At 72.3% G+C, this 56,210-nt stretch carries 46 protein-coding genes and 5 tRNA genes (2 of these 51 running past the window's edge); 29 read left to right on the top strand and 22 right to left on the bottom strand.

Translation table 11 applies throughout. The annotated features are described in order from the left end of the window. The 5 genes from AAFN69_RS01845 to purM all read left to right on the top strand — a co-directional run. Nucleotides 1-698 carry the 3' portion of a sterol carrier family protein gene (locus AAFN69_RS01845; protein ID WP_347726425.1) on the top strand. Its footprint begins 94 nt before the window's first position, so 698 of the gene's 792 nt are visible here — the last part of the coding sequence; its start codon lies off the left edge, out of view; its stop codon occupies nucleotides 696-698. Nucleotides 699-792: 94 nt separating this feature from the next. Beyond that, nucleotides 793-1,665 (top strand): META domain-containing protein, encoded by an 873-nt coding sequence (locus tag AAFN69_RS01840; RefSeq protein WP_347726424.1) that lies wholly within the window; start codon nucleotides 793-795, stop codon nucleotides 1,663-1,665. Nucleotides 1,666-2,075: 410 nt separating this feature from the next. Beyond that, the gene (gene purF / locus AAFN69_RS01835) at nucleotides 2,076-3,593 is read left to right on the top strand and encodes an amidophosphoribosyltransferase (protein WP_347726423.1); all 1,518 of its coding nucleotides are present in this window, start codon (nucleotides 2,076-2,078) and stop codon (nucleotides 3,591-3,593) included. 126 nt (nucleotides 3,594-3,719) lie between these two features. After that, nucleotides 3,720-3,893 carry a hypothetical protein gene (locus AAFN69_RS01830; protein ID WP_347726422.1) on the top strand — a complete coding sequence of 58 codons (174 nt, stop codon included), beginning with the start codon at nucleotides 3,720-3,722 and terminating at the stop codon, nucleotides 3,891-3,893. Beyond that, nucleotides 3,890-4,981 (top strand): phosphoribosylformylglycinamidine cyclo-ligase, encoded by a 1,092-nt coding sequence (gene purM / locus AAFN69_RS01825; protein WP_347726421.1) that lies wholly within the window; start codon nucleotides 3,890-3,892, stop codon nucleotides 4,979-4,981. Before AAFN69_RS01830 ends, purM begins: the two co-directional genes overlap by 4 nt. 249 nt (nucleotides 4,982-5,230) lie before the next feature. Here purM and AAFN69_RS01820 read toward each other — a convergent pair whose 3' ends face one another. Both AAFN69_RS01820 and AAFN69_RS01815 read right to left on the bottom strand, forming a co-directional pair. Beyond that, on the bottom strand, nucleotides 5,231-5,485 hold the full coding sequence (locus AAFN69_RS01820) for a DUF3073 domain-containing protein (protein WP_347726420.1): 255 nt from the start codon (nucleotides 5,483-5,485) through the stop codon (nucleotides 5,231-5,233). A 281-nt stretch (nucleotides 5,486-5,766) separates the two neighbouring features. Further along, the gene (locus AAFN69_RS01815; protein ID WP_347726419.1) at nucleotides 5,767-6,849 is read right to left on the bottom strand and encodes an amino acid dehydrogenase; all 1,083 of its coding nucleotides are present in this window, start codon (nucleotides 6,847-6,849) and stop codon (nucleotides 5,767-5,769) included. Nucleotides 6,850-7,016: 167 nt separating this feature from the next. Here AAFN69_RS01815 and AAFN69_RS01810 point away from each other — a divergent pair, with 167 nt between their 5' ends. Continuing rightward, nucleotides 7,017-7,865, top strand: coding sequence for a hypothetical protein (locus AAFN69_RS01810; RefSeq protein WP_347726418.1), 849 nt, complete (start codon nucleotides 7,017-7,019; stop codon nucleotides 7,863-7,865). A gap of 477 nt (nucleotides 7,866-8,342) precedes the next feature. Then, nucleotides 8,343-8,549 (top strand): developmental transcriptional regulator BldC, encoded by a 207-nt coding sequence (gene bldC / locus AAFN69_RS01805; protein WP_020869672.1) that lies wholly within the window; start codon nucleotides 8,343-8,345, stop codon nucleotides 8,547-8,549. A 926-nt stretch (nucleotides 8,550-9,475) separates the two neighbouring features. Here the strand turns inward: bldC and AAFN69_RS01800 are convergent. The 3 genes from AAFN69_RS01800 to hrpA form a co-directional block, all read right to left on the bottom strand. Beyond that, nucleotides 9,476-9,898, bottom strand: coding sequence for a DUF6274 family protein (locus AAFN69_RS01800; protein WP_347726417.1), 423 nt, complete (start codon nucleotides 9,896-9,898; stop codon nucleotides 9,476-9,478). Nucleotides 9,899-10,888: 990 nt separating this feature from the next. Then, nucleotides 10,889-10,963 (bottom strand) — tRNA-Asp (locus tag AAFN69_RS01795). Between the two features lie 105 nt (nucleotides 10,964-11,068). Beyond that, complete coding sequence (gene hrpA, locus AAFN69_RS01790; protein ID WP_347726416.1) at nucleotides 11,069-15,049, bottom strand: ATP-dependent RNA helicase HrpA; 3,981 nt, start codon at nucleotides 15,047-15,049, stop codon at nucleotides 11,069-11,071. A 453-nt stretch (nucleotides 15,050-15,502) separates the two neighbouring features. Here hrpA and AAFN69_RS01785 point away from each other — a divergent pair, with 453 nt between their 5' ends. From AAFN69_RS01785 to AAFN69_RS01775, 3 genes are all read left to right on the top strand, one after another. Continuing rightward, entirely contained in the window at nucleotides 15,503-15,892 is a 390-nt protein-coding gene (locus AAFN69_RS01785; RefSeq protein WP_347726415.1) for a hypothetical protein, read from the top strand. Nucleotides 15,893-16,010: 118 nt separating this feature from the next. Next, nucleotides 16,011-16,787 carry a DsbA family protein gene (locus AAFN69_RS01780; RefSeq protein WP_347726414.1) on the top strand — a complete coding sequence of 259 codons (777 nt, stop codon included), beginning with the start codon at nucleotides 16,011-16,013 and terminating at the stop codon, nucleotides 16,785-16,787. Beyond that, nucleotides 16,784-17,665, top strand: a complete 882-nt coding sequence (locus tag AAFN69_RS01775; RefSeq protein ID WP_347726413.1) for a cytochrome c biogenesis CcdA family protein — start codon at nucleotides 16,784-16,786, stop codon at nucleotides 17,663-17,665. The genes AAFN69_RS01780 and AAFN69_RS01775 overlap by 4 nt, the downstream gene beginning before the upstream one ends. A gap of 45 nt (nucleotides 17,666-17,710) precedes the next feature. Here AAFN69_RS01775 and AAFN69_RS01770 read toward each other — a convergent pair. The 4 genes from AAFN69_RS01770 to AAFN69_RS01755 all read right to left on the bottom strand — a co-directional run bounded on the left by AAFN69_RS01770 (nucleotide 17,711) and on the right by AAFN69_RS01755 (nucleotide 19,749). Then, nucleotides 17,711-17,784 (bottom strand) — tRNA-Phe (locus AAFN69_RS01770). Between the two features lie 24 nt (nucleotides 17,785-17,808). Next, nucleotides 17,809-17,883 (bottom strand) — tRNA-Asp (locus tag AAFN69_RS01765). Nucleotides 17,884-17,921: 38 nt separating this feature from the next. Then, nucleotides 17,922-17,994 (bottom strand) — tRNA-Glu (locus AAFN69_RS01760). A gap of 81 nt (nucleotides 17,995-18,075) precedes the next feature. After that, on the bottom strand, nucleotides 18,076-19,749 hold the full coding sequence (locus AAFN69_RS01755) for a metallophosphoesterase (protein WP_347726412.1): 1,674 nt from the start codon (nucleotides 19,747-19,749) through the stop codon (nucleotides 18,076-18,078). Between the two features lie 136 nt (nucleotides 19,750-19,885). Here AAFN69_RS01755 and AAFN69_RS01750 point away from each other — a divergent pair, with 136 nt between their 5' ends. The 6 genes from AAFN69_RS01750 to AAFN69_RS01725 all read left to right on the top strand — a co-directional run bounded on the left by AAFN69_RS01750 (nucleotide 19,886) and on the right by AAFN69_RS01725 (nucleotide 24,736). Continuing rightward, entirely contained in the window at nucleotides 19,886-20,236 is a 351-nt protein-coding gene (locus AAFN69_RS01750; RefSeq protein WP_347726411.1) for a metallopeptidase family protein, read from the top strand. Nucleotides 20,237-20,283: 47 nt separating this feature from the next. Beyond that, nucleotides 20,284-20,745, top strand: a complete 462-nt coding sequence (locus AAFN69_RS01745) for a CrcB family protein (RefSeq protein ID WP_347726766.1) — start codon at nucleotides 20,284-20,286, stop codon at nucleotides 20,743-20,745. Next, the gene (locus AAFN69_RS01740; RefSeq protein WP_347726410.1) at nucleotides 20,742-21,104 is read left to right on the top strand and encodes a CrcB family protein; all 363 of its coding nucleotides are present in this window, start codon (nucleotides 20,742-20,744) and stop codon (nucleotides 21,102-21,104) included. Before AAFN69_RS01745 ends, AAFN69_RS01740 begins: the two co-directional genes overlap by 4 nt. A 153-nt stretch (nucleotides 21,105-21,257) precedes the next feature. Beyond that, the gene (locus AAFN69_RS01735) at nucleotides 21,258-21,815 is read left to right on the top strand and encodes a hypothetical protein (protein ID WP_347726409.1); all 558 of its coding nucleotides are present in this window, start codon (nucleotides 21,258-21,260) and stop codon (nucleotides 21,813-21,815) included. A 206-nt stretch (nucleotides 21,816-22,021) separates the two neighbouring features. Continuing rightward, a complete protein-coding gene (locus tag AAFN69_RS01730) occupies nucleotides 22,022-24,367 on the top strand; it encodes a DEAD/DEAH box helicase (protein WP_347726408.1) in 2,346 nt (781 codons plus the stop codon). A gap of 296 nt (nucleotides 24,368-24,663) precedes the next feature. Then, a tRNA-Lys gene (locus AAFN69_RS01725) sits at nucleotides 24,664-24,736 on the top strand. Nucleotides 24,737-24,956: 220 nt separating this feature from the next. Here the strand turns inward: AAFN69_RS01725 and AAFN69_RS01720 are convergent. Next, nucleotides 24,957-25,271 (bottom strand): 4a-hydroxytetrahydrobiopterin dehydratase, encoded by a 315-nt coding sequence (locus AAFN69_RS01720; protein WP_347726407.1) that lies wholly within the window; start codon nucleotides 25,269-25,271, stop codon nucleotides 24,957-24,959. Nucleotides 25,272-25,509: 238 nt separating this feature from the next. Here AAFN69_RS01720 and AAFN69_RS01715 point away from each other — a divergent pair, with 238 nt between their 5' ends. Together AAFN69_RS01715 and AAFN69_RS01710 are read left to right on the top strand one after the other, a co-directional pair. Then, a complete protein-coding gene (locus tag AAFN69_RS01715; protein ID WP_347726406.1) occupies nucleotides 25,510-27,207 on the top strand; it encodes an FAD-dependent monooxygenase in 1,698 nt (565 codons plus the stop codon). 151 nt (nucleotides 27,208-27,358) lie between these two features. Further along, nucleotides 27,359-28,975 carry an SMI1/KNR4 family protein gene (locus tag AAFN69_RS01710; protein WP_347726405.1) on the top strand — a complete coding sequence of 539 codons (1,617 nt, stop codon included), beginning with the start codon at nucleotides 27,359-27,361 and terminating at the stop codon, nucleotides 28,973-28,975. A 135-nt stretch (nucleotides 28,976-29,110) separates the two neighbouring features. Here AAFN69_RS01710 and AAFN69_RS01705 read toward each other — a convergent pair whose 3' ends face one another. Further along, entirely contained in the window at nucleotides 29,111-30,265 is a 1,155-nt protein-coding gene (locus AAFN69_RS01705) for an Ig-like domain-containing protein (protein ID WP_347726765.1), read from the bottom strand. Nucleotides 30,266-30,579: 314 nt separating this feature from the next. On the opposite strand from AAFN69_RS01705, the gene AAFN69_RS01700 reads away from it, so the two are divergent. After that, nucleotides 30,580-31,176, top strand: coding sequence for a dihydrofolate reductase family protein (locus AAFN69_RS01700; protein WP_347726404.1), 597 nt, complete (start codon nucleotides 30,580-30,582; stop codon nucleotides 31,174-31,176). A gap of 46 nt (nucleotides 31,177-31,222) precedes the next feature. Next, entirely contained in the window at nucleotides 31,223-32,143 is a 921-nt protein-coding gene (locus tag AAFN69_RS01695) for an APH(6)-I family aminoglycoside O-phosphotransferase (RefSeq protein ID WP_347726403.1), read from the top strand. Nucleotides 32,144-32,184: 41 nt separating this feature from the next. On the opposite strand, the gene AAFN69_RS01690 is transcribed toward AAFN69_RS01695, so the two are convergent. Together AAFN69_RS01690 and AAFN69_RS01685 are read right to left on the bottom strand one after the other, a co-directional pair. After that, a complete protein-coding gene (locus AAFN69_RS01690) occupies nucleotides 32,185-32,643 on the bottom strand; it encodes an NUDIX domain-containing protein (RefSeq protein WP_347726402.1) in 459 nt (152 codons plus the stop codon). A gap of 385 nt (nucleotides 32,644-33,028) precedes the next feature. After that, the gene (locus AAFN69_RS01685) at nucleotides 33,029-33,355 is read right to left on the bottom strand and encodes a hypothetical protein (protein ID WP_347726401.1); all 327 of its coding nucleotides are present in this window, start codon (nucleotides 33,353-33,355) and stop codon (nucleotides 33,029-33,031) included. A gap of 91 nt (nucleotides 33,356-33,446) precedes the next feature. Here AAFN69_RS01685 and AAFN69_RS01680 point away from each other — a divergent pair, with 91 nt between their 5' ends. Further along, nucleotides 33,447-33,683 (top strand): hypothetical protein, encoded by a 237-nt coding sequence (locus AAFN69_RS01680; protein ID WP_347726400.1) that lies wholly within the window; start codon nucleotides 33,447-33,449, stop codon nucleotides 33,681-33,683. An 89-nt stretch (nucleotides 33,684-33,772) separates the two neighbouring features. Here AAFN69_RS01680 and AAFN69_RS01675 read toward each other — a convergent pair whose 3' ends face one another. Next, nucleotides 33,773-33,973: a DUF397 domain-containing protein gene (locus tag AAFN69_RS01675; protein ID WP_347726399.1), complete on the bottom strand. Its 201-nt coding sequence runs from the start codon at nucleotides 33,971-33,973 to the stop codon at nucleotides 33,773-33,775. A gap of 10 nt (nucleotides 33,974-33,983) precedes the next feature. Beyond that, nucleotides 33,984-34,838 (bottom strand): helix-turn-helix transcriptional regulator, encoded by an 855-nt coding sequence (locus AAFN69_RS01670; protein WP_347726398.1) that lies wholly within the window; start codon nucleotides 34,836-34,838, stop codon nucleotides 33,984-33,986. Nucleotides 34,839-35,094: 256 nt separating this feature from the next. Here AAFN69_RS01670 and AAFN69_RS01665 point away from each other — a divergent pair, with 256 nt between their 5' ends. Next, entirely contained in the window at nucleotides 35,095-35,580 is a 486-nt protein-coding gene (locus AAFN69_RS01665) for an ATP-binding protein (RefSeq protein WP_347726397.1), read from the top strand. A 15-nt stretch (nucleotides 35,581-35,595) separates the two neighbouring features. On the opposite strand, the gene AAFN69_RS01660 is transcribed toward AAFN69_RS01665, so the two are convergent. Both AAFN69_RS01660 and AAFN69_RS01655 read right to left on the bottom strand, forming a co-directional pair. Beyond that, entirely contained in the window at nucleotides 35,596-36,066 is a 471-nt protein-coding gene (locus AAFN69_RS01660; RefSeq protein ID WP_347726396.1) for a hypothetical protein, read from the bottom strand. A 65-nt stretch (nucleotides 36,067-36,131) separates the two neighbouring features. Next, a complete protein-coding gene (locus tag AAFN69_RS01655) occupies nucleotides 36,132-38,348 on the bottom strand; it encodes an MMPL family transporter (RefSeq protein WP_347726395.1) in 2,217 nt (738 codons plus the stop codon). Between the two features lie 432 nt (nucleotides 38,349-38,780). Between AAFN69_RS01655 and AAFN69_RS01650 the strand changes: the two genes are divergently transcribed. The 4 genes from AAFN69_RS01650 (at nucleotide 38,781) to AAFN69_RS01635 (ending at nucleotide 43,207) form a co-directional block, all read left to right on the top strand. Continuing rightward, the gene (locus tag AAFN69_RS01650) at nucleotides 38,781-39,476 is read left to right on the top strand and encodes a class I SAM-dependent methyltransferase (protein ID WP_347726764.1); all 696 of its coding nucleotides are present in this window, start codon (nucleotides 38,781-38,783) and stop codon (nucleotides 39,474-39,476) included. 86 nt (nucleotides 39,477-39,562) lie between these two features. Beyond that, nucleotides 39,563-40,678 (top strand): pyridoxal-phosphate dependent enzyme, encoded by a 1,116-nt coding sequence (locus AAFN69_RS01645; protein WP_347726763.1) that lies wholly within the window; start codon nucleotides 39,563-39,565, stop codon nucleotides 40,676-40,678. Next, nucleotides 40,675-41,988 (top strand): ATP-grasp domain-containing protein, encoded by a 1,314-nt coding sequence (locus AAFN69_RS01640; RefSeq protein WP_347726394.1) that lies wholly within the window; start codon nucleotides 40,675-40,677, stop codon nucleotides 41,986-41,988. The genes AAFN69_RS01645 and AAFN69_RS01640 overlap by 4 nt, the downstream gene beginning before the upstream one ends. A 4-nt stretch (nucleotides 41,989-41,992) precedes the next feature. Then, on the top strand, nucleotides 41,993-43,207 hold the full coding sequence (locus AAFN69_RS01635) for an MFS transporter (protein WP_347726393.1): 1,215 nt from the start codon (nucleotides 41,993-41,995) through the stop codon (nucleotides 43,205-43,207). A 13-nt stretch (nucleotides 43,208-43,220) separates the two neighbouring features. Here the strand turns inward: AAFN69_RS01635 and AAFN69_RS01630 are convergent, their stop codons facing one another. Both AAFN69_RS01630 and AAFN69_RS01625 read right to left on the bottom strand, forming a co-directional pair. After that, nucleotides 43,221-43,850, bottom strand: coding sequence for a sigma-70 family RNA polymerase sigma factor (locus tag AAFN69_RS01630; RefSeq protein ID WP_347726392.1), 630 nt, complete (start codon nucleotides 43,848-43,850; stop codon nucleotides 43,221-43,223). Nucleotides 43,851-43,913: 63 nt separating this feature from the next. Then, complete coding sequence (locus AAFN69_RS01625) at nucleotides 43,914-44,591, bottom strand: hypothetical protein (protein ID WP_347726391.1); 678 nt, start codon at nucleotides 44,589-44,591, stop codon at nucleotides 43,914-43,916. A gap of 233 nt (nucleotides 44,592-44,824) precedes the next feature. On the opposite strand from AAFN69_RS01625, the gene AAFN69_RS01620 reads away from it, so the two are divergent. The 3 genes from AAFN69_RS01620 (at nucleotide 44,825) to AAFN69_RS01610 (ending at nucleotide 48,442) form a co-directional block, all read left to right on the top strand. Then, nucleotides 44,825-45,775 carry a ferric reductase-like transmembrane domain-containing protein gene (locus AAFN69_RS01620; RefSeq protein ID WP_347726390.1) on the top strand — a complete coding sequence of 317 codons (951 nt, stop codon included), beginning with the start codon at nucleotides 44,825-44,827 and terminating at the stop codon, nucleotides 45,773-45,775. A 136-nt stretch (nucleotides 45,776-45,911) separates the two neighbouring features. Further along, complete coding sequence (locus tag AAFN69_RS01615; protein ID WP_347726389.1) at nucleotides 45,912-46,124, top strand: hypothetical protein; 213 nt, start codon at nucleotides 45,912-45,914, stop codon at nucleotides 46,122-46,124. Continuing rightward, nucleotides 46,121-48,442, top strand: coding sequence for an HEXXH motif-containing putative peptide modification protein (locus AAFN69_RS01610; RefSeq protein ID WP_347726388.1), 2,322 nt, complete (start codon nucleotides 46,121-46,123; stop codon nucleotides 48,440-48,442). The genes AAFN69_RS01615 and AAFN69_RS01610 overlap by 4 nt, the downstream gene beginning before the upstream one ends. Nucleotides 48,443-48,482: 40 nt before the next feature. Here the strand turns inward: AAFN69_RS01610 and fxsT are convergent, their stop codons facing one another. The 3 genes from fxsT to AAFN69_RS01595 form a co-directional block, all read right to left on the bottom strand. Continuing rightward, nucleotides 48,483-53,030 (bottom strand): FxSxx-COOH system tetratricopeptide repeat protein, encoded by a 4,548-nt coding sequence (fxsT, locus tag AAFN69_RS01605; RefSeq protein WP_347726387.1) that lies wholly within the window; start codon nucleotides 53,028-53,030, stop codon nucleotides 48,483-48,485. A 143-nt stretch (nucleotides 53,031-53,173) separates the two neighbouring features. After that, entirely contained in the window at nucleotides 53,174-54,535 is a 1,362-nt protein-coding gene (locus AAFN69_RS01600; protein WP_347726386.1) for a MoxR family ATPase, read from the bottom strand. Beyond that, a protein-coding gene (locus AAFN69_RS01595; protein WP_347726385.1) for a hypothetical protein crosses the window boundary here: on the bottom strand, nucleotides 54,525-56,210 show its 3' portion. The gene runs 42 nt beyond the window's last position; only the last 1,686 of its 1,728 coding nucleotides appear in the window; its start codon lies beyond the right edge, outside the window; the stop codon is at nucleotides 54,525-54,527. The genes AAFN69_RS01600 and AAFN69_RS01595 overlap by 11 nt, the downstream gene beginning before the upstream one ends.

Genomic DNA, 56,210 nt, shown 5'->3' with positions numbered 1-56,210 from the left:
ACTCGCTCACCGAGGAGCAGTTGGCACGGCCGGCCCGGCCCGGTGGCCGGACCGCCGGGGACGTGGCCGCACACCTCTCCGCGGTCGCCGGCTCCATCCTCCGCGGCCTCGCGCCGCCGGAGCCGCCCCGGGCGGAAATCACCCTGCTGGAGTGGCCGTTCGCGACGGCCGCGCCCGCCGGGGCCGGGGGCGGGGACACCCGGGGGCACGCCGGCGGGGCTCCGCCCGCCGAGCTCCCCGCCCGGGCGGCCGACCGGCTCGGGGAGGCCCTCGCCGAGGTGCCGGGCTCGCGGCCGGTCACCACCCCGGTGGGCGCCATGACCCTGGGGGACTTCCTGGTCACCCGGGCCGTGGAACTGATCGTGCTCACCGGCGACCTGAACGACGCGACCGGTCTGGACATCCCGTACGACCGGCAGGCGCTCGCCTCCTGCACCCGGCTCCTCGCGGACGCCCTCGCGGTGAAGGCGCCGGGCGGTTCGGTGGAGGTGCGGATTCCGCCGTTCGCCGTGGTGCAGTGCGTCCAGGGCCCCCGGCACACCCGGGGGACCCCGCCCAATGTGGTGGAGACCGACCCGCTCACCTGGATCCGGCTCGCCACCGGGCGCACGGGGTGGGCCGGCGCCCTCGCCGACGCCAAGGTGTCCGCCAGCGGTGAGCGGGCGGATCTGTCGGCGCTGCTCCCGATCCTCGGCTGAACCGGTGGATCCGGTGGGTACGGCGGGTACGGCGGCCGGAGGCCGATACTCCGGGAGAGGGGAACCGGACTGGCGTTCGGCCCGTCCCAGGAGCATGCGTAACCAGCTGAGCATCCCCCTCACGGTCCTCACCCTGCTCGCGCTCGCCGCCTGCGGCTCCGAAACGACCTCCGGAGCCACATCCGGAACGGACGGCGGCAACGCCGGGGACACCGCGGTGACCGATCTCCCGGTCACCGGAGTGGAGTGGACCGTCGCCAGTGTCACCGTCGGCGGCAAGAAGCGTGCCGCTCCCCCCGCCGCCCATCTCCAGCTCACCGGGAAGGGCCGCGTCCAGGGCAGCTTCGGCTGCAACCGCTTCGGGGCCCCGGCCGAGGTGGCCGGAGACATCATCACCGTCGGCGCGAGTGAAATGACCGAAATCGGCTGTGCCAAGGGCACTCAGGACTTCGAGAACACCCTCCGCGACGCCTTCACCGGAAAGCTCAAGGCCGAGCTGGAGAAGAAGAATCTGACCCTCACCAACCCCGCGGGCGACACCATCGCACTGGTCGCGGCGGAGCCCGCCCCGCTGATCGGCACCGTCTGGGCGGTGGACGCGACACTGACCGGCGATGTGTCGAAGCCGACCCCGGCGAACACCGAGGGCCGGGCGCGGCTGACCTTCGGGAAGAACGGCACGGCGAGCGGCAGCCTCGGCTGCAACCGCTTCTCCGCCAAGGCGAAGATCTCCGGCTCCGCGATCACCCTCACCGACATGGCCATGACCCGGATGATGTGCGACACCGGCGGATCCGGTGAGGTCATGGAGCTGGAGAAGCGGCTGGCGGAGGTGCTGGCGAAGCCGGTCACCTACCGGCTGGTCAACCGCGGTCTCACCATCACCGGCGAGGATCACCGGGGCTTCCACGCCACCGCCGCGGCACCCGCCGGAACCGGCCCCGCCGCCGCCCCGGACGCCGGATAGCGCGCGTCACATGCCCGTACGGGCGGGAGCGGGGCGTACGGGAACGGCCGGACCGGAGCCGAGTGGCCGGCCGTGCCCGTGCGCCCTCACGTCCGTCCCGCCCGTCCCCTGATCCCCGGCAGCCCCGCCACCACAGCCGATTCCGGCCAAAGGTCACGATCGTTACACTTCCCGGCCGCCCGCCGCCGCCCCGCTCAGGGCCCGTACCGCGCGCCGCCGCCCCCGGGGTTCCGCCCCGCGCCGGGGGGAAGCGCTCCGGACGGCCGCCACCGGGGCGCCCCCCGCCCCGCCTCGCGCCCGGACCGCCCGATCGGCCATTTCCGGCCGCGCGCCGGTGACCAGGCAGTCACCCAGAGCCCAGGGGCCTCCCGAATTCGGACCAGTGGTCGATCTCGCCTACACTCGGTCCCGTGCCACGTGGTGACGGTCGACTCAATCACGATCTGCTCCCCGGCGAGAAAGGCCCCCAGGACGCTTGTGGCGTCTTCGGTGTCTGGGCTCCGGGCGAAGAGGTCGCAAAGCTCACGTACTTCGGGCTCTACGCCCTCCAGCATCGAGGCCAGGAATCCGCGGGAATCGCGGTGAGCAACGGCTCCCAGATCCTCGTCTTCAAGGACATGGGCCTGGTCTCACAGGTCTTCGACGAAACTTCCCTCGGCTCCCTCCGTGGACATATCGCGGTCGGACACGCCCGCTACTCCACCACCGGAGCCTCCGTCTGGGAGAATGCGCAGCCGACCTTCCGGGCCACCGCCCACGGCTCCATCGCCCTCGGCCACAACGGCAATCTGGTGAACACCGCCCAGCTCGCCGAAATGGTCGCCGACCTCCCCCGCCAGGACGGCCGCGCCACCCAGGTCGCCGCCACCAATGACACCGATCTCGTCACCGCCCTGCTCGCGGGCCAGGTGGACGACGACGGCAAGCCGCTCACCATCGAGGAAGCCGCCTCCCGGGTGCTCCCCGAGGTCCGCGGCGCCTTCTCCCTCGTCTTCATGAACGAGTCCACGCTCTACGCGGCCCGTGACCCGCAGGGCATCCGCCCGCTCGTCCTCGGCCGGCTCGACCGCGGCTGGGTCGTCGCCAGCGAGTCCGCCGCGCTCGACATCTGCGGCGCCACCTATGTCCGGGAGATCGAGCCGGGCGAGCTGATCGCCATCGACGAGAACGGCATCCGCACCTCCCGATTCGCAGAAGCGAAGCCCAAGGGCTGTGTCTTCGAGTACGTCTATCTCGCCCGTCCCGACACCGACATCGCCGGCCGGAACGTCTACCTCTCCCGTGTGGAGATGGGACGGAAATTGGCCAGGGAAGCTCCGGTCGAAGCCGATCTGGTGATAGCCACCCCGGAGTCCGGCACCCCGGCGGCGATCGGCTACGCGGAGGCGAGCGGAATCCCGTACGGCTCCGGACTGGTCAAGAACGCCTATGTCGGCCGGACCTTCATCCAGCCGTCCCAGACCATCCGGCAGCTGGGCATCCGGCTCAAGCTGAACCCCCTCAAGGAAGTCATCCGGGGCAAGCGCCTGGTCGTCGTGGACGACTCGATCGTGCGCGGCAACACCCAGCGCGCCCTGGTGAAGATGCTCCGCGAGGCCGGGGCGGCCGAGGTCCACATCCGGATCTCCTCGCCGCCGGTGAAGTGGCCCTGCTTCTTCGGCATCGACTTCGCCACCCGCGCCGAGCTGATCGCCAACGGCATGACGATCGAGGAGATCGGCACCTCCCTGGGCGCCGATTCCCTCTCCTACATCTCCATCGACGGCATGATCGAGGCGACGGCCATCCCCAAGCAGAACCTCTGCCGGGCCTGCTTCGACGGTGAGTACCCGATGGAGCTCCCCGATCCCGAACTGCTCGGCAAGCAGCTTCTGGAGACCGAGCTGGCGGGCGGCGCCGATGCCGCGGACGCGCTCCGCCGTCCCTGAGAAGGCCCCAGCCATGAGCAAGAAGGCCATGAGCGAAAAGGCCGTGACCACGAAGGCCGTGACCACGAGGGCCGGCGGCACCGAGGCCGCCGGCGGGCGGGCCGTGACCAGCAGAGCAGTACGGCCATGAGCAGCCGCGCCATGCGCAAAGACGCCATGTGCGCCCGCACCATGGTCGCCATCAGGAGTGCCCGCGCCACGGACACCACGCGCGACCGCACCCCGGACGCCGTGAACGCCCGCGTCATGAGCGCCGGCCAGGGCCCCGCAGTACCGACACGAAAGCTCTCTCTGTCATGACAACTGAGTCTTCCGACCGCGTTCCGCACGACGGCGGCGCCAGCTACGCAGCCGCGGGTGTCGACATCGAAGCCGGTGACCGTGCCGTCGAGCTGATGAAGGAGTGGGTGCGCAAGACCCGCCGCCCCGAGGTCCTCGGCGGCCTCGGCGGTTTCGCGGGACTCTTCGACGCCTCCGCCCTCAAGCGTTACGAGCGCCCGCTGCTCGCCTCGGCCACCGACGGTGTCGGCACCAAGGTCGACCTCGCCCGCAAGCTGGGCGTTTACGACACCATCGGCCATGACCTGGTCGGCATGGTCGTGGACGACATCGTGGTCTGCGGCGCCGAGCCGCTCTTCATGACCGATTACATCTGTGTCGGCAAGGTCCACCCCGAGCGGGTCGCCGCCATCGTCAAGGGCATCGCGGAGGGCTGTGTCCTCGCGGGCTGCGCCCTCGTCGGCGGCGAGACCGCCGAGCACCCCGGCCTGCTCGGCGAGGACGACTTCGATGTCGCCGGCGCCGGCACCGGTGTGGTCGAGGCCGACCGGCTGCTGGGACCCGATCGCATCCGTACGGGGGACGCGGTCATCGCCATGGCCTCCTCCGGCCTTCACTCCAACGGGTACTCGCTGGTCCGCCATGTTCTGCTCGACCGCGCCGGAATGGCGCTGGAGGCGCGGGTGGAGGAATTGGGCCGGACTCTCGGCGAGGAGCTGCTGGAGCCCACCAAGATCTACTCCCTGGACTGCCTGGCGCTCACCCGCACCGCCGAAGTGCATGCCTTCAGCCATGTCACCGGCGGCGGGCTCGCCAACAACCTCGCCCGGGTGATCCCGGACGGTCTGCACGCCATCGTCGACCGCTCCACCTGGACCCCCGGCCCGATCTTCGATCTGGTCGGCCGCGCGGGCCGGGTGGAACGCCTGGAACTGGAGAAGACCCTCAACATGGGTGTCGGCATGATCGCCGTCGTCCCCGAGGAGTCGGCCGATGTGGCGCTGACCCTGCTGGCCGACCGGGGTGTCGAAGCCTGGGTCGCCGGCGAGATCACCGACCGGGGTGAGCACACCTCGGGCGCCGAGCTGATCGGCGAGTACGCGAGCTGAGCACCGGGCCGGAGACCGGTCACGCGGTGATCGAATACCTGAGCGAGGCGCGCCGTCCGGATCCCGCCCGGTCCGGGCGGTGCGCACCGCCCCGAGCCCGGGGCGGAGTGCCGTACGCGTACCGCCGCATCACGCTCCGTGGTCCTGCCGGCTGGGCCGACAGGACCGGCGGGTCAGCGGCGCGGACGGCGCCGAACAGCACAGAACCCGGTCCGGGTGATCCGGACCGGGTCGGTGATCAATGCGACGTCAAGCGCCGCGGCGCGCATGCGAAGACGGACCGGAATCTTCATCCCCGTCATCGTCGTCGTTGTACATCTCCGCGTACCGCGCGTACGGGTCGTCTTCCTCGTCGTCATCCTCGAACGGCTCGCCGTTCGGAGGCTGGCTCGGAGTAGAAGCGCCCAGCTCATTGGCCAGACGCGACAGGTCAGTCCCGCCGCTGTTGTACTTCAGCTGGCGGGCGACCTTTGTCTGCTTGGCCTTGGCCCGGCCGCGCCCCATGGCTCGACCCCCTCGGTGACGGGGCTCGACGGCCCCAGAGTCTTGACACGCGTTCATGATTCGGAACGGACTCTCCGTGGAGAGACCGGCCCGTAGGGCTTCAACGGTACCTGCTTCCGCAGCCATACGGTACGCCGCCCGCATGACGTGCCACTTCGCAGGACCCGCGAGGAGCCCCGTCCTCGCTGGTCAACTGCGATATTAACCTCTTCTCGGCGCTGGACCCGCCGTCCGGGGTGAGTCTTCTCTCCCGATACGGCGGGCCCGGCGCCCCCGGAACCTCAGTGCCGGCGGGCCTCCGCCATGCGCTGCTCGGCGATCCGGTCGGCCGCCGCGGCGGGCGGAACACCGTCCTCATTCGCACGTGCGAATATCGCCAGCGTGGTGTCGTAGATCTTCGCGGCCTGCGCCTTGCACCGGTCGAAGTCGAAGCCGTGGAGCTCGTCGGCGACCTGGATCACCCCGCCGGCGTTCACCACATAGTCGGGGGCGTAGAGGATGCCCCGGTCGGCCAGATCCTTCTCCACCCCGGGGTGGTCGAGCTGGTTGTTGGCCGCCCCGCAGACCACGGAGGCGGTCAGCGCGGCGACGGAGGCGTCGCCGAGCGCGCCGCCGAGCGCGCAGGGGGCGTAGATGTCCAGCCCCTCGGTGCGGATCAGGGTGTCGGTGTCGGCGACCGCCGTCACCTCGGGGTGCCGGTCCAGGATCCGGCGCACCGACTCCTCGCGGACATCGGTGATGACCACCTCCGCGCCGTCCTCCAGCAGATGATTCACCAGATGATGGCCGACCTTGCCGACCCCCGCGACGCCGACCCTGCGGCCGGCGAGCGAGTCGGTGCCCCACCGGTGGCGGGCCGAGGCGCGCATGCCCTGGAAGACCCCGTACGCGGTGAGCACCGAGGAGTCGCCCGCGCCGCCGTTCGAAGGGGAGCGCCCGGTGGCCCAGCGGGTGGCGCGGGCCACGACGTCCATGTCGGCGACATAGGTGCCGACGTCGCAGGCGGTGACGTACCGGCCGCCGAGGGAGTCGACGAACCGGCCGTAGGCGAGCAGCAGCTCCTCGCTCTTCAGGGTGTCCGGATCGCCGATGATCACGGCCTTGCCGCCGCCGTGGCCGAGACCGGCCAGGGCGTTCTTGTACGACATGCCCCGGGCGAGGTTGAGTGCGTCGGCGACCGCCTCCGCCTCGGAGGCGTACGGGTGGAATCGGGTGCCGCCGAGGGCCGGGCCCAGGGCGGTGGAGTGGATGGCGATGACGGCTTTGAGCCCGGACGCGCGGTCCTGGCAGAGCACGACCTGCTCATGGCCTCCCTGATCCGAGTGGAACAGGGTGTGCAGGACGCCGTCGGTCACATCGGTCACGGTGGTGACTCCCAAGTACGAAGCGGCGGATGAGGGACTTTCCTATGGGTGGGGAAGGTCCGTTTGGGCACGAGGGTAAGGGCTACTCGGGAGTTGACCGGGCCCAGGGCCGAGGATCACACCTTGGTGGAGTACTGAGCGGAGTGCGGCAGCGGAAGGATGTGACCATGCCGGCGGTGTCCTCGGTCCTTGTCCCCTATGCGTCCTATCTCAGGGTGTACGAACCCCTGGCGGCCTTCTCCGAGCCCGAGCGGGGGTACTGGGCCCGTTACGCGGCGCGCGGGGAGACCCCGACCGCACAGGACGAACTGCGCCGTTCGCTCGCCGACTTGCTGCCCACTCCGCCGGTCCCGGTCCCGGTCCACGAGAGTGGTGATGCTTTTGTCATTAATTGGCCAGAATCATCTGGTGATGTTCATATCTGCCCCTGGCGGACCCGGCTGCGCGGATGGCTGGCGCTTCAGGAGCTTTCCGGCCAGCTTCCCGTTTCGCTGCTGGACGCGGTGCTGCCGCCTGTCGTACGCGGACAGGCCACCGCGGACTGGGAGGAATGGCGGGAACGGAACCCGGACGCCCGTCCGTGGATCAGGACGGCGGTCTGGCAGGTGCCGGTGCGCTGGTTCGCGCTCTTCGCCGACGAGGAGCGCGAGTACGAGCCGGCCGGGCCGGGCGCGGCGGTGCTCCGCTACCGGACGCCGATGGTCCAGGCCCGCCGCCGGATCGCCCGGGCGCTGAAGGCGCTGCGGGAATCGGGGGACGCCGGTTCGCTGTCGGAGGGCCTGGTCGACGTGGGCAAGTGGCTGGAGGAGTTCCACCCCCTCTCCCTGGTCGAGCTGGACTACGGCGGCCTGGTGCATGCCCTCGCCGGGCCCCTGCTCGCCGATGATCATTCGGCGGCCGATGTGGCGGCGGGGATCGCGGCGCTCCGGGAGGGGGACGACGAGGCGGCGGGCGCGGCGTACGCCCGGCTGGTGGACCGCTGGCGGGCCGTTCGTGATCTTCGATTCGCCAACTGAGCGATTCTGTGGATGATTGAGACCTTCCGCCCGGGCCCTAGGTCCCGATCCGGGCCTTTGCCTCAAGCGTGACGGATTGCACTAACTGGGCCCTTGCGCCTATCGCCTACCCTCGTGTCAAAATAGGACAAGGAGTCCGGGGAGGGTTCCTTCCGTCCAACTAAGGGCGGAATGCTCGGCGTTGCGCTCTATGGGGGGCTTGACGGCTCCTGATCACTCTGTGACTGATCGTCACTGTGGGGTGACTGTCCGCTATGGCATGGTCCATCGGCGTTCAGCCACTGTTGAACACCTCAGAGGGCAATTCCGTCGGTTTGGCCGACGTGGCTGGACAGATGGTGTAGTTGTAGTGCCGAGGACAAGCCGTTCGTCCTATAACCGACTCGGCCCGCGTCCGCCATTTCGGGCAACGCGGGTCAAGGTGCAGAATTTAGAGGAAAGAACCGAGAAGGTTCGGTTCTCCCGAGGAGGCCGCTCATGACCGCTCGCACCCCTGATGCCGAGCCGCTGCTGACCCCGGCTGAGGTTGCCACCATGTTCCGCGTGGACCCGAAGACGGTTACCCGCTGGGCGAAGGCAGGCAAGCTCACGTCGATTCGTACGCTCGGCGGGCATCGCCGGTATCGCGAGGCAGAGGTACGTGCACTGCTCGCGGGTATTCCGCAGCAGCGCAGCGAGGGCTGAAAGCCCCGCTGAACCGGGTATTTCCGGGACCCCCATCCCGGTGACACCCACCCATGGCTCCACATGGCGTTGTCCGCCCCAACGGACTTCCGTCATTTGATCGCGCTGGACTCCGCCGGGTCCAGCGCGATTTTTCATGCCCGGAAATGGGCGGCGGGCGGCGGACGGCGCCGCCGGGCCGGTCTCCCGGTGCGCGCGAGCTGGTCTCCCGTGCCCGCCGGGGGCATTGTCGGGGCGCGTTCCGGATGCGTTCCGGAGGGCTTCCCCGGTGTGTTCCGGGAGCTTTCCGGGCCGGCCCGGGGAGGGCGCCCGGGGTGGTTTCCGGAGGGCCCGGGAGTCTTTCGGGGCCCGGAAGCGGCTGCTCGCGGCGGAAGCCCGGGGGAGGGGCGGGCCGGGCGATTCCGTCCCCCGGGGATTCCGGGCCGATTCGCCGGGTCGACGGGCCGGGCCGGGAGGGGCCGGGGAGGGCCGCCGACACGCCGTACGGGGTCCTCGAGTGGCGGGCGTGCGGGTGTTCCGGGAGGGGCGCGAGAGAGGCGGGGAGGGCGCTCAAGGGGTAGTGCAATTGCACATATTAAATTAGTTGCCTGTGAGTAGGGGCTGAGTAGCGGGGTTCTGAAAACCTATACGGTGACACCCGTCACACTCCACAGCCCTTGCCAATATCGAGGGTGTCACCTCGGCGGGCGCGTGCAACCGGGCCGAAGTCACTCAGTGATGGGACCTTTGTCATCGGCGCCGGCCGCGCCGGCGGCCGGCGGGCGCCCGCCCGGAGCGGGCGTCGCGCGGACCCGGGGGCGCGCCGGGCGGCGATCCGCGCGCCCCTCATCACGTTCCCCGCCCGCCCGGGCGGGGCCGCGGAGGGCGCCCCGGCGGCTCTCGCGGGGCCGCCGGGGCGCGTTGGGAAATGGTGGAGTCATCGGGCGTCAGGCGCCGCCGTCGGCGCCCGGCGGGCCGCCATGGGCGCCGGCCGCCGCCGGCACGCCGCTCCCCGGCCCGGGCGGGGCGTCGTCCGAACCGCTCTGAGCAGCGGAATTCGCCGCCGCGCCGAGGTCCTCGCGAATCGTTTCCGCCGGTGTCCCGGAGGGGCCGGAGCGGGGTGGTACGCCTCTGTCCGCGGCCGTTTCCGGGGCGGCCTCACAGGCCGCGGGGACCGGCGCGGCCGTCCGCGGACGGCCGCTCGCGGGGCCGGGCGCCGGCGCCTCGCGCTCGGTGGGCTCCATCGCGAGCCGCAGCAGGCGATGGCAGATCGGGCAGTGCCGGGTGCGATGCCGGTACCCGGACGCGGCGGCCAGATGAGCCCGCAGCAGCGCCCTGGTCTCGTGCCGTCTCGCCGTGGCCGCCGCCATGCACGTCACCTCCGCCTGTGGTGTGTGCCCGTCCTCTAGACACTGGGTACCGGTGCCGGGGAGAGCCGTCAAGACGGTGAGCACTGCGTGCAACCACCAATCGCATGTGCCGAAGGCATGAGATAGGGCCCCGGCATGGCTCTCGACCGAATGTTTTCAGCCAATTACTGAGATTGTGATCTCTGTGTTCGAGGGTCCGGCGGGGGTGTTCTCCGTCCGGGAGCCCGCACGGGGTCCGTGCTGGATCCCGTTCCGGATCCGGTTCCGAAGCCCGTTCCGGATCCGGCTCCGGATCCGTGTCGGACCCGTCCCGGAACCACTCCCGACCACTGAGGGAAAGCGGCCCGGAAACCTTTCGCGGGGTTTCTCCGCGCCCTCCGCAGGTTTCCGTATGCGTCCCGATGGATCGCTCGGACCGGGCTCGGGGTCCGGTCGAGGGCGGCCCGCCGGGGGTTTGCCCCGCACCGCCCGGGGGAGCCGGCCGGTGGGCGCGCCGGTTGGCCCTGGTGCCCGGGCCGGGTCGGCGGTGCTCCCGCGCGGTCGGCACCGGCCCTTCCGGCAGCGGCCCTTCCGGCACCGGCCCTTCGCCGCCGGGGCGAGCCGGCCGCCGTGCGCGGCCCCGTGTCCCGCCGGCCGCGGGCTTCCCGTGCGCCCCGCCGGCCGCGCGTGCGGGGTTCGCCGTCTCTTTCCCGTCCGGCGGGCCCGCGAGGGCGCCGGACGGGCGCACAGGGCCGGTGCGCGGGCCGTGTGCCGCAGAGGAGCGTGCCGTACGGAGCGGGCCGTACGGGAGTGGGCTCCGTACCCCAACTCGCCCAGGGCACAGGTGCGCCGTGCGCCATCCCGGCCGGCGCGGGACACCCGGCCGCGGACATGCCTCCGGCACGAAGACCCGGCCCCGCTCCACCGCCGGTCCCGCGCCCGTGACCGGCCGGCGGACATACGACGAAGGGCCGCTTCCCGGAGGAAGCGGCCCGTCGTTCTCTTCTCTTGCGGTCCTGACGGGATTTGAACCCGCGGCCTCCACCTTGACAGGGTGGCGAGCACTCCAAACTGCTCCACAGGACCAGATTTCGCAGTCCGATTGTTGCGCTGGGCTGCGAGAAGAGACTCTACAGCAGCGAATGCCCGACGGTCGAACTCGCACTGTGTGACGCCGCCGTCACGGCATGATCACGGCGCCAGCGCGTCGATCGCCTTCACGATCCGCTTGTCGGAGACGGGGTACGCGGTCCCCAGCGCATGGGCGAAGTAGCTCACCCGCAGCTCCTCGATCATCCAGCGGATCTCCAGCACGTCCTGCGGCACCGGCCGCCCCTTCGGGAGCTGTTCCAGCAGCCAGGCGTACTCGTCCCGCATCTCCTGGACCTTCTCCATCCGGCTGGTGTCCCGCTGGGCGGAGGTCGGCATCTGCTGGAGCCTGCGGTCCGCCGCCACCAGATAGCGCATCAGATCGGGCAGCCGCCGCAGCCCGGTCGCGGTGACGAACCCGGCGGGCATCAGGGCCGCCAGCTGGTCCCGTACGTCCTGGAGGTTGTTGATCAGGACCAGGCTGCGGGTCGACTTCAGCCGGCGCTCGCACGCCTGCCAGGCGGCCAGGATCTGCTGCACCCGGCTCACCGTGCGGACCGTGGTGTCGACCAGATCGGCGCGGACCGCGTCGTACAGCTTCCGGAAGGACTCCTCGTCCCAGGCGGGGCCGCCGTGGTCCGCGATCAGCTTGTCCGCGGCGGCGGTGGCGCAGTCCTCGAAGAGGGCCTGCACGGAGCCGTGCGGATTGGCGGAGAGGGCGAGCTTCTGCGGGTTGGTGAGCTTGTCCGACGCGAACTTCGCCGGGTTCACCGGGATGTTCATCATGATCAGCTTCCGGGTGCCCAGCCGCATCGCGCGCTGCTGCTCGGCCTCGGTGTCGAAGAGCCGCACGGAGACGCTCTCCCCGGCGTCGACCAGCGCCGGATACGCCTTCACCGGCTGGCCGGCCCGCCGGGTCTCGAAGACCTTGCTCAGTGTCCCGATCGTCCAGTCGGTCAGCCCGCTCCGCTCGATCGACTCGCCGGCCGGTCCCGCGGTCGCCGCGGCGGCCCGGGAGAGCGCCTGGCGGGCCTTGGGACGCAGCGCGAGCTTGAGCGCCTCCAGGTCCTTGTCCTCGGCGAGGTTGCGGCGCCGCTCGTCAACGATCCGGAAGGTGATCTTCAGGTGGTCGGGGACCCGTGCCGGATCGAAGTCCTCGGCGGTCAGCGGCACCCCGACCATCCGCTGCAACTCCCGCGCCAGGGTCACCGGCAGCGGCTCCTGGAGCGGCACCGCCGTGTCCAGGAACCGGCCCGCGTAATTCGGCGCCGGTACGTAATGCCGGCGGATCGGCTTCGGCAGGGAGCGGATCAGCTCCACCACCATTTCCTCGCGCAGTCCGGGAATCTGCCAGTCGAAGCCCTCGTCGGTGACCTGATTGAGGACCTGGAGCGGAATGTGGACGGTCACACCGTCGGCATCCGAGCCCGGTTCGAACTGGTAGGTGACCCGGAATTTGAGCCGGCCCTGCCGCCAGGAATCCGGATAGTCGTCCTTGGTGACCGCACTCGCTTTCTCATTGATGAGCATCTCGCGCTCGAAATCGAGAAAGTCGGGCTCTTCCCGGTGCTTCTTCTTCCACCACGAGTCGAAATGCGCGCCCGATACGACATCGGCCGGCACCCGCTGGTCGTAGAAGTCGAACAGGGTCTCGTCGTCCACGAGAATGTCACGGCGCCGGGCCCGGTTCTCCAGCTCCTCGACCTCGGTCAGCAGCCTCCGGTTGTCGGCGAAGAATTTGTGATGGGTCCGCCAGTCGCCCTCGACCAGGGCATTGCGGATGAAAAGGTCGCGGGAGACCTCGGCGTCGATCCGGCCGTAGTCGACCTTGCGCTGTACGACGATCGGCACCCCGTACAGGGTGACCTTCTCGTACGCCACCACCGCGGCCCGGTCCTTCTCCCAGTGCGGCTCGCTGTAGGTGCGCTTGACCAGGTGCTGGGCGAGCGGCTCGACCCACTCCGGCTCGATCCGGGCATTCACCCGGGCCCAGAGCCGGGAGGTCTCCACCAGCTCGGCGGACATCACCAGCCGGGGCTGCTTCTTGAAGAGCGCCGACCCGGGGAAGATCGCGAACTTCGCCCCCCGGGCGCCGAGATACTCGTTCTTCCCGCCCGCGGCCCGCGCACCGCTCCCGGCCGCCGCCTTCGCGCCGGTGGCCGCCTCGGTCGCCCCGGTCTCCTTGAGCCCGACGTGCGAGAGCAGTCCGGCCAGCAGCGAGATGTGCAGGCTCGCCTCCGGGCCGTCCTCCTCGTTGACGTGGATGCCCATGGTCTTGGCGACTTGGCGGATCTGGGCGTAGATGTCCTGCCATTCGCGAATGCGCAGGAAATTCAGATACTCCTGCTTGCACATGCGGCGGAAGCTGGACGAGCCGCGTTCCTTCTGCTGCTCGCGGACATAACGCCAGAGATTGAGATAGGCCAGGAAATCGGAGGTCTCGTCCTTGAACCGGGCATGCTGCTGATCGGCCTGGGTCTGCTTCTCCGAGGGCCGCTCGCGCGGATCCTGGATGGAGAGCGCGGCGGCGATCACCATGACCTCGCGCACACAGCCGTTCTTGTCCGCCTCGATGACCATCCGGGCCAGCCGGGGGTCCACCGGGAGCTGGGAGAGCTTGCGCCCGAGCGGGGTCAGCTTCTTCCGCGGATCCTTCTCCGCCGGGTCGAAGGCGCCCAGTTCCTGGAGGAGTTGCACACCGTCACGGATATTGCGGTGGTCCGGCGGGTCGATGAAGGGGAATTTCTCGATGTCGCCGAGTCCGGCCGCCGTCATCTGGAGAATGACCGATGCCAGATTCGTCCGCAGGATCTCCGCGTCGGTGAACTCGGGACGGGAGTCGAAATCGTCCTCGGAGTAGAGCCGGACACAGATGCCGTCGGAGGTGCGCCCGCAGCGGCCCTTGCGCTGATTGGCGCTGGCCTGGCTGATGGCCTCGATCGGCAGCCGCTGGACCTTGGTGCGATGGCTGTAGCGGGAGATACGGGCGGTGCCCGGGTCGATGACGTACTTGATCCCCGGGACGGTCAGCGAGGTCTCGGCGACATTGGTCGCCAGAACGATCCTGCGCCCGGTGTGCGGCTGGAAGACCCGGTGCTGCTCGGCATGGGAGAGCCGGGCGTACAGCGGCAGCACCTCGGTGAAGCGGTACTGCTTCTTGTTGATCGCGTCGGCGGTGTCACGGATCTCCCGCTCACCGGAGAGGAAGACCAGGATGTCGCCCTTGCCGGCGCCCTGGAGCTCCTCCACGGCGTCGCAGATGGCGGTGATCTGGTCGCGGTCGCTGTCCTCGCCGCCCTCTTCGAGCAGCGGCCGGTAGCGGACCTCCACCGGGTAGGTGCGCCCGCTGACCTCCACGATCGGGGCGTCGCCGAAGTGCCGGGAGAAGCGCTCGGGGTCGATCGTCGCCGAGGTGATGACGACCTTGAGGTCGGGCCGCTTGGGCAGCAGCTGGGCGAGATAGCCGAGCAGGAAGTCGATGTTGAGGGAGCGTTCGTGCGCCTCGTCGATGATGATCGTGTCGTAGGCGCGCAGCTCGCGGTCGGTCTGGATCTCGGCCAGCAGGATGCCGTCCGTCATCAGCTTCACAAAGGTGTCGCCGCCCACCTGATCGGTGAACCGGACCTTCCAGCCGACCGCCTCGCCGAGCGGGGTGTCCAGCTCGGCGGCGACGCGTTCGGCGACCGTGCGGGCCGCCAGCCGTCTCGGCTGGGTGTGCCCGATCATGCCGCGGACGCCCCGGCCCAGCTCCAGGCAGATCTTGGGGATCTGGGTCGTTTTGCCGGATCCGGTCTCCCCGGCGACGATCACCACCTGGTGGTCGCGTATCGCCTCCAGGATGTCGTCTTTCCGTTGGCTGACCGGCAGCTGCTCCGGATAGCTGACCGGCGGCACCCGTCCGGCGCGCAGGGACAGCCGCTCGGCGGCCTTCCCGGCCTCGGCGGCGATCTCGTCCAGCACGGCCTGCCGGGCGTCGGGCTTGCGGATGCGGCGAGCGCCTTCGAGACGGCGGCCGAGCCGGTGGGCGTCGCGCAGCGAGACCCCGGCCAGCAGCGTCTGAAGGTCGGCGAAGGAAGTAGACATACGGATCCCAGGATCGCACCCCCGCCGAAGCGCTGGCGAACGCATTTAGGGTCTCTCCTCCGGATCCTGCCGGGGTTCGCCCGCGCGGGTGCCGCGCGCGCCCCGGGGCGGGGTCCGCCGGAACCGGGGGTGTGCGCCCGCACGCCGCGCCGCCGTCGATCATCAGGGGGCCTCCGCGCCGCCGCGGGCGGAACCCCCTGCCCCGCGCCCCGGGGGCATGGCGGGCGCCCCCCTCACCACCCCGGACCGGCCCCGGGGAACGACTCCGCCGCGCGGGCTGGTGCAGTATGGAGTCGATCATTCCGTGACGGACCGCGCGGAACGGTCATCCGTCCGCCGCACCGGCCGTTCACCCGGCCGCCGTATCGTTCCGCCCGGCCGCCTCGCACGCGCTCCGCGGGGGCGCCCCACGGGCGGTGGAGCCCGTACCGGCCCCGAAGGGAGAGCGCCGCCATGCCGCACCGCCGTGACCGCGGCCGGCGCGCCCGGGACCACCGGGCGGGGCTGCCGCTGACCGCCGCCTCCGTACTGCCGGGGCTCCTCTTCGCCCTGCTGCTGGTCTTCTGCCCGCCGGTGCCCGAGGACGCCCCCGCCGACCCGGTCGCGGTGGCCCAGGGGCCGCTCGCGGGCTGCGGCAAGGGCGGGGTGGACGACGACCGGGGGGCGCACCCCGCGCCCCCGCCGCGCGGCACCGTCTCGTACGAGCCGCCGCCGCTCCCGTACCCGGACCACGGTCCCGGGACCCCGCTCCGGCTCCGCGCGGAGCACGGCACGGCCCCGGACCGGGGACCGCCGCCGCGCGACCCGCCCACTCCCGGGGAGCTGTCGGTCCTGCGCGTATAGGAGGACGGGCGGGCGCCGGCCCAGCCGCCGTGCCCCCGCCCGGTTCCCCTGTCCGCCTTCACCCCTCCGCGCGGCGTTCCCCGTCCGCGCGGCCTCTGTCCAGGAGCGACGAATCACCATGCCCTCCACACCCTCCAAGCCCTCCTCCCGGGTCCGCCGTCCGGGCGTCGTCATCGCGGCCGTCGCCATGGCCGCCGTGCTGCTCGGCATCGCCTCCTTCACCGCCCTGAAGCCCCACGACAAGTCCGAGGAGCGGCGGGCGACCGCCGCCGCGGCCGAGAAGGAGAGCGCCGCGGCCGAGAACCGCCTGATGGCGCTGGCCCGCCGGGACCCCGGCGACCGGCTCGCCATGGGCCGGGCGGACGCACCGGTCGTGATGATCGAGTACGCCGACTTCCAGTGCGGCTACTGCGGGAAGTTCGCCCGGGACACCGAGCCCGAACTGATCGAGAAGTACGTGGACGAGGGGGTGCTGCGCATCGAGTGGCGCAATCTCCCGATCTTCGGCGAGGAGTCCGAGAACGCCGCCCGGGGCGCCTGGGCGGCCGGGCAGCAGGGCCGCTTCTGGCAGTTCCACACCGCCGCGTACGCCGAGGGGGCCAAGGAGAAGGGCTTCTCGGAGGACCGTGTGAAGGAGCTGGCGAAGGAGGCCGGGGTGCCCGATCTCCGGCGCTTCGCCGCCGACGCCCGGAGCGCCGCGGCGCGGGCCGCCGTCAAGCGGGACCAGGACGAGGGGTACGGGATCGGGGTCTCCTCCACCCCCTCCTTCCTGATCAACAGCACCCCGATCGCCGGCGCGCAGCCGCTGACGGCCTTCACGGACGCCATCGAGACGGCCCGCCGGGCCGATGCCAACAAGCCGCTCGCCGAGGACACCGAGGGATCCGCGCAGTGACCGACATCGGCTATCTGGCCGCCTTCCTCGGCGGTCTGCTGGCGCTGATCAGCCCGTGCAGCGCGCTGCTGCTGCCGGCGTTCTTCGCGTACTCCTTCGACTCGGCGGGCCGGCTGCTGCTGCGCACCGGCATCTTCTACGCCGGTCTCGCCACCACCCTGGTCCCGCTCGGCGTGGCCGGCTCGTACGCCTCCCGCTTCTTCCACGGCAACCGCGATCTGCTGGTCGCCGCCGGCGGCTGGCTGATCATCGCGCTCGGCGCGGCCCAGATCCTGGGTCTCGGCTTCGCCTCGCGCCGGCTCGCCGCCGTCTCCGGCCGGATCCGGCCCACGACGGCGGCGCCGGTCTACGCCCTGGGCCTGGTCTACGGGCTGGCCGGGTTCTGCGCGGGCCCCATCCTGGGCAGCATCCTCACCGTCTCGGCGCTGCGCGGCAGCCCGGTCTACGGAGGTCTGCTGCTGGCCGTCTACGGCCTGGGCATGGCCGTGCCGCTCTTCGCCCTGGCGCTTCTCTGGGACCGTTTCGACCTCGGCCGCCGCCGCTGGCTGCGCGGCCGGGAGCTGACCGCCGGCCGGCTGCGGCTGCACACCACCTCGCTGGTCTCGGGCCTGTTCTTCATCCTCCTGGGCACGGTCTTCCTGGTCTTCGACGGGACGACGGGGCTGCCCGGCCTGCTCTCGGTGGACGATTCCTTCACGGCCGAACAGTGGGCCGCGCGGGCGGGCGCCGCGGTGCCGGACTGGGCGCTGCTGATCGCCCTGGTCGCGGTGGTGGCGATGGCGCTGGGCGTACGCGGCTGGCGCCGCCGGGAGCGGGCCGGCACCCCCGGCCCCGGGGCGGACGCCGCCGAGGGGAGCCTGACGGGCCCGAACGGGTGACACGACGAAGGGCCCCATCCAGTGGATGGGGCCCTTCGGAGGCTGTGGCTGGGGCCGGGGTCGAACCGGCGACCTTCCGCTTTTCAGGCGGACGCTCGTACCAACTGAGCTACCCAGCCACGCGGTCACCGAGGTGACCACAGCGGTCCTGACGGGATTTGAACCCGCGGCCTCCACCTTGACAGGGTGGCGAGCACTCCAAACTGCTCCACAGGACCAAGCTTTGTGCGAGCACCAGTCTCGCACAGGTGTTGCGTGCCCCCAACGGGATTCGAACCCGTGCTACCGCCTTGAAAGGGCGGCGTCCTGGGCCACTAGACGATGAGGGCTAATTGGCCCGCCTGGGCGCTTTCCAGCGCGTCGGGGACGTGAGAAGCATATGGGATGGCGGGAGGTATCGCCAAAACGCTTTACGGAACGCTTCCGGGCGGCTGTTCGGGGGAGGGCGGCCGGGGGGTGCCGGAGCCCCCGGCGGAGGGGGTCCGGGCGGGTGTGCCCCGGTCGGCGGAGGGGGCCGGCGAGGAGCCCGGGGACGTCCCGCGGCCCGGCTCGCTCCCCGGTCCCTCCGCTGTCGGCGGCTCCGGCAGATGGCGGCTGACCTCGGCCGTCGCCAGTCCGAGCCCGCCGAGGGTGATCTCGTCCCAGGCCTGGAGCCGCCGGGTGTCGCGGTCCAGATAGAGCACCGAGGCGCGTACCTTCTCCGGCTTGTCGTTCTGGAGCGCGCGCAGCCCGCCGCCGCCCGTGGAGCCCTCGATCTTCAGCCGGGTGCCCAGCTTCAGCCGCTCGCTCACCCGCCGGTGCACATGGCCGGCGAGCACCAGCGGAACCGTTCCGTCGGTCTCCCTGGCGGCCACCGGGTTGTGGACCACGGCGATGTCGGCCGGGGTGCCCGCCCGGGTCTGGTCGCGCAGGGCTGAGGCGAGCCGGATCCCCGTCATCCGCTCGGCCGGGTCGCCGCCCCGGACCGCCGTGCGGTCCGGGGTGAACTGCGGGTCGCCGCTGCCCGCGATCCGCAGCCCGCCGACGGTGACCGCCCGCCCCTCGTCCAGGACGTGCACATTCCGCATCCGTTCCAGATACGCCTGGGTGATCCGGGAGTCGTGATTGCCGCGCACCCACACATAGGGCGCGCCGAGATCGGCGATGGGGTCGAGAAAGGCGTTCTCGGCGGCGGTGCCGTGGTCCATGGTGTCGCCGGAGTCAATGATCACGTCGATGTCGTACTGCTCGACCAGGGTCCCGATGACATGCCAGGAGGCCGGGTTGAGATGGATGTCGGAGACGTGCAGCACCCGCATGGTCGCGGGGTCCGGCTGGTACGTGGGAAGGGTGGAGGTCGCGTCGTACAGCTTGGTCACATTGGTGACGAGCCGGGCCAGTTCCTTCTGGTAGACATCGAAATCGCTGACGATCGAGCGGGCGTCGCCGACGAGCGAGGGCGCGCCGGTGAGCAGCCCGGAGAAGCGGGGCTCCAGCACCGACTTGGGGTTCCAGGTGGCGAACGCGGTGACCCCGGAGGCGGCGAGCAGCCCGAGGGCGATGCCGCCGGCGGCCAGCGCGCGGCGCGGGCGGCGGTAGACGGCCAGGCCCAGCGCGGTGGCGCCGAGCACCACGGCGGCGCAGGAGCGCACGGCGAGTTCGGCCGCGCCGCCGGCGACGTCCCCGGCCACCTCGTCCTGGAGTCCGGCGAGCCGTTCGGGGTGCTCCACCAGGGCGCGGGCGCGGACCGGGTCGAGCTGTTCGACATTGACGTCGAGCCGCACCGGCGCGTGGTGGGAGTCGAGTTCGAGCGCCCCGAGCGGCGAGACATTGATCTTGGTGCCGCCGGTGAGGTCGGGGCGCAGGGTCATGGTGGTGTTCATGGGCCCGATGGCGGTCTGGACGCTGCCGACGATCAGCAGCCCGAGCCAGGCCCCGGCGAGCACGACGGCGGTGAGCCCGAGCGCCCGCCCCCAGGGCCGCGCGGAGCGTTCCGGGAGGCCCCCCGGGCGGACACCGCCCGCCCGCCGCCGCGCGCGGAGCCGGCGGAGGGCGCCGCCGGGAGGGGGTGCCGGGTCTTCGGGGGAGCGGCTCGCACGTGCCATTGGGCGCGTATGCCCACCGTCCCGGGGCGGTATGCGGCGGGCCGCGCCCGGCCCCGGCCCGGCCCTTTTCCGGGGCGCCGGTGATCCGCGGGCCCTGGGACGCCCGTCCCGGCCGGTGGTACGTGACAATGGCCGGGTGCTGGAGATGACGCGTGAGGAGTTCGAGGAACTGGTCGCCCAGGCGCTGGACCGGATCCCGCCCGAGCTGACGCGGCTGATGGACAATGTCGCGGTGTTCGTCGAGGACGAGCCGTCCCCCGACGATCCCGAGCTGCTGGGGCTGTACGAGGGGACTCCGCTCACGGAGCGCGGCGAGTGGTACGCCGGGGTGCTGCCGGACCGGATCTCGATCTACATGGGCCCGACCCTGCGGATGTGCGCCTCGCACCAGGAGGTGGTCGAGGAGACGGAGATCACCGTGGTGCACGAGATCGCGCACCATTTCGGGATCGACGACGAGCGGCTGCACGCGCTGGGTTACGGGTGACCGGGGGCCCGCCGCCGGATCCTTTCGCGAACGGGCTCCCCGGCCGGATCGACCCGGATGTCGATCTCCGCGTGCCCCCGGAGCGGGCGGAGCTCTCCGGCCGGCGCGGTGCGGCGGTTCTGGCGGTGATCTCGGCGGGCGGCGCGGCCGGGGCGTCCGCCCGGTACGCGATCTCCCTCGCCTGGCCGTCCGGCGGGGGTTTTCCCTGGTCCACGCTGGGCGTCAATGTGCTGGGATCGGCGCTCATCGGCGTACTGATGGTGCTGATCGGCGCCGGCGGCCGGTGGGCGCATCCCCTGGTGCGGCCGTTCGCGGGGGTCGGGGTGCTGGGCGGGTTCACCACCTTCTCGGCGTACGCGCTGGAGACCCACGGCCTGCTGGAACAGGGCCGGTTGGGGCTCGCGCTGCTCTACGCCTCCGGTACCGCGGCCGGCTGTGTCGCGGCCGTGTGGCTCGCGGTCTCGCTGACCCGGGCCGCCCTCGGCCCCGGCTCCCGGGCGCGGACGTGAACTGGCCGCTGGTGCTCGCCGGGGCGGCCGTCGGGGCGCCGCTGCGGTATCTCGCCGACCGTGCGGTGCAGGCCCGCCACACCACGCTCTTCCCGTGGGGGACGTTCGCCGTCAACACGGCGGGCAGTCTGGTGATCGGTGTACTCGCGGGCGCCGCGGTGTCGTCGGGGACGTACGCCGTCCTCGGTACGGGGCTGTGCGGCGCGCTGACCACGTACTCGACGTTCTCGTACGAGATTCTCCGGCTGATCGAGCGCGGCCGGCCCCTGCTCGGCGCGGTGTACGCGGCGACGTCCTCGCTGGTCGGGCTGGTGGCGGTGGTGCTCGGTACGGAGGCGGCCGGGCTGCTGCCGGGGTGACGGGCCGGTCCCGGGGCGCGCAGGTCGTGTACTTGTCAGGAGTGGGGCGTGTCCCTTGCGGGGCGCGAGGAGTTGGGAAGGGAAAGCCGTCAATCCGTGCCCGCTCTGTCCCCCGGAGGTGCCCTCGTGCGCCATTTGTCCGTCCCTGGCCGTGTGGCTGTCGCATTCGCCGCCTCGCTGGCGTTCGCAGCCTCGGCGGGCTGTATGAGCGTGAGCGACGACAAGGGCGGGAAACCGGCCCCCGGCAAGACCACGGACCGGGTCGGCACGGTGGCCGACCCGGATGGCGGCCATGTGGGCCCGGGGAAGCGTCACGCCGGTGCCGGGGGGAGGGTGAAACCCGGGCTGACGGGTGCCGCGGGGGAGGGGGCGCCGAAGCCCGCCCCCAGCAAGAAGGGGAACACGGGTTCGAAACCGGCCGCCCCCAAGCCCACCCAGGTCGGTGTCCGGCCGGAGCCGCCGGATCCGGCCGAGTCCACCGGCGGCGGAGGCGGGCCCGCCCCCTCCGTACCGCCCACCCCGCCGCCCCAGGAGGTGCCGTCGACCGAGCCCCCGGCCCCCAGCCCCAGCGCGTCGCCCGCCGAGCCCACCGATCCGCCCTCCCCGACCTCGGCCCCGGAGGTCCACGCGGGGGCGATGCGGATGGCCGAGACGGACGGCCGGGGGATGCTCCGGGAGCCGAAGGCGTCCCCGCGTCCGGGCCCGGTGTAAGCCGGGTCACTCGGACGGGGTTTGCCTTGGACGGGGGAGAGTGCGTATGGTGGTAGATCGTTTGATCCCATTGCCCGGCGCCGAAAAAGAAGCGCGCCGTGTGGCGCGTACTCTCCCTAGCCGTGGCTGACCGCATTGAGGCGGTCGAATTGCGAAATCACGGAGTTTGGGCGCGTGCCGAGACTCCGGAAGGTTTCGCATTTCGCATGTCCACTTTCAGTACTGATCACGCCGTCATGCCTGAGAACGACGAGGCCGGCACCGCCGCCGCCGCTCAGGTCACCGAGGCCCCCGAGGCCGTTTCCGCCGCTGTCGCCGAGACTCTCGACACCCCCGAGGTCACCGAGATCCTCGTGGTCGACGAGGCCCCCGCGGCCGCCGGTGACGACACCGACGCCGCCGACGACACCGAGCTCCCGGCCGAGGCCGTCGCCGACTCCGAGGACGCCGCGGATGCCGGTTCCGACGAGACCTCCATCACCTTCGGCGATCTGGGCCTGCCCGAGGGCATCGTCCGCAAGCTCGCCCAGAACGGCGTGACGGCCCCCTTCCCGATCCAGGCCGCGACCATCCCGGACGCCCTGGCCGGCAAGGACATCCTCGGCCGCGGCCGTACCGGCTCCGGCAAGACGCTCTCCTTCGGCCTCCCGCTGCTGGCGACGCTCTCCGGCGGCCACACCGACAAGAAGAAGCCGCGCGGTGTCATTCTCACCCCGACCCGCGAGCTGGCCATGCAGGTCGCCGACGCGCTTCAGCCGTACGGTGACGTCCTCGGCCTGAAGATGAAGGTCGTCTGCGGCGGCACCTCCATGGGCAACCAGATCTACGCCCTGGAGCGCGGTGTCGACATCCTCGTCGCCACCCCGGGCCGGCTGCGCGACATCATCAACCGCGGCGCCTGCTCCCTGGAGAACGTCCGCGTCGCGATCCTGGACGAGGCCGACCAGATGTCCGACCTGGGCTTCCTGCCCGAGGTCACCGAGCTGCTCGACCAGGTTCCCTCCGACGGCCAGCGCATGCTGTTCTCCGCCACCATGGAGAACGAGATCAGCACCCTGGTCAAGCGCTACCTCACCAACCCGGTCAGCCACGAGGTCGACAGCGCCCAGGGCAATGTCACGACCATGACCCACCACGTCCTCGTCGTGAAGCCGAAGGACAAGGCGCCGGTCACGGCCGCCATCGCCGCCCGCAAGGGCCGCACGATCATCTTCGTCCGCACCCAGCTGGGCGCGGACCGCATCGCCGAGCAGCTCCAGGACTCCGGCGTCAAGGCCGACGCCCTGCACGGCGGCATGACGCAGGGTGCCCGTACCCGCGTCCTGGAAGACTTCAAGAAGGGCTACGTCAACGCCCTCGTCGCCACCGACGTCGCCGCGCGCGGCATCCACGTCGACGGCATCGACCTGGTCCTGAACGTGGACCCGGCCGGTGACCACAAGGACTACCTGCACCGCTCGGGCCGTACCGCCCGCGCCGGCAAGTCCGGCACGGTCGTCTCGCTCTCGCTGCCGCACCAGCGCCGCCAGATCTTCCGGCTGATGGAGGACGCGGGCGTCGACGCCTCGCGCCACATCGTCGGCGGCGCCGGCGCCTTCGACCCCGAGGTCGCCGAGATCACCGGCGCCCGTTCGCTGACCGAGGTCCAGGCCGACTCCGCGAACAACGCCGCCAAGCAGGCGGAGCGCGAGGCCGCCGACCTCACCAAGCAGCTGGAGCGCGTCCAGCGCCGCGCGGCCGAACTCCGCGAGGAGGCCGACCGCCTGGTGGCCCGCGCCGCCCGCGAGCGCGGTGACGACCCGGAGACCGCGGTCGCCGAGGTGACCGAGGCCGCCGAGGCCGAGGTGGAGGCTGCCGTGGCGGCGTCCGTCCCCGAGCAGACCGACCGCCGTGACGACCGCGGCAGCCGTGACGACCGCGGCAACTTCGAGCGGCGCGGCCGGTCCTTCGACCGTCGTGACGACCGTCCGTCCGGTGGCTTCCGCCGCGACGACCGCCGCGACGACCGCGGCAGCCGTGACGACCGCGGTGGCCGTTCGTTCGACCGCCGTGACGAGCGTCCCTCCTCGGGTGGTTCGTTCCGCCGCGATGACCGTCCGTCCGGTGGCTTCCGCGGCGACGACCGCGGTGGCCGTTCGTTCGACCGCCGTGACGAGCGTCCCTCCTCGGGTGGTTCGTTCCGCCGTGACGACCGTCCGTCCGGTGGCTTCCGCCGTGACGACCGCGGTGACCGTCCCGCCGGTGGCGGCTTCCGCCGCGACGACCGCCCCTCGGGTGGTTCGTTCCGCCGTGACGACCGTCCGTCCGGTGGCGGCTTCCGCCGCGATGACCGCGGTGACCGTCCCGCCGGTGGCGGCTTCCGCCGCGACGACCGCCCCTCCGGCGGTCACCGGGGCAGCGACCGCCCGTCGGGCGGCTTCCGCTCCGGCACCGGCTCGTCGGACCGCCCGTACGGCCGCCGCGACGACCACCGGGGCGGCACCGGCACCGGCACCAACACCGGTTCCTTCGGCCGCCGCGACGACAAGCCGCGCTGGAAGCGCAACGGCTGACCGGTCGCGCTGACTGACTGAGCAGGGCCCGTATCCCCCAGGGATACGGGCCCTGCTGCCGTATCCGGACGCGTGCCCTGCTGTCGTATCCGGACGCGGGCCCGGCGGTGAGATGGACCACTGCCCCTTGCCCGAGCCCCTCGCTCTGACCTTCCGCCAGACCCCGTGCCGAGCCCGCCGCATGGCCACTTCGCGGACGGATCCGCTGGTGAAGTGCCCCGACTCGGCAGCCGCGTGATCGGGTACCCGATCGGCTTACGAGCCGGGTCCGGCTATGCTCAGGGGTGACTCGTCGCGGGCCGTTAGCTCAATTGGCAGAGCAGCGGACTTTTAATCCGTTGGTTGTGGGTTCGAGTCCCACACGGCCTACGAGAAAGCCCCAGGTCAGACACTGTCTGACCTGGGGCTGTCGTCATTTTCCGGCCGTTGCGGGGGTCCTGTGGGCCCGCTGCCGGCCCGAGAGTAATTGATCATGAATCCGAGCCGGGCTCGGGGTCACGGCTGGTGAGAGCTTTGAGGATCGCCCGCCCCTCGCTGCCCGATCGCGAGGTCCGGGGCGCTTCCTCGTACCCGGCCGGGGCGCTCCGGTTCACTCTCCGGCGGGGCGGGCTCCGTGTTCGGCGGCGAGGGCGGAGAGCCGGGCCGCCATGGCGGTGTCGAGGGCGGTGATCGCGTCCCCGGCGTCGTGGGTGCTGAGGGCGAAGCCGACGGTGCCGTAGAGGATGGTGACCTCGGCATGGTGGTTGGCCTCGTCCTCGGCGCGCGCGATGGCGGCGTAGAGGGCGGGGACGGCGGAGCGGTCGGCCGTGAAGGTGGCGGTGAGTTTTCCGTCCCGGACGCTCCAGCCGGGGAGGCCGGTGAGGGCCCGGTCGAGTTCGGCGTCGGTCAGGGGGGTGGCGGCCATGGGGGCTCCTTCGTTGATCGTTCTGCGCGGCGATGGCACCAAGAGGTTCATGCTCTCGCGGAGAGGGTTCGCGTCCTCGCGGGCTGCCCGTGCCTGGTTGGCGTGGTACCCGAAAGAGGTTCACCGGGCCCGAGCGGTGGACCCGGATCGGGCTCCGCCCGGCTCGCCGCCCGCGCGCCCCCGGGTGACCATGGAGTACGGGACCCGTCCAGGGGGATGCAGGCACTGGGAGGCACCCGTGGCGCGGCACAGCGCGGCAGACGTACTGATCGTGGGCGCCGGGCCGGTCGGGCTCAGTGCGGCGGCCGAACTGCGGCGGCGCGGGGTGGGGTGCCGGATCGTCGACCGGCTTCCGGCGCGGCTGCCGTACGCCAAGGCGGTCGGGGTGCAGCCGCGCACCCTGGAGATCTGGGACCGGATGGGCCTCGCCCGTACCGTCATGGAAGCCGCCGTACCGATGCGCGGGCAGCTGATCCATGTCAACGGGCGGGAGCGGGCGCGGATCGAGCTCGTGCTGCCGCCCGAGGTGCCGTACGGGTTCGCCGCGCTGCCGCAGTACGAGACCGAGCGCCTGCTGGAGGAGTACACCGCCGGTCTGGGCACGCTCATCGAACGCGGCACCGAGCTGCTGTCCTTCACCCAGGACGAAGCCGGCGTCACCGCCCGTCTGCGCACCGCCGGCGGGGCCGGTGAGGAGGTTCGCGTCCGGTATCTGATCGGCTGCGACGGCGCGCACAGCACCGTCCGCAAGGGGCTGGGGCTCTCCTTCGAGGGCGCGGCCCTCCCGGAGGAGTACATGCTCGCGGACGTCGAGGCCGACTGGGAGCTGCCGTACGGATACGGTCTGCGGTCCAGCCGGGTGGCCGGTGACGGCTCCACCGAGGATCTGCTGGTCTGCATCCCGCTGCCCGGCGCCGCCCGCTACCGCATGTCCATGCTCGTCCCGCCCGAGCTCTCCGCCGCCGGTCCGGCGGACGCGCCGGGCGACGGAGTGGCGCACGGCCCGGAGGGCGGCCGGGTCCCGGAGCTCCCGCATGTGCAGGCCGTGGTGGACCGCCTCGCTCCCGGGCCGGCCGTCGTGTCCCGGCTGCGCTGGTCCTCCGTCTTCCGGATCAGCCACCGGATCGTCGACCGTTACGGCGAGGGCCGGGTCTTCGTCGCGGGCGACGCCGCCCACATCCATCCGCCCACCGGCGCCCAGGGCATGAACACCGGTATCCAGGACGCCTGCAATCTGGCCTGGAAACTCGCCCTCGTACTCGGCGGGGAGGCCGGCCCGGGGCTGCTCGGCAGTTACGACGCCGAGCGCCGCCCGGTGGGCGAGGAGGTCGTCGGCCGGACCGTGCGCCATGCCGCCCACGGCATCGGAACCGATCCCGGCGACGACGACCCGCGGACCGTGATGCTCCGCGAGGCCCAACTGCTCGTCGGCTACCGGGACGGCCCGCTCTCCGGCCCTCCGTACGGCCCGCCCGACGCGCCCCAGCCCGGCGACCGGGCCCCGGACTGCGCCGGGCTGACCGGGCCGCTCGCCGCCTACCCGCTGCGGCTGCTCGACATCCTGCGCGGCCGTACGGGGCATGTGGTGCTGCTGTACGCGGCCGATCCCGCCGAGATCGCGAAGGCGGCGGCCGGGATCCGTGCCGAATACGGGACCGGGACCGGGATCCGTGCCGAATACGGGACCGGGACCGGGACCGGGATCCGCGCCGAGACCGTCGCCGTCCTCGACCGCGACGCCCCGCCGGGCGCCGGTGACGGCCTCGCCGTACCCGGATACCGCGACGCCGGGGGAGAGTTCGCCCGGCTCTACCGGCCCGGCGGCCCGGTCGGCTTCGTCATCCGCCCGGACGGGCAGCTCGGCGCCCGTTTCCCGCTGACCGGCACGGCGGCGGCCGTCTCCGACTGCTTCGCGGGCCTGTCCGCCGCACGGTGAGAGGGCTTCGGGAGCGGTCACTGTCAGTGGCGGCGTCTATCGTCGGCCGGCGAGGTGATCGCACGCGTTCGCCGGCCGGGGGCAGTGCCCCTGGCCGGCGAGGGCGTCGCGCCTCGCACAGCACGCACTGTCCCCGGCGAAGGATGGCCCGATGGTTGATGAGCCCGTGTCCCGGCGGCCGTTGGAGAGTGAGCGGATCGACCGGCGCCTCGCCCGGATACATCAGCTCCTCACGCGGTGGGCCGCTCTGCGGCCGGGTGACGGGGAGGTGTGGCGGACCGGTTCCGCTCCTCTGACGGAGGCCGGGACAGCGGAGGCCGAGGGGCGCTGGGGGCTGCGGCTGCCGGAGAACTACCGGCGGTATCTGCTGGAGTTCGGTGACGCCGGAAGCGGGCTCATGTCGTACGCCGGCAAGCCCTTCGACGAGCAGGGAGAACCCCGCTCCGCCGAGCCGTTCCCGCTCAACGCTCCCTGGGCGGGCAGGCCGGAGGAGATCACCGAGTGGGAGGAAGAGGAGGGGAGCGACTTCTTCGAGGAGGGCCCCGGCGAGTTCTACGCTCAGTTCGACGACCCGAGGGTGGCCTTCCACGACCTGCCGGGCGACGCCCAGTACGCGGACGGGACGCTCACACTGGGCGCCACCCGCAGCCACAGCCTGGCCCGCCTCGTGCTCAACGGCCCCTGGGCGGGCACGGTGTGGTTCGACAGCTTTGGCTACGACGGCGGTCTGATACATCTGGCGGACGAGACCGAGGACTTCCACGACGGCTACACACTCGGGGAGTTCTGCGACGCGCAGCAGTGGCTGCCGCTCGCCGGCCTGCCGTGGTTCCCCGCGCCCGGGGAGGGCGTCGCGGATCCGGCGACGGGGGATTTCCTCGATCTGACCCTGGCCCGGCTGGACTGCCGGGTACGGCTGGCCGAGGCCGAACGCGCCTGCGACCGGCTCGATGTCGCCGAGATCGCGGAGGCGGCCGGGCGCCTGCGCTCCCCGGGGGAATTCGGATTCCCGGCCGGGCACACCTACGGGAATTTCGTGCCGTATGTCACCGGGCTGATACGCGACGAGCTGCTGCGGGCCGTCCCGGACCGGGCTTCCCGCGAGCGGATCGCCGAGGTGGCCGAGGCGGTGTCCGGTGAGCGGATCCCGGCTGTGGCACTGATCGTCGCGGGCCGGTGGCAGGAGCTCATCGACCTTGAGGTGAACACCCTCCCGGAGCAGGAGCGCAGTGTGGTCAACCCGGCCCTGGCCGAGGTGATGCTCGGCATCGATCCGGCGACCCCGGCCGGCGACACCGTACGTCCGAGTCCGGCGCGCGCCGGCTCCGAGCCATGGGCGGTACTGGACACCCTCGCCCGGATCGGTGCCGACCAGCGGCAGCGGTTCCTGGACCGGCTGCCCGTCCCGGACGCCGACGAGCTGCGCCCGCTGCTGCGGATCGCCGTACTGCCCGTGACGGCGGAGGCGCTCGACGGGCTCCTCGCCGGGGGTGTGCCCGAGGCGAACCGCGTCGCGGCGACCGTTCTGCTGGTGCGGGCGCTGGCGGCGATCGAGGCCGGCGACGGCCCGGCGGCTGGGTCGGTCGAGCCGGCCGAGTCCGCCGAACCGGTGGAGCTGATCGAGCGGGTCTGCGCCCTGGCCGTCGCCGTCGACCGGATCGGAGAGGTCTTCGACCGGCTGAACGCCGTGGCCGGCGGCCGGTGGGCCGACTGGCGCGCGGCGCGCGAGGACGGGCGGCGATGGCTCGGCGACCGCCGTACGGGGTGAGCCGGACCGGTCCGTGACGCGCGAAGCACCCCTGGCCGGAGGGCGTGTTCAGGGGTGCTTCGGTGAGTGTTCCCGTCTGTCCGTGCGGGACGGACGGGACGGTGTGGTGACGTGTCGGTGCCGTACGCCGGCGGGTCAGGCCAGCGCGCTCTTGGACTGCCACTCCGTCCAGGAGAGGTTCCACTCGCCGTAGCCGTTGCCCGGGGCCGGGTTGCCCTTGTGGCCGGGGCCGGTGGTCTCGAAGGGGTCGCCGACATTGACCTTCTCGTACAGCCGGGCCGCGTTCCCGGTGCTCATGCCTATGCAGCCGGAGCTCTGGTTCACCCGGCCGAAGGCGCCGGCGTTCCAGGGGGCGGCGTGGGCGTACATGCCCGACCAGGTGAGCCGCATCGAGTAGTCGACCATCTTGTCGTAGGCGTCGCCGAGGCCGACCGTCTCGGAGTTCATCCTGATGGTGCCCTCCTTGCTCATCAGCACGGAGGTGCCGCCCCAGGAGCGCTTCTTGCCGCCGGGGGTGCCCGCCGAGACGGGGATGGTGTCGACGACCTTGCCGTCCCGCTCCAGCTTCAGCTGCTTCGTACCCAGGTCGACCTTGGCGATCTGGGCGGCGCCGATGGTGAACTCGGTGTCGTAGTCACGGACGAACCAGCGGTTCTCCGCGCCGGCCTCGATGCCGTTCAGATCGGCCTGGAGCTTCACCTTGGTGCCCGAGCGCCAGTAGTCCTTGGGCCGCCAGTCGATACGGGCCCGGCCGTCGTAGTGGTCGATCCAGCCCCAGGAGCCCACCGTGTTGTTGGACGTGGTGATCTTGAGGGCGCGCTCCACGGCGTCCCGGTTCTTCACCGGGTGATCGAAGACGATCGACACCGGGTGGGCTATGCCCACGGTCTTGCCCTTGCCGGGGTATATCTCCACCTTGTTGCGCTTCTCGGCGGCCACCGTGGTGAACGCGGCCGTCGCCGAGCCGCCCTCGGTGGTCGCGACGACGGTGTACGAGGTGCCCGGCGCCGCGACCCGCTCGGAGGTCCAGCTGCCGCCGTCCTTCGCCACCGTGCCTTCGAGCGCGGCCCCCTTGGAGGCGGTGATCTTGACGTCCTTCAGCTCCCCCTTGGCGAGCTTCACGGTCACGGGCTTGCCCGCCTCGGCCGCCCGGCCCTGGAGGTTGACCGTGATCTCGGGCTTGACGGGGGCGTCCGCGACCTTGCCGCCCTTCTTGCCGTCGTCCCCGGATCCACCCCCCGAGCACGCGCTGAGCGTCATGGCGAGACCGACGGCCGCGATCACGGCCAGCCGCTGCCCGCGCCGGTCGCGGGAGCGTGCCCGGCCGGTCTCCGGCAGCTTCGAGTGCGGTGCGGGGGGCAGCGGGGTGCTGGACAAGGTTCTACCTCCATGCGAGTGGAATCGCTGGAAGAGATTGATGGGGAGACCGGAAGGTTGCCCTATGACCCGACTGTGACAGTTCTGTCGCACAGCGGGCCCGGCCGCCGGCGGGACGATCATGTGTTCCGGATCACTTACACATGATCGAATGGAAGCGATGATTTCGGAGCGGCCCGGCTGTCTCCACCGCCGTACACACGGAGCAAGGAAGAGGAACGAGTCTCATGCGCGTAGTGATCAGCGAGTTCATCAGCCTGGACGGCGTCGTGCAGGCCCCCGGCGGCCAGGGTGAGGACAATGACGGTGGGTTCGCCCACGGCGGCTGGTCGCACCCGTTCTTCGATCCGAAGGTGGTGGGCGGTGCCTTCGACGGCGCGATGTCCAACGCCGAGGCACTGCTGCTGGGCCGCCGCACCTGGCAGACGATGGCCGGCGCCTGGCCCGAGCGGTCCGGTGACCCCTTCGCCGACCGGATGAACAGCCTCCCGAAGTACGTGGTCTCCCGGACCCTGGACGACTCCGACCTGACCTGGAACAACACCACCCGTATCCCCGGTGACGAGGCCGTCGCCCGCATCCGCGAGCTGCGCGACGCCGACGGCGGCGATGTGCTGGTCATGGGGAGCCCCACCCTCGCGCGCACCCTGCTGAGCGAGGGGCTGGTCGACGAACTCCGGCTGATCGTCATGCCGGTGCTCCTCGGCGGCGGCAAGACGATCTTCCCCGATGGCGGCGGACTGCACACGTTCGAGCTGGTCTCCACGGTCACCAGCGACCTGGGCGTCAATGTCTGCGTCTACCGCCCGGCGGCGAAGGCATAGCGCGGACGGTCCGCCGGAAGCCGATCACTCACCGAGGGAGCCGGATGTGAGTACGCCGAGGACGGTCGAGGTCCCCGCATCCCTGGCGGCGTCGTACGCCGGAGCCTTCGGCGATACGGGCACCGCCTGGATCGCCGCACTGCCGGCTCTCGCCGCGAGCCTCCTGGACCGCTGGGAGCTCCGGCGGGACGGCCCGCCCGGATCCGGGGAGGCCGCGCTGGTGCTGCCGGTGGTGCGCGCCGACGGCACGCGCGCGGTCCTCAGGCTCCAGCTTCCCCGGGAGGAGACCGCCGCCGCGCTCATCGGCCTGCGCACCTGGAACGGCGCGGGAATGGTGCGGCTGCTCGACCACGACCCCGGGAGCGGCACCCTGCTCCTGGAGCGGCTCGGCTCCCGCTCACTGGCCTCTGTCGAGGACGACGACGAGGCGATGCGCGTCCTCGCCGGAATCCTGCGCCGGCTGGTGTCCGTCCCCGCGCCCGAGGGGCTGCGAAGCCTCGGCGACATCGCCGCCGGAATGCTGGACGAGGCCCCGCGCGCGGCCGGCGCGCTGGCGGACCCGGCCGAGCGCCGGCTGCTGCGCGGCTGGGCGTCGGCGGTCGCCGAACTGGCCGGTGAACCCGGGGACCGGATGCTGCACTGGGATCTCCACTACGACAACGTCCTCGCCGCCGAGCGCGAACCCTGGCTCGCCATCGACCCCGAACCGCTCGCCGGCGATCCCGGCTTCGACCTGTGGCCCGCCCTGGACAGCCGGTGGGACGACGTCGTGGCGAAGGGCGGCCCGTCGCGTGTGGTGCGCCGCCGCTTCGATCTGCTCACCGAGGCGCTGGGGCTCGACCGCGAGCGGGCGGCCGGCTGGACGCTGGGGCGGCTGCTCCAGAACGCGCTCTGGGACATCGAGGACGGCTCGGCCGCGCTCGACCCGGCGGCCGTGGCCATGGCGGAGGCGCTGCGGGGGCGCTGACGCGGGGCGGGGTGAGCGGGGCGGCGAGCGCCTGTGCGAAGTCAGGCGGCGGAGGTCTCGCCCTGGATGAGCGGCCGGTGGGACTCCTGTATCCCGTCCGGCAGGTCGTCCGGGGAGAACCATCGTGCCTCCAGGATCTCGAAGGGGTCGATGCGCAGTTCGCCGCCTATGAGCTCCGCTTCGTAGGCGACCTCCAGGCGCAGCTTGTAGCCGCTCTTCAGCCGGACGAGGCGGCCGGCCCGGACATCGAGCCCGGTCTCCTCCTTGACCTCGCGCACCACCGTGTCCTCGAACTCCTCGCCCTTGACGGCGAACCCGGTGGGGAGCCCCCACGGCCGCGCCCCGGTCCACATGCGGTGGTGGAGCAGCAGCACTCGGCCCTGGTCGTCCCGTACGACACCGGTCACGCCGACCATGTATTTGGCGTGGGCCAGCCAGAGAATCCGCCACTGGAGCGGGCCGCGCAGGAGCCGCCAGAGGCGGGCGATGATCCGATGCATGAAGTGCCTTTCCGTTCTTCGGTATATGCCGGGAACGGTACGGCCATGCTCCGGGTGCCCACCGCCACGGCCGATACGCCTCAGCGTCTCGAAGGATGCGGAGATCGCGCTTGAGCGGGTGGCGGGAGCAGGGCTCAAGGTGATGTGTGCGGGAAGGACGGACATCCGCTGTTCCAGCGACCAGTTCGGCCGCGTGGACCGTGTCCCCGAGAACGCGCGACGACCCGTCCTTCCCCCGCCCCCGCCGCTCGCTGACGGGTTCTGACAGCCGGGCCCGGTGAAACGAATGCGCCCCGTGTCACCGAAGTCGGGAAACGGGGCGCTTCTTCGCACGGACCATAATCCGGCCGGGAGTCTCTCAGGCCTGTTGGAGAGCGGGCCGCCTCTACTCGGGGTTCCGCACCACGGCGGTCGTCGTCATGCCGTTGTGTTCGAAGGAGTGAGGATTCAGTTCGATGCTGCTGATGTGCACTCCGGGGATCTCCTTGATGCGCGCGAGAGCATCATTCATCGCATCCATGAGAGAGTCGGCCACGAAGTAGCAGACGAACTTGGTGAATACTCCTGGGCGTTCTTCTCTGCTGACCATTCCATCGGCAAAGCTGTCCAGCTTGTCCATGATGTCGCACTGGTCCGGGGTGAGTGGATCCTGTGCATGCATAACGAAATGCCAGCTACGCTCGATGTCCTCGGTGCCTTCGAGTGAACTCATCAACCCTCTTTGCCTCATCTCCCGCAACCCTGGGAGTGCAGTAAATCGTGATGTCGTCATTGCAGGGGCAGCAGATAACGTATCCCCATCGATGGCGATTCTTGTCGTGCGTCACCTTGAGGCCGGCGGCCTCCGCCCGCTTGAGCGCTGCTTCAACATCCTTCTTCTGGTGTCGATCGCCCAGTCCCATGCCGGTATGACTACTTCATTCCCTCCGGAACTGGAAGTCCGGCGGATACGAATTCACCCCGTCGTGTTGGACAGTCGATTCCTGCTGACGAACCTTCCGAACCGCGAGAAGGCATATGCGGCGAGGTGCGCGACGTGAGCCGACAGGCCGTGAGCCTGCCGGCGGTCCGAGGCGCACCGCGCCCGGTTGCGCATGAGCCCGGCGCGCCTCTGTGGTGCGCGCCGGTGCTAGGTGAGCAGATGGTCGAACTCGCCTGCTTTCACACCCTGTATGAAGGCGGCGAGCTTGGCTCGGTCCGTGGCGATGACAGTGCCGGGAGCATCGCTCTCGCGTATCAGGACACCATTGCCTTCCCTGGCTATCTCGACGCAGTTCTCACCACCGCCCCCGGAGAAGGAAGACTTCTGCCATTGAGTGGATGCGTTCATCTCGTGAATCTCACAATTCTCTGGCGATCTGCTGGATCAACTGGCAGGACTCTTGTGGATCAAGCGAGGCGTGTGCCGCCTTGTTGAGCAACATCCGGTACTTCTTCAGGTCGGCATCGGCGTCCAGGAATCGGCCACCGAAGGCACCATCCATCTGAACGGTGTCCAACTGGGCCACGGACCCACTGGCGTAGAGGACCGGCTGCGTGACCTCAATGAAGTCTTCACTGGTGAAAGGGATGACGCGTACAGTGACGGTCGCGCGCTCCGACTCCGTCATGAGGTGTTCGAGCTGTTCGCGGACAACCTTGCGTCCGCCGAAACGCATCCGTAGTGCCGCTTCGTGAACTATCGCTTCGAATGGCGGCGGGTCTTCGCGATCGAGGATTGCCGATCGCCTCATCCGGTGTTCGACTCGCGCGTCGATCTCGTCAGCCGGAAGCCTGGGCCAGACGCTCGCGAAGAGGGTCCGCGCATACCCTTCAGTCTGGAACAGGCCGGGCAGGGTGACGCTTTCCAGCGAGCGGAAGGCCGAAGAGTGCCATTCCAGCTCGGCGATGTTCAGGAAGCCCGGCGCGAGGACACCCCGGTACTCGTCGAACCAGTACTGGCCTCGATGCTCCCGTGCGATGGTGCAGAGCGCTTCGATCAGAAGGCTGTCGCCGCACTGGTAGAAGGTTGCCAGGCGCCGGATCCGCTCCTCGCTGATCCCAATGCGCCCGGATTCCATGTGGCTGATCTTGGCTTGGTCGACCGACAGCAGTCCGGCTGCTTCTCGGGCTGTACGCCCCGCCGCGTCGCGTAGTTTCCGCAGCTCCGTTCCCAGGCGTGCTTGGCGTGCCGTCGGGTTGTCCCGTGCGGGCATGACGTCCTTCCCCTCATTCGCCGTTGAGTCTGCCGCGTGACCGCACTGCGGGTCCAGCTGCTCACTCGAAGGGGGTAGCACTGTTGCTATGTCGCATGTATGCCACCTATCGTCCAGGCAGCACCGCGTAGCGATTCGGTAACCGACCGCAGTGCAGCCGCTGTTGCGTGCCCGCGCCCCACGGGCCGTCATCAGCCGGCGCGGCCGGAGCACCCTCGCGTGCAGCGCGGATTCCAACTGCGTTGGGAGACACGGCATGAAACCCTCCACAGCTTTAACGCCCGAGGCCCCTCATGGAATCGGGGAGCCGCGCATCGAGATCCCCAACGGGCCCGCCGCCGCGCGATGGGCCCGGCAGTGGCCGGCCGGGCCGCTGCGGGTGGCGCATCCGCCGCTGGTGGACGATGTGCTGCTCTGCCTCTCCGAGGCCGTCACCAATGTGCACCGGCACACCGATACGCCGCAGGTGCGGATCGACACCCTCATCACCAACGGATGTGTCCGGATCCATGTGCACGACAACCGGCCCACCCCGCTGCCCGTCGCGGCCGGCCGGGCGCACGGCAGGCAGGAGCACGGGCGCGGGCTCACCCTGATCGACGCATGCGCCGATGCCTGGGGAGTCACCTATCTGGGCGGCGGGCGCCGCGGGCCCACCGGGAAAGCTGTCTGGTTCACGCTGCTGGGGCAGTGCGCCGGCGCGGGCGGCGACCGCGGGGGCTCAAGGCCGCCCGGGACCTAGTCCGTAAGAGACGGCCTAGCCTGCCCAGCGCTTGGTGAACCGGTGGCGGCCCAGGCCCGCCGTCTCGAACTCGTCCACGTCACCGTCCGCCACCACCACGCCCAGCCGGCGCAGGGCCTGCGATATCGGGCTGCCCTCCGGTGGGGACGGCTCGCCCTCGGGCTGGTGCAGCGGGCCCAGGGCGGGTGTGCCGGACGCCCAGACCACGGCGTGCTGTTCGCCCCAGCCGCCGAAGAACTCGGCTTCCACATAGGCCACCGGGCCCGCCGCCGACCACTGGGCGAGTACCCGGCCGAAGCCTCCCGGCAGGCGGTGGAAGCCCGTTTCCGGCTCCGTGCCGTCCGTGACCGCGTCGAAGAGCTCGTCCGTCATCGGTATCAGCGCCAGGCCCCCGCCCAGCGGCACCACGACGGCGGCCGGCTCCGGTGCGGCGGCGGTGCGGAGCAGGGTCTCCCCGGCGATCACGGCTTCCAGTGTGTAGCCCACTCCGGGCCCTCCCTCATCTCGGCGGAGAGCTCATCCTTCCCGTCCGGCGGCCCGTCCGGCCAGTGCTATTCCCGGGCGGGCCGGGGCGAGGGTGCCGTGTCCGCGCCCTCGGGGTGCAGATGGGGCATGATCCGGTCCAGCCATCGCGGGGTCCACCAGGCCGACTTGTCCAGCAGGGTCATCACCGCCGGGACGAGCAGCAGCCGGACCACCGTCGCGTCGATCAGGACGCTCGCGGCCAGGCCCAGGCCCAGCATCTTCACCACGATGTTGTCGCTGATGACGAACGCGGCGAAGACGCTCACCATGATCAGCGCCGCGCAGGTGATCACCCGGGCGGTGATCTCCAGCGCATGCGCCACGCTCGCCTTGGCGTCGCCCGTGCGCAGCCATGCCTCGTGGATGCGGGAGAGCAGGAAGATCTCGTAGTCCATGCTCAGGCCGAAGACGATCGCGAACATCATCATCGGGACATAGCTCTCGATCGGCACCTTCCCCGAGACGCCGAGCGCCGGTCCGCCCCAGCCCCACTGGAAGACGGCCACGACCACCCCGTACGAGGCCGCGATCGACAGCACATTGAGCACCGCGGCCTTCACCGCGACGAGCAGGCCGCGGAAGACCACCAGGATGACCAGGAAGGCGAGTCCGACGACCACCGCGATGATCAGCGGCAGCCGTTTGGAGACGATGTCGAGGAAGTCGACCTGGGCGGCCGTCGTACCGGTGACGTACCCCTTGGCCGCGGTGCCGGAGACGGCCTCCGGAAGGACCGTGCCGGTGAGGTGGTTGGCGAGCTCGGTGGTCTTCTCGTCCTGCGGGGCCTTGGCCGAGTACGCGGTGGAGAGCAGGAGATCGCCGTCCGGGGTGGCCTGGAGCGGAGTGATGGTGGAGATGTCGGGGACCCCGGTCAGTGCCTTCACGGCCTGCGCGCCCAGCGCCGAGCGGTCGGACTCCGGTACGGCGGACTGGTCGATCACAATGGTCAGCGGGCCGTTGGACCCCGGGCCGAAGGCCGCGGACATGGTGTCGTACGCCCGCCGGTCGGTGAACGACTTCGGGTCCGCGCCGTCGCCGATGTGGCCGAGCTGGATGAAGAAGACCGGGAAGGCGAGGACCGCCAGCACCACCACCCCGGCGATCAGATACCACCAGGGCCGGCGCTCGACCCGCTGCGCGTACCGGTGCCAGGTGCCCTTGGTCTCGTCGCCCGGCTCCGCGTCCGTCTCGGCGATGGGGGTGCGCACCCGCAGCCGGTCGATGAAGCGGCCGGTCAGTCCGAGCATCGCGGGTACGAGGGTGATCGCGCCGGCCACCGCGGTGACCACGGTGACGGCGGCGGCCAGGCCCAGTTTGCCGATGAAGCCGATGCCGGAGACCCAGAGCCCGGAGAGCGCGATGATCACCGTGCAGCCGGAGAGGAGTACGGCATGGCCGCTGGTCGCGGTGGCCATCCCGGCCGCCCGCACCGGGTCCTCGCCGTTCATCAGATTCTGCCGGTGGCGGGTGACCAGGAAGAGGGCGTAGTCGATGCCGACACCGAGGCCGATCATGGTCGCCAGGGTCGGCGAGACGGTCGCGAAGGTGGCCGCGGCGGCCAGCAGGCCGAGCAGGGCCAGTCCGCAGATCACGCAGATCAGCGCGGTCACCAGGGGGAGTACGGCCGCGATCACACTGCCGAAGCCGATCAGCAGCACCACGATGGCGACCGCGAAGCCGACCACCTCACTGGTGCGGTCGCTGGTCTCGGGGCGGCCGAGTTCGCCGAGCTGGCCGCCGTAGTCGACGGTGACCCCGGCGGCGCGCAGCGGTTCCACCGCGTCGTCGACGCCGTGCAGATAGTCCGGGCCGAGGGTGGACGGCTGCACGCTGAAGGTGACGGTGATGTAGGCGGTCCGCCCGTCCGTGGAGAGCGGGCCGACCGTGCCGGTGGAGGGCACGGTCAGCGGATTCTGCACGGAGAGGACGTCGGGGAGCTTCATCAGATCGCCGACGGTGGTCGAGAGCGCGCCGGAGGCGTCGCCGAGCGGGCGGTCCGGATCGGAGAGGACGATCTGCGAGCTGTAGCCGCCGGCCGCGGGCTCATGGGCGCGCAGGGCGTCCAGCCCCTCCTGGGACTGGGTGCCGGGGAGGGCGAAGTCGTCGGAGTAGTCGCCGCCGTAGGCGTGGTGGAGCACCTGGAGCCCGGCGAGCGCGGCGGCCCACAGCATGATCACGACGACGGCATGGTGCGCGCACCACTCACCGGTCCGGCGCAGTACTCCCTTGCGCGGCAATGACATCGCACACTCCCGACCGGGGCCGGGGCGGGCGGTGCCGCGCGCTCCGGGATGGTCAACTCGGACGCCCGGGGATGAATATCCGAGTTATATGGCTTATTTGAGGTTTGTTGTGCTTTCTGGTGTTTCTCTGCATTCAAGGGGGGTTCCGGGGGCTGGGCAAGCACACCGGGTGGGGTGAACGGGTGACGGTGCGCCGGTCCCGGGCCTCGGGGTGCCGTTTCGGAGGAGAGAGGGGGCGGCACCGCCGGGAACTCCGCCCCCGGACTCCGCGACTACTCGGAAAAGGCTACTTCCGAGTAGCGATCCGAGCGGAGATGAGGTCCACACATGAGCGGAGATCCGTACGACCCCCGGACCGGCCCGGCGGAGGCGGCGGCCGGGCCACCCGAGTGGTACGCCGATGACGCCCTCTGGGTCGACTTCGCGCCCGCCATGTTCTCCGGCGAACGCGCCGGCACCGTCGCCGCGCTCGTCCGGGACGCCGCGCTGCTCGACTTCCCGGCCGGCTCCCGCGTACTCGACCTCTGCTGCGGGCCGGGGCTCTTCCTCGTCCCGCTCGCCGCGCGGGGGCACCGGGTCACCGGGGTCGATCTCAGCCCGGCCATGCTGCGGCGGGCGCGCGCCGCCTGTGACGCGGCGGGGGCCGATGTCACGCTGGTCCGGGCCGACATGCTCGCCCACACCGAGCCGGGCGCGTACGACGTGATCCTCAATGTCTTCACCTCCTTCGGCTACTTCGCCGACGCCGCCGACAACCTCAAGGTGCTGCGCAACGCCCACCGCAGCCTCGCCCCGGGCGGGCGGCTGCTGGTCGATGTCATGGGCAAGGAAGTGCTCGCCGGATGGATCGGCCGGCCGCAGGCCGTCGATCTGCCGGACGGATCCGTCATCATCCAGCGCGACACCGTTCTCGACAGCTGGCGCCGGCTCCGCACCGACTGGACCCTGGTGCGCGATGACACCGCCCGTACCGCCTCCATCCACTGCTTCCTCTACAGCGCCGCCGAGCTGCACGGCCTCTTCACGGAGGCGGGGTTCGACGAGGTGGAGTGCTTCGGCGACTTCGACGGCGGCCCCTACGACCAGCACTCCAAGCGGCTCATCGTCCGGGGGCGCCGCCCGGAGTGACCGACCGCGCCGGCGCCCGCCGCACCCGTACGGCAGGAACTCGCACACCCCCCACCGGAGGAACCGCCGCAATGGCCCAGCTCTCCATGCCCGCAACGCCCCTGACATCCGCCCCCTCCGCCGCACCGCCGCCGGTGGTGCACGAGCACATCACCGACGCGCTCAAGGATCCGGCGCTCGTCCGGCTCTCCGGCTCCGTGGTGCTCGCCCGCTTCGAGACGATGAAGGTGTACGCCGCCCTCGGCGCCGTCCGCACCCTTCTCGCGTCCGGCCGGATCGAGCCGGGACAGACCCTCATCGACAGCTCCAGCGGGATCTACGCGCTCGCCCTCGCCCTGGCCTGCCACCGCTACGGACTGCGCTGCCATGTCGTCGCCTCCACCACCGTGGACGCGACCATGCGCGCGCAGCTCGAAGTGCTGGGCGCCACCGTGGACCAGATGCCGCCCTCGCAGAGCCTCCGGCTCGACCAGGAGCGGCGGGTACGGCACGTCCGGGCCCTGCTGGAGGAGCGGCCGGACTTCCACTGGATGCGGCAGTACCACGACGCGGTGCACTACGCCGGCTACCGCGACTTCGCCGGCCTCGCCGGGTCCGCGCTGCCGCCCGGGCCGCTGACCGTCGTCGGGGCCGTCGGCACCGGCTCCTCCACCGGCGGACTCACCGAGGCCCTGCGCGATCTGGGCCGGGAGGTCCGGCTGGTGGGGGTGCAGCCGTACGGCAGTGTCACCTTCGGCAGCGAGCACATCAGCGACCCGGACGCCATCATCGCGGGGATCGGCTCCTCGATCCCCTTCGGAAACGTCCGGCACGAGCTCTACGACACCATCCACTGGCTGGACTTCCGGCATGCCATGGCCGGGACGGTGGAACTGCTCCGCCGCCACGCGGTCTTCGCGGGGCTCTCGACCGGGGCGGCGCATCTGGTGGCGCGCTGGGAGGCGGAGCGCGATCCGGAGGCCACCTGTCTCGTCCTGGGCGCGGACACCGGGCACCGTTACACCGAGCGGGTCTTCGCCCGGCACTCGGAGGCGCTGGATCCGGCCGTCCTGCGGCCCGAACGGATTCACTCGCTCAGTGAACTGCGGCCCCCTTGGGCGGTGATGAAATGGGCGGGCCGGGAGGCGCCTCCCGGGGCGCGGCCGCCCCGCGGCGGCGGGGAATCCGCGCCCGCCGCCCGTCCCGTCGGGAGCTCCCGATGAACCGCTCCCTGCCGCCGGAGCCGCGGTCCCCGGAGCCGGCTCCGGTGATCGCCGCGCTCGAAGCGCTCTCCTTCGGGCTGGCCCGGCTGATCGAGGCCACCGCCGCCGCCGGGCACCGGCTGGTCCTGCTCACCGGGGACCGCGGTGTCTACGCCCATGAGCTGGCCGCTCTCCCGGACACGGCCCGCGCCGCCTTCTCCGTCGCCGATGTGGACACCACCGACACCGCCGCCGTGCGCCGGGTGCTCACCGCGCTCCCCGGACTCGCCGGTCTGATCAACACCACCGACACCTGGTCCGTCCCGGCCGCCGACCTCGCCGCCGAACTCGGCCTGCCGGGGCCCGACCCGGAGTCCGTGCGCCTGCTCCGGGACAAGGCCCGGGTGCGGGAGGCGCTCGCCGCGGCCGGGATCGGCCGGGGGAGGGCCGCCGTCGTGGCGGCGGGAGGTGCCGAAGAGGTGCTCGCGGCCACCGGACTGCCCGCCGTCCTCAAGGACAGCTCCGGCACCTCCTCCCGGGGCGTCTGGATCGTCCATGACGCCGAAGAGCTGCGCGCCGCGCTCGCGGAGGCTTCCCTCACCGCCCTCAAGGGCCGGCTCCTCGCCGAACCCTTCCTCTCCGGACCGCTCTACAGCGCCGAGACCCTGAGCTGGGCCGGCCGGACCCGGCTGCTCGGCGTCTCCAGCCGGCTGACCTCCCGCACCCCGGCGGTGCGGGAGGAGGGCGCGGCCTTCCCCGTGGCGCTGCCGGCGGCCGAACACGACACCGTCGCCGCCTGGGCGGGCCGGGTGCTGTCGGCCGCCGGACACGATCAGGGCTTCGCCCATGTGGAGTTCGTGCTCACCGCGCACGGCCCGGAGCTGGTCGAGATCAACCGGCGCATCGGCGGCGCGCTGATCGGCGAGGCCCTGTGCCGCTCGCTGGGGGTGAATGTCTACGAGGCCCTGGTCGCCGTCACCCTCGGCCGGCCGCCCGCGCTGCTCGACGGTCCGGCGGGGGTGCCCGGACCGGCCGTCGCCTTCGTCCTCGTCTATCCGGAGGTGACCGGGGTGCTCGACGGCTGGACGGGCATCGAGGGGCTCGCCGCCTTCCCCGGCGGGGTGCGCTGGTACCCCGTGCGCGAACCGGGCGACGCGATCGGGGACATCGGCGACCAGCGCGGCTGTACGGGGATGGTGCTGGCCGAGGCCGCCACCGCCGAGCTGGCGCAGCACCGGGCCTGGAGCGCCGCCACCACCGTACGGGCCCGGATGAAGCCCGATCCGGCGGCGGCGGAGGTGGTGGGCGGGCCGGCCGCCGGCCGCGGGTGAAGGGGTGAGACGGGAATTCACCGGCCCCCGGCTCTTTCTGCTGGGGGCCTCTCTCCTCATCACCGTCGGCAGCTATGCCGTGCTCCCCTATATGTCCGTACTGCTCCACCAGCGCTGGGGTTTCGGGCTCGGGACCGTCGGAGTGGTGCTCGCCGTGGCCTCGCTGATCCAGTTCGGCGGCGGTCCGGTGGGTGCCGCGGTCGCCCGGCGGATCGGGCTGCGCGCCACCATGCTGACCGCGCTCGCCGTGCGCACCGCCGGATTCGCCTGTTTCGTGCCCGGGGTGGACCGGCCGCTGCTCGCGGTCACCGCGCTCTTCCTGGTCTCGGCCGGCGCGGCGCTCTATCTCCCCGCCAACAAGGCGTATCTGGTGGCCGACTGCCCGGCGGAGCAGCGCGCCCGGCTGCTGGCGGCCAGTGGCTCCGCCTTCAACGCGGGCATCGCGCTGGGGCCGCCGGTGGCCGCGCCCTTCATCCTCGGCTCGCCCGCCGCGCTCTTCACGGCCGTGGCGGCGGTGTTCGCCCTGGCCGGACTCGGACACGCCTTCCTGCCGCCGGTACGGGACACTCCCGCCGAACCCGCGCCCGAGGCGCGGCGGAGAACGGAACCGGGGCCGGGGGAGGCGGCGGCCGGGCTGCCGCCGTTTCCGTACACCCTCCTCGCCGTCTATCTCTTCATGTTCTTCCAGCACTTCCTGGCGCTGTACGCGGTGCCCCGCACCTCCACGGCCTACTACGGCTTCCTGGTCATGGGGTACGCGGTGCTGCTCGTCGCCGCCCAGCCGCTGCTCGCCGACCGGATCGCCCGGCTGCCCTACGGCACCGCCCTGCGGATCGGCTTCGGCGCGATGGCGCTCGGGACGGCCGGGATCGCCCTCGGCGGGCACACGGGCATCGCGCTCGGCGCGGTCCTCCTCTGCGCCGCCGAGGTGGTGCTCTTCTTCCGCAACGACCTGGAGGCGCTGGCGCGTTCCGCCGAGCCCTCCGCGACCGTCTTCGGACGCCAGCGGCTCGCGGCCGGGCTCGGCGCCTTCGCCGCCGCCCTGTTCGGCGGCCCGCTCTACGGGGCCGCCGAACAGGCGGGCAGCGCCGCCTGGTTCTGGATCGCGGTGAGCGTCCAGAGCGCGCTGCTGCCCGTCCTGCTGTGGGGCGCGGTGGTGCGGCGGAACCGGCGGGTCACGACCCCCGTTCCCGCGGAGGTCACCGGCGGCGGACCCTGATCCCGGCGGAGGTCTAGGCCGCCGTGCCGATGAGCGGGCGCTCCTCCCTCCACACGGCCGCCAGGTCCCGGCGGGCGCGGGCCACCCGGGAGCGCACCGTACCCACCGGGCAGCCGAGCGCGTCCGCCGTCTCCGCGTAGGAGAGCCCCAGTAAGCAGGTGAGCTCGAAGGCGAGCCGCCGCCCCGGTTCGAGGGTGCCCAGCGCGTCGGTGAAGGCCACCGACTCCTCGAAGCCGGGGAGATGGCGCGGCTGTGCCCGGTCCGCCGCGAGCAGCCAGTCGGCGGTCTCGGCGACCCTGGGGCGCACCGAGGCCCGCCGGTAGCGGTCCACGACCACCCGGCGGGCGATGGCCAGCAGCCAGGTCCGTGCGGAGGAGCGGCCCGCGAACCGGCTCATTCCGCTGAGGGCGCGGAGATAGGTCTCCTGCGCCAGATCCTCCGCGCCCCGGGTGTCGGCGGTGAGATGGACGACGAATCTGCGCACATCGTCATAGGTGGCGTGGACGAAGCGTTCGGCGGCGCACCGGTCGCCGCCGGCTGCGGCCAGCGCCCACGCCGTGATCTCCGCGTCGTCCCGGTGGTGTCCCGGCCGGGGCCCGGCCGCCGGGGGCGGACGGTCGGAGGGAAAGGGGGAAGAAGGCATGACAGAACGTCCTTCGCGTCCGGGCGGAGCCCGCCCGTCAAGGTGCTGGGGTCGGTGACGAGGTCAGGACGGAAGGAGCGGCGGCCCGCGCCGGGTCAGCGCCCGCAGGATCGCCAGCGGCGCCGGGAGCCGCACCGGAGCCCCGTGACCGTGCGGTACGGGGACGGCGGGCCGGCCGGCGCATGAACCGGCCGCCGCCGCGCGGGCCCGCCGCACCAGCCGTGCCGCGGTGCGCAGCAGCCGCCGCCAGGACGCGTCCGCGGCCGGCGCCATCAGCCGCAGCGCCCGCCCCGCGCGTACCAGCGCTCGCTCGCCGCACCACACCCACCAGCCGCAGACCCCGCCCGCCAGCAGATGCGCCGCGGCCATGGCCCAGGACATCGCGGAGCCGTCGGAGAGGACGTCGAGCGGCCCGGCGCCCCCGGCCGGCCGCGGCGGCGGGGCGGGTTCCGCGTGCATGCCGTGGTGGCCGAAGGAAGGGGTGGTGCGGTGCGAGGCCACCCCGAACAGCACATGGAGCGCCAGCTGTTCGGCCGCGAGGACGGCGGCCACCACCCGGGCGGAACGTTCCCTCCGGGTCAGCCGCCAGGCCACCGCGCAGACCGGCGGCAGCGCGAGCGCGTACCCGGCGACCGACGGCGGGATGCCCGACGAGAGATCGTGGCCGAGTCCGGACACCACGACGCACACAGCGGTGAGCACCGCGGTGTGGGCAAGGCGGAGTGCGGGTCCGGCTCCCATGCGGGCCATGGTGCCAGGGGCCCCTTGCGGGCGGTAAAGGCCGCGCGGTCCGGACAGAACGGACGATCATTCCCCGTATCCGGACACCCGGACAGGGTGACGCGTGTCACATGAAGTCGCCGGGAACTCCGGGGCCGGTCCATCCGACTCAGTCAAGTACACGCCCCGCTCACCCCGGAGGTCATCCACCGGAGAGGTCCGCGCGGGCCCGAGCGAGGAGCGGAGCCCAGCCGATGCAGGCCAACACGGAACCGGAGACCGGCCCGGCGCGAACGGCCCCACCCCGGGTGACCCTCCGCTCCGACCTGCGCGCGAGCGTCACCGACGGTTCGGTCGCGCTCGGCGTCACCGGCGCGCTCTTCGTGCTGATCTATCTGCGCATCGAGGCCAAGACCTCCTCCACCGTCACCGTGATGCCCTTCATGGCCGACACGGAGGCGTTCTGGGTCTACTTCCTCAGCCAGGCGTTCGGCTGGTCCGCACTGCTGTGGGCGTACGGAACGGTCGTCCTCGGCCTGCTCCTCTCCGGCCCGCGCCCGGCCCGGCTGCCGGTCTCCGGCCCCCGGCTGGAACGCCTGCACCGCACCACCAGCATCAACACCATGGTGCTGATCCTTGCCCATGCGCTGTTCTTCGCCGTGGAGCTCTTCCGGCACGACAAGGACGCCTGGTACTCGGCGGCGGCCACCGCCTTCATCGAGTCCTTCGTCCCCGGCGGCTATCAGTCCGGCACCGGCCGGATCGCCATCCCGCTCGGCCAGGCCGCGCTCTATCTCGCCATCCCGCTCGGGCTGCTCTTCTACGCCCGCCACCGGATCGGCGCCAAGACCTGGCGGGTCATGCACCGCTTCGTCATCGTGGTCTATGTCCTCAGCGTCTGGCACACCCTCCTCTACGGCACCAATGTCTGGTACGACGGCTGGTTCCGCACCACGATCTGGCTGCTGCAACTCCCCATCGCCGCCCTGCTGCTGCTCCGGCTGCTCCGACCGGCCCGCCGCTCCGAACGCCTGGGCGCGCCCGGCGCGCACCCCGGCTCCCAGCGCGGCTGGGGCCTGCGGGCGGCCGGCCGGATCGCGGCGGCCGGGGTGCTCGTCGCGCTGCTCGCCGTACTGATCAGCGGACGCGACGGCGGACGCGAGGAGCCCCCGGCGGACACCTCGTCCACGCACAACCACGGCTGAGGCGACGGCCGGTACCACTGTGCGCGGGGCGCCGCTCGGGTGATGATCCCGGTTCGGCTTTCGCTCCGGGGCCGGATACGGCCACCATGGGACCGCACGCCGCGACGCGGAATCGTCACCCCAGGGGGAACCACGTATGGCAGGGCCTGCGGAGGACTTCTGTTCCGACCTCATCGACCTCTCCGGTGTTTCCCTGCGGGAACTCCGATCCAGCCGGGATCCGGAACTGCGGCGGGCGCTGCGCCGGGTGGACGAGAAGGCATGCGCGGCCTTCGGCGCGCTCGACGCCTCCAACAGTGAGGAGATGAGGCAGCTCCGCCGCTCCCGGACGCGGCGGCACGACCGGTGACCCCCGGACCCGACTCGGCGCCCTTACGCCCGCACCGGCTCCCGGCCGCCTCGCTGCGGGCCATCGCCCGGGGCTCCGCCACCGCCGCCGACCTCCGGCTGCTGCGGTCCGCCCAGCGCAGCAGGCTGCTCCTCGTCCTGCGCGCCCTGCTGACCCGCGCGGACCGCCGGTCCGGCGGCACCGCCGCCGCGCCGGACCGGGGGAGCGGGGTCATCTCCTCGGCGGAGAGCGCCTGGCAGCTCCTCGCCACCGTCCAGCAGCACGCGCCGGACGCGGTCGACACGGTGATCGCCGACCCGTCGGTGATGTCCTGGGCCCTGCGGCTGCTGCGCCGGCTGCGCGGTGACACCCCGGCGGCGCACGCCCCGCTCTGGGCCGACCTCGCCCAGTTCCACGCGCTGGCCGCGGCGGCGGCCCTGCACGCCGGCGTCCCGGCGGTCGTCCGCGTCCCGGCCCACCGCGGCATGATCTGGCTCCCCGGCACCGGCCTGGCCGGCCCGGTCTCCACCCGCCGCTGGAGCCGCGCCGAGATCCATGTCCCCGGCCCGGGCTCCGCCCCCACCCTGATCCGCGGCGAATCCGCCGAGCTCCGGCTACGCCTGCCCGGCGACCCCCCGGCCCCTTCGGCGGCCGGCGGGTGTTCAGCCGGTCGGGCGTTTGAGGGCGGCCTCGGCTCGGGGCCGGCCGGGCATGACGGGGCCGGCGGCATTCCAGCCCGTCCGGGGGGTGGTGGTAGTTCAGCCGGTCCGGTGTTTGAGGATGGCCTCGGCTCGGGGCCGGCCGGGCATGACGGGGCCGGCGGCATTCCAGCCCGTCCGGCGGGTGGTGGCAAATCAGCCCGTCCGGCGCTTGAGGACGACCCGCGCCCGGGGTCCGCCGGGCAGGACACGACCGGTGACATTCCAGCCCGTCCGGCGTTTGAGGACGGACGGTGCTGTGGTCCGGGGCACGACACTCCAGCCCGTCCGGCGCTTGAGGACAGCCCGTACCCGGTGCCTGGGCACCCCACCCCAGCCCGTCCGGCGCTTGAGGACGACCCCCGCCCGGGGCCGCGGCACGGCACCCGCGCGCGGCCTCCCACCTGGCACCCCCTCCCCCGCCTCTCCCCCGAGGGCCTCCGGCTCGACCCCCTCACCCCCTACCGCGACTTCGGCGTCCCGCTCCGCGCCCCCACCCCCCTCTCCCCCTCCCGCCTCGCCCAGTGGCGCTCCCGTGTCACCGGCGCCGCCGCGCTGCTGGCGCGGGACGTGCCGGGGGAGGCCACCGCCGTGCGGGAGCTCGTGCGGACCCTCATCCCGCGGCCCTTCCCGGCCGCCCGCGGCCGGCTCGTCGCCAGTGCCTCCTCCTCCGACGCGTTCGGCGCCGTCGCGCTCTCGCTCCCGTACGACGAGGTGCAGACCGCCGCCGTACTCGTCCACGAGACCCGCCACCAGCAGCTGAACGCGCTGCTCGGCCTCGTACCGCTGCTGGAGGAGACCCGCGGCGGGTCCGGTGCGGGCCATCTCGGGTACTCGCCCTGGCGCAGCGACCCGCGGCCCCCGCAGGGTGTCCTCCACGGGGTGTACGCCTTCGCCGGGGTGGCCGGGTTCTGGCGGGCCCACCGGGAGGCGGCCGGGGCCGCCGGATCGCAGCGCGCCGAGTTCGAGTTCGCGGTGCTGCGGGAGCAGGTGCGGGAGGGCATCACCGGCCTGCTCGCCGGGGACGCCCTCAACCCCGCCGGGCGGAGCTTCGTCGGGGAGATCTCCGCACTGGTCGCGGAGTGGGAGGACGACGGTGTGTCGGACGAGCCCGCCCGGCTCGCCGGGCACTACTGCGCCGCCCGCCGCGCCGTCTGGCGGGTGCGGCATCTGGCGATCGGCGCGGCGGACGCCCTGCGGCTCGCCACCGCCTGGCGGCACGGGCACCCGCCCGGCGCCCTGCCGGGGCCGGTGCTGCGGCCCCGGCTCGAAGCGATCCGCACCGACACCTTCGGCCCGCTCGCCTGGCTCCGGCTCTGCGCGCCCGGAAGCTTCGCCCGGCTGTCGGGGAAAACCCGTGCGGAGGGCGCCGAGTGGGCGGTGGTCGCGGGGGACGGCGTACGGGCCCGTCGCCGGTACGCGGCCTGGATCGCGCACGACCCGCACGATCCGGAGGCGTGGATCGGCTCGGTGCTCGCCCTGCCGTCGCGGCGGCGCGACCCGGCGGCCGGGCTGCTGCTCGACCGGCCGGAGCTGGTGGCCGGGGTCCATCAGGCGATCACCGGCGGGGAGGGGGAGGACGGCCCGGACGGCCCCGACCCGCTGGCCCTCGCGGGCTGGCTCGCCCGCGCGGCCCCCTGACCCCGGCCCTGACTCCCGACCCCCGCCCCCTCCGCCCCGGCTACACGGATGTGAGATCGATGTCCGCGTTGGCCCGGAACCCCTGCTCCGCGTCCCGTGTCGCCGGGTGGTCCGGGCCCAGCAGCTCCCGGTGGAGCGCCACCGCCTTCAGATAGGCGATCCGGCACTCCTCCGTCCGGTTCAGCGCCTTGAGATCCAGGCTCAGATTGAGATGGACGCCGAGATTCGCCGGATGGCGCAGCCGCAGCTGTTCCAGCCGCCGTGCGACGGCCGCGTCGATGGCATGCGCCTGCTCGTGGTCGCCCAGCGCGAAGAGATCACTGGCCAGATTCATCCGGGCCAGCAGGGTGCGCGGATGTTCCGCGCCCAGCGTGCGGGTCAGCCCGTCCACCGCCTCCAGATCCATGACCCGGGCCCGGTCCGGCTCGCCGAGCAGCCGCAGGATCACCGCGAGGTTCATGGCGATGGCATGGCTGTGCGGATGCTCCCGGCCGTACTTCGCGTGGTGCAGGCCGAGCACCTGTGCGCACAGATCGTGCGCCTCCCGGTACCGGCCGAGCCGCCGCAGCGTACTCGCATGCGCCAGCGCCATCTGCATGAAGCTGCGGCCCTGCTCGCCGAAGCGCTTGCGGACCAGCCGCATCCCGTACGAGGAGAGCTCGTGGGCGCCGTTGTGGTCGCCCTTCTTCCGCCGGGTGACACAGAGATTGCGCATCACCTGGATGGTGAACCAGTGGTCCTCGCCGAACTGTTCCCGCATCCCGACGACCAGCTCCTCGTACCCCTCCAGCGCCTCCTCGTACCGGCCGACCTCCTGGAGGTCGAGCAGATAGGCGTTGTACGTGGTCAGGGTGTACAGATGGTCGCTGCCGAGGACCTCGATCCGCCGCTGCCAGGTGTCCAGGTCCAGCGCGCGGGCGGCCTCCGCGTCACCCGTCAGCCGCAGACTCACCGCGTAGTTGTGCGCCGAGAGCAGGGTGGCCGGGTCGTCCGGGCCGAATTCGCGGGTGGTGGTCTCGTAGACCCGCAGATCCATCTCCCGGGCCTGGTAGAAATCGCCCCGGTGGCGGTGGTGGTTGGCCATGAAGCTGTGCGCCTGGAGGGTATCCTCGTGGCCGTCGCCGAGGACCGCGCGGAAGCGTTCCAGCAGCGCGGACTGGAGATTGTAGGAGCGGGCCAGATCGCTGCCCTGCTCGCGCAGGGTCTCGGCGATCTGCTGGTCGATGGCGAGGACTTCCTCGTGCTCCGGGCCGAGATGCCGGCGCCAGATCTCGGCGGCCTGCTCGCCCAGCGCGAGGGCCGCGTTGTAGTCGCCCCGGCTGCGCAGGAACCACACCTCGTTCAGGACCAGCCGTCGCGTCCAGCCCTCCTCGCACTCGACCGCGTTGGAGGCGCGCAGATGGGGCAGGAGCGCCGAGTAGCGGGGCCAGTGGGCGGCCCGCTGCGGATTGCGCGGGTCGGCGTTGGAGAGCAGCTGATGGGCGGCGTGCCGCATCTGTTCGCGCTGCTCGGGCTCCATCTGCTCGACGAGCACCCGCTGGACCAGCCGGTGCAGTTGGATGGTGTTCTGCCGGTGGTCGATCCGGGCCAGGGCGTACCGCCCGATCTCGCGCACCGCCCGGCTGAGCTTGATCGGGTCGTCCAGGGTGGACTGGAGCGCGGGCGGCACCGAGACGCCGCGCACCGCCGAGAACAGCTCCCAGGAGATCGGTTCGGGGGCGAAGAAGGCGCAGACCTGGAGGAGATGGAGGGCGTCGGGACGGTCCTCCCGGAGCCGTTCCAGGGAGACGTTCCAGGCCGCCGCGACCGGCATCTCGTAGTCGGCCGGGGCGTCGGACGCGAGGAGTTCGTCCCTCTTGCGCTCGAAGAGTTCGAGATACTGCCGGACCGGCATCCCCGTCTCCGCCAGCCAGACCGCCGCCTGTTCGACCGCGAGCGGAAGGTCCCCGAGCGCCGCCGCCAGCATGTCCGTGGCGGATTCGGTCAGCTGGGGGCTGCGGCGGCGCAGCAGCGCGACGCTCTCCCCGCGGGTGAAGACATTGACCTCCAGCGAATTGGCGGTGGCGGACCACTCGGAGTTCCGGGAGGTGACCAGCACCCGGCCGGGCCCGCCGCCGGGGAAGTACCGGGAGACCTCCTCGGGGTTCTCGGCGTTGTCGAAGACCAGCAGCCAGTCCGCGTACGGCTCGCCCCGGCGCAGGGCGCGGAGCACCGCGGGCACGGCGCTGACCTGCGATCCCGCCTGGAGGCCCATCTGTTCGCCCAGCTCGATGAGGGACTGGACGATCTGGTTCTCCTGCTCGGAGGGGATCCACCAGATCAGCCGGTACTCACGGCTGTGCCGGTAGACGTACTCGATGGCGATCTGGGACTTCCCGACCCCGCCCATGCCGTGCAGGGCCTCCGGCAGCACGGCGGTCGTGCCGCCGGAGAGACGTTCACCGAGCAGGTCGAGGAGTCTCTCCCGGCCGGTGAAGTTCCGGTTGCGCTGCGGGAGGTTCCCGAGGATGCGGGGCGGGTGGCCGGGGCCCGAGGCGCCCGGCAGGCCGGATGACACGGTGTCTCCTTCTCGCTCGGGGAGTGCGGGAGTGCCCGTGGGGGAAGTCCGGGCGGCGGCGGGGCCGCTTCCGTACGGGGGCGGTGTGCCGGGGAGCGGGTGCGGTGGTGGTGGTGCGGACGGGGGCCGGTGCGGGCCGGCACCCGTACCGGACTCCGGGCCGGCGGCGGGTCCCGGTCCCGTCCCCGGTCCGTGACCCGGGTCCCCTCCCGGTCCCGTCCCCGGGCCGCGACCCGGGTCCTCTCCCGGTCCCGTCCCCGGTCCGCCGTCATGGCCCTCGTCCGTGCCCTCGCCCGGCCGGGCCTGCCGCAGCAACTGCCCCAACTGGTCGGCCCGGCCGAGGAAGGGACCGGAGAGCGCGCAGAGCGCGGTGTGGAGATGGGAGACGAAGGGCCGGGTCTGATCGGTGAGCGGCGGCTCGGCGGCCTCGTCGTCCGGGGAGACCAGCGCGGCGCCGCCCGCACCCCAGACCGCCTCCAGCCGGGGGCCCAGATGGTGCTGCACCTCGCGCAGCGAGCCCAGAGTCTCCGCCCGGCTGCCGAGTGCCAGCAACTCCTCGCGCACGCCCTCGGGGAAGTCGAAGGTCACCCGGTGGGCGTCCTCGATGTCCGCCGGGGCGCCGGTCCGGCGCACCAGACCGCGGAGCACGATCTCCGCGAGATTCCAGAACCCCGCCTCGGGCATCCGCTGCTGGAGCAGCCGCATGACGGGCAGATTGAGCGGGACCGCCGCCAGCCGCCGGGCCAGTACATAGCTGGCGGGCGAGGCCGCGGCCCGGAACCGGCGCACCGTCGCGGCGGCCCGCGCCGCCCGGGTCGCCCCCGGTCCCTCGGGCACGGGCGATTCCTCCGGTACGGACAGCTCGGCACCGGTCTCGGCGAGCTCCGCGCGCTGATCGCCCTCGGGGCCGGTGAGCAGGGTCGCCAGGCTGTGCCACTCGGCCCGGTTGGCCGCGCGCACCAGCCGCGCCCACCGCCGCAGCGGATCGGGCCGCAGCTCCACCACGGGTACGGGGATGGCCCGGCCGGCCCCGTACCGCGCGGCGGGCGGCTCCGGCCAGGGCCCCGGGCCGTCCGCCGGGAGATCGGCGCCGGCCGTCTCATAGGCCCGGTTCGGCGCGCCCGGCGCCGTGGCGCGCAGCCGGGTGCGCACCACCGTCGGCAGGGTCAGATCCCACAAGTGCTGCGGCAGCAGGCTGAGTACGGCGGTGGGGGAGGAGGCCGCCAGCCGGTGCAGCGCGCTCGCCGCGCGGCCGTCGCGCCAGGCGGCATGGCCGCCGTCCGTCACCACCAGCAGGAGCTGGCGCTCCCCGGCCTGCGCCGCGACCGCCGGGCCGCCCCGGGCCACCGCGCCGTCCAGATCCCACCGGACCAGCCGCACGGTGCGGAAGGCGGCGGTCTGCTCCATCAGTTCGCGCAGCTGCTGGGCGGTCTGGCGCCAGAGCGCCATCGGCGGACCGGCGTCCACCAGCAGGATCAGATCGAGCAGCCGCTCCGGAACCGACCGGCAGACCGGGGTCCACAGCCGGTCGACGGCGGCGCGCTCGGCGGTCGACTCCTCGTCCAGCTCCTGTTCGTGCGGCGAGGCGCGGGAGAGCCGCAGGGGCCGCAGCGCCCGGCCGAGCGCGAGGGAGTGCGCCAGCCGGGGCGCCGCCGTCCAGTCGCCGGACTCCGCGGGGTGCCGCGCGCCGTGCGGACCGCCGGTGAGCCCGGCGGCGGCGGCCCCGGTGCCGCCCCGGGCGCCGGGGGCCGCGCCGCCCGGCGGTTCCGCCTCGGGTGTCCCGGAGCCGCCGCCGGGCGGGGGGTGCTCCGGCGGATCCCGGTGCTGTCCGGAGTCCGCCGGCGGGGGCTCCCCGCCCGGGGCGGGACGCGGCGGTTCGGCGGCGTCCCGGCAGGCGGCGAGGTAGAGCGCGTCGGCCAGTTCGGACCAGCTCGGGGTCTGTGCCGGGCGCTCGGAGGCGCGGTCCGAGGGAGCGGCGGGGATCCCGGACGGGCCCGCTGGCGGCCACCCGGGCGGTGTCCCCGATGGCATTCCGGCAGGCTCTCCGGACGGTTTCCCGGATGGTTTCCCGGGCGGCCGTCCGGACCGCCGCCCGTACGGTTCCCCGGACCGCTCCCCGGACGGGAGCGGCCCTCCCGCCGGCTCCTCCGGCGGTTTTCCGGACGGTGGCGGAGTCATCCCGGACCCGCTTCCTCCTCGGCACCGTCCAGCCGGTGCCACAACGCCTCCACCAGCTCCTGAAGCGCCTCCTGCCGGTCGCCGACGGTGCCGTCCCCGCCGGGGCCGTACTCCTCCGGACCCTCGGTGAGCCGTCCGGAGGTCGCCAGGAAAACCGAGTTGAGCAACTGGTCCACGGCCAGCCCGCCGCGCTCGCGGCTGCGCTGGAGGAACCGGGTGATCAGATCCTCGGTCCCGGGGCCGCTCACCGCGGACCGGGTCAGATGCGCGGCGACCATGTCCACGAGCTGGGAGCGGTCCGGATCCGGCATCCGCAGCCGCAGACACCGGCGGAGGAAGGCGGGCGGGAACTCCCGCTCACCATTGGAGGTGATCACCACGATGGGGAAGGCCCGGCAGTGGACGACCCCGCCGACCACATCCGCGCTGCCGTGCGGATCGTCGGTCATCACGGTCACCCGGGGCTCCCGGCGGCGCACCCGCACGAGCTCCGGCACGGCGAACTGCCCCTCCTCGAAGACGCTCAGCAGGTCGTTCGCCAAGTCCTGGTCGCTCTTGTCGAGTTCGTCGATCAGGAGGATCCGGGGCGCCTCGTGGGCGAGCAGTGCCGTACCGAGCGGCCCGAGCTGGACATAGTCCCCGATCCCGGGCAGCGGGTCCCCGGCGCCCGGCGCGGTGTATCCGGCCGGCGGGCCGGAACCGCCGTTCACCGTGCGCCCGTTCGGCGTGAGTCCGGCGGACTGCGGCGGCCCGGCCTCCGGCTCCCGGGCACGCAGGGCGGCGGAGTCCTGGACGCGGCCGATGGCGTCGTACTCGTACAGCCCGGCCCGCAGGGTCGTACGGCTGGTGATGTGCCAGCGCAGCACCCGACCCAGCCGGAGCTCCCGGCTGATCCGGTAGGCGAGGGCGGATTTCCCGGTGCCGGGGCGGCCGGTCACCAGCAGCGGGCGGCGGAGATGGAGCGCGGCGTTGACCATGTCCGCCTCGCGGCGCGCCTGCCGGGAGGTGGTGGTCAGCTGGGCGAACCGGCCCAGCCTGCGCTCGATCTCCTCGTCGTCCGACGGCGGTGGCGGAAGGACCGGGGTGCCCTGGAAGCGGCGCCACGGAGGCGGTGGCGGCAGCAGCTCGCCCAGGCTCGCGCCGGTCAGCGGCCGGCCGGTCCCCTGGTAGATCCACCAGCTCGGCCGGGCGTCCTCCGCTTCCGCCTCCGCTCCTGCCTCCGGTTGTGGTCCGGGCGGGCCGCCGGCGACGCCTTTGACGAGCCCGGCGGCGGACTCGGGGAAGGGAGCGGCGAACGGCTCCGCACCCCCGTCGCCGGGCGAACGCCCCTCCCGTGCAAGGCCGTCGTCAGGATGCATCGTGTCCCGTCCTCCCCCTCTGGTCCTCCTGGGCGGAACGCTCCGCTTCCACCTCCCGGCGCCCGGGAAAGCGGTACGGATCGTCCCAGAGGAGGGCGATATGGTGACCGAGTGTGGGCATGAGCTCACCCGTAGGATCGCGGTCCCGCGCGCCGATGCGCAACAGCTTGACCTCGGCGGGGAGCCGTCCCACTCCGTGCCGGCTCATGAGCTCCGCGAGGGCGAGCCGGAACTTCGGGTCGCTGTGCCCGCCGCGCCGGTCCCAGACCACGATGGGCACCCCGGCGCGCAGGGATTCGCCCAGCTCGTCCAGGCCGGTCTCGGCGGTGTTCCGGCGGCGCGGCGGCCCGCTGAGGACGACCACGGCGGGCGGCGGATCCGAGAGCAGCCGGGAGCGGGCGTCGTCGGGAAACCAGTGCACCGGGCCCGCGCTGCCGTCGCGCAGCGCGTCCCAGCGCCTGCCCCAGCGGCCGTGGGTGTCGGTGCGCTCCATCCGTTCCAGACTGCGCAGCAGTACGGGATGGTCCTCGCCGAGGGTGAGATCGGCCCCCTCGAAGCCCTTCTTCGCCCAGCGCTCCACCGGCAGTTGGAGCAGTTCGCGCGGGAGCAGGAATTCCAGGGTGAGATCGCTCTTGTAGAAGTACGCCCACCCGGTCTCGGCCTCCTCCACCAGGGCCTGGACCCGGTCGGGCACATCGTCCAGCGCGATCCGCAGATCCCCGCCGCGCACCGGGTACGGCTCCGGCCCGCCCCGGCGCCACCAGTAGGTGAGCAGCCGTTCGCCGTCGTGGGCGGGGTCCGGCAGCGGCCGGAGCCGGATCAGCAGCAGGGCGTCCGGCTGCCAGACGTGCTCCGGCGGGCGCGCCGCCCCGCCGGGGACACCGGCGGCGGGCGGGGAGTGACCGGGGCCGGGCGGCCGCGGATCCGGTGCGGCCGGGCCGGCGAGCGCGTGGGCCGCCGGGGCGGTGGGAGCGGGAGCGGCGTGGGTGAACGCGTCGACCGGTAGCCCGAATCCGGTTCCGCCCGCGGTTCCGTACCCGGTTCCGGTTCCGTACCCGGTGCCGTGCGCGGTTCCGTTTCCGGTGCCGTTTTCGCAGGTGTACGGAGGGGGCTCGGCGGTCCGGTACGGATAGGAGGAGGGGCGCACACTGTGCTCCACGACCCAGGCCATCAGCTTCTGCCGGTGCCCCTCGGCGGCGTACCGGGCGAAGTGCGCGACCAGGCCGACACAGGGAAGTATCTGCCCCGGCCGGGCGTTGAGCGTGGCGGCATGCAGCACCGCCAGCCATGGCTGCGTGCAGTGCGGCGGCGGCGGATCGGCGTGGGAGCTCAGGAAATCCTGGTACACCCGGAAGGTCTCCGGCACGGTGAGCCCGCTGAGCAGCTGCATCAGCCTGCTCCACTCCGCCTCCCCGAAGAGCGGCACCTCGGCCGCGGCGATGGCGGTGCGCAGCCGGGCGATGTGGAGGTTGTCCCCCTCCATCTGGCCCACCGCGTAGCCGAGGATCCGCAGGCCCTCCGGATAGGGGCAGACCGCGGTCAGCAGCGCCGAGAGATAGGGCCGGGGGCGGCTGTTCTCCGGCAGCCCGAGCGCGCACCCCAGCATGTGCTCCACCATCCGCACGCACTGCCGGATCGTCCCGGTGTCCTCCAGCACCGGCACGCTGACCAGGGC

This window comes from Streptomyces sp. CAU 1734 (assembly GCF_039888735.1).
GTDB lineage: Bacteria > Actinomycetota > Actinomycetes > Streptomycetales > Streptomycetaceae > Streptomyces.
Note: the sequence above shows the minus strand (reverse complement) of the source record. Positions and strands in the feature narration are given on the sequence as shown.

Coding starts and splice junctions, on each gene's coding strand:
- AAFN69_RS01840 (WP_347726424.1), top strand. CDS start 793: ATGCGTAACCAGCTGAGCATCCCCCTCACGGTCCTCACCCTGCTCGCG.
- AAFN69_RS01830 (WP_347726422.1), top strand. CDS start 3,720: ATGAGCAGCCGCGCCATGCGCAAAGACGCCATGTGCGCCCGCACCATG.
- purM (WP_347726421.1), top strand. CDS start 3,890: ATGACAACTGAGTCTTCCGACCGCGTTCCGCACGACGGCGGCGCCAGC.
- AAFN69_RS01820 (WP_347726420.1), bottom strand. CDS start 5,485: ATGGGGCGCGGCCGGGCCAAGGCCAAGCAGACAAAGGTCGCCCGCCAG.
- AAFN69_RS01810 (WP_347726418.1), top strand. CDS start 7,017: ATGCCGGCGGTGTCCTCGGTCCTTGTCCCCTATGCGTCCTATCTCAGG.
- bldC (WP_020869672.1), top strand. CDS start 8,343: ATGACCGCTCGCACCCCTGATGCCGAGCCGCTGCTGACCCCGGCTGAG.
- AAFN69_RS01800 (WP_347726417.1), bottom strand. CDS start 9,898: ATGGCGGCGGCCACGGCGAGACGGCACGAGACCAGGGCGCTGCTGCGG.
- hrpA (WP_347726416.1), bottom strand. CDS start 15,049: ATGTCTACTTCCTTCGCCGACCTTCAGACGCTGCTGGCCGGGGTCTCG.
- AAFN69_RS01785 (WP_347726415.1), top strand. CDS start 15,503: ATGCCGCACCGCCGTGACCGCGGCCGGCGCGCCCGGGACCACCGGGCG.
- AAFN69_RS01780 (WP_347726414.1), top strand. CDS start 16,011: ATGCCCTCCACACCCTCCAAGCCCTCCTCCCGGGTCCGCCGTCCGGGC.
- AAFN69_RS01755 (WP_347726412.1), bottom strand. CDS start 19,749: ATGGCACGTGCGAGCCGCTCCCCCGAAGACCCGGCACCCCCTCCCGGC.
- AAFN69_RS01730 (WP_347726408.1), top strand. CDS start 22,022: ATGTCCACTTTCAGTACTGATCACGCCGTCATGCCTGAGAACGACGAG.
- AAFN69_RS01720 (WP_347726407.1), bottom strand. CDS start 25,271: ATGGCCGCCACCCCCCTGACCGACGCCGAACTCGACCGGGCCCTCACC.
- AAFN69_RS01710 (WP_347726405.1), top strand. CDS start 27,359: ATGGTTGATGAGCCCGTGTCCCGGCGGCCGTTGGAGAGTGAGCGGATC.
- AAFN69_RS01700 (WP_347726404.1), top strand. CDS start 30,580: ATGCGCGTAGTGATCAGCGAGTTCATCAGCCTGGACGGCGTCGTGCAG.
- AAFN69_RS01690 (WP_347726402.1), bottom strand. CDS start 32,643: ATGCATCGGATCATCGCCCGCCTCTGGCGGCTCCTGCGCGGCCCGCTC.
- AAFN69_RS01685 (WP_347726401.1), bottom strand. CDS start 33,355: ATGAGTTCACTCGAAGGCACCGAGGACATCGAGCGTAGCTGGCATTTC.
- AAFN69_RS01680 (WP_347726400.1), top strand. CDS start 33,447: ATGGCGATTCTTGTCGTGCGTCACCTTGAGGCCGGCGGCCTCCGCCCG.
- AAFN69_RS01675 (WP_347726399.1), bottom strand. CDS start 33,973: ATGAACGCATCCACTCAATGGCAGAAGTCTTCCTTCTCCGGGGGCGGT.
- AAFN69_RS01670 (WP_347726398.1), bottom strand. CDS start 34,838: ATGCCCGCACGGGACAACCCGACGGCACGCCAAGCACGCCTGGGAACG.
- AAFN69_RS01665 (WP_347726397.1), top strand. CDS start 35,095: ATGAAACCCTCCACAGCTTTAACGCCCGAGGCCCCTCATGGAATCGGG.
- AAFN69_RS01655 (WP_347726395.1), bottom strand. CDS start 38,348: ATGTCATTGCCGCGCAAGGGAGTACTGCGCCGGACCGGTGAGTGGTGC.
- AAFN69_RS01650 (WP_347726764.1), top strand. CDS start 38,781: ATGTTCTCCGGCGAACGCGCCGGCACCGTCGCCGCGCTCGTCCGGGAC.
- AAFN69_RS01645 (WP_347726763.1), top strand. CDS start 39,563: ATGCCCGCAACGCCCCTGACATCCGCCCCCTCCGCCGCACCGCCGCCG.
- AAFN69_RS01640 (WP_347726394.1), top strand. CDS start 40,675: ATGAACCGCTCCCTGCCGCCGGAGCCGCGGTCCCCGGAGCCGGCTCCG.
- AAFN69_RS01630 (WP_347726392.1), bottom strand. CDS start 43,850: ATGCCTTCTTCCCCCTTTCCCTCCGACCGTCCGCCCCCGGCGGCCGGG.
- AAFN69_RS01625 (WP_347726391.1), bottom strand. CDS start 44,591: ATGGGAGCCGGACCCGCACTCCGCCTTGCCCACACCGCGGTGCTCACC.
- AAFN69_RS01620 (WP_347726390.1), top strand. CDS start 44,825: ATGCAGGCCAACACGGAACCGGAGACCGGCCCGGCGCGAACGGCCCCA.
- AAFN69_RS01615 (WP_347726389.1), top strand. CDS start 45,912: ATGGCAGGGCCTGCGGAGGACTTCTGTTCCGACCTCATCGACCTCTCC.
- fxsT (WP_347726387.1), bottom strand. CDS start 53,030: ATGCCATCGGGGACACCGCCCGGGTGGCCGCCAGCGGGCCCGTCCGGG.
- AAFN69_RS01600 (WP_347726386.1), bottom strand. CDS start 54,535: ATGCATCCTGACGACGGCCTTGCACGGGAGGGGCGTTCGCCCGGCGAC.